This window comes from Micromonospora polyrhachis, assembly GCF_014203835.1.
Classification (GTDB): domain Bacteria; phylum Actinomycetota; class Actinomycetes; order Mycobacteriales; family Micromonosporaceae; genus Micromonospora_H; species Micromonospora_H polyrhachis.
Map to the genome: position 1 here is coordinate 5,661,140 of NZ_JACHJW010000001.1, position 57,671 is coordinate 5,718,810.

Here is a 57,671-nt window from a genome sequence, read left to right on the forward strand (position 1 = left end):
GACCCGGAGATGGATCCGGCGAAGCGGGCCTTCTACCGCTTCCACGCCAGCCTCATGGAACCCTGGGACGGGCCGGCGTCGGTCGCCTTCACCGACGGCTCCCAGGTCGGGGCGGTGTTGGACCGCAACGGGCTGCGCCCCGGCCGCTGGTGGCAGACCACCGACGGGCTGGTGGTGCTGGGCAGCGAGGCGGGCGTACTGGACCTCGACCCGGCCACGGTGGTGGCCAAGGGGCGGCTGCAACCGGGCCGGATGTTCCTGGTCGACACGGTGGCTGGCCGAATCGTGCACGACGACGAGATCAAGGCGGAGCTGGCCGCTGCCGCGCCGTACGTCGACTGGCTGCACGCCGGACTCATCGAGCTGGCCGATCTGCCGCCCCGGGAGCACATCGTCTACACCCACGACTCGGTACGCCGTCGCCAGCAGACCTTCGGCTACACCGAGGAGGAGCTGAAGATCCTGCTCGGCCCGATGGCGCGTACCGGGGCGGAGCCGCTGGGCTCGATGGGCACCGACACCCCGATCGCGCCCCTGTCTACCCGGCCCCGGCTGCTCTACGACTACTTCCACCAACTCTTCGCCCAGGTGACCAACCCGCCGCTGGACGCGATCCGGGAGGAGTTGGTCACCAGCCTCCAGTCCACCATCGGTCCGGAGGGCAACCTGCTCGACCCGGGCCCGGCGAGCTGCCGGCAGATCGTGCTGCCGTACCCGGTGATCGACAACGACGAGCTGGCCAAGATCCTCTCCATCGACGAGGACGGTGACCTGCCCGGCTTCAAGGCGGTACGGGTCTCCGGGCTCTACCGGATCCGGGACGGCGCGGCCGGTCTCAAGGGCCGGCTGACCGAGATCTGCCGGCACGTCTCCGAGGCGATCGAGGACGGGGTCCGCATCCTGGTCCTCTCCGACCGGGACTCCACCGCCGACCTCGCCCCCATCCCGTCCCTGCTGCTCACCGCCGCCGTGCACCAGCACCTGGTGCGCGAGCAGACCCGTACCCGGGTGGCGCTGATCGTGGAGTCCGGCGACTGTCGGGAGGTGCACCACGCCGCCGTCCTGATCGGCTACGGCGCGGCGGCGGTCAACCCGTACCTCGCCTTCGAGTCGGTGGAGGACCTGATCGCCACCGGCGCGCTGACCGGAGTGGACCCGCGTGTCGCGATCCGCAACTACGTCAAGGCGCTCGGCAAGGGCGTCCTGAAGATCATGTCGAAGATGGGCATCTCGACGGTGTCGTCGTACTGCGGTGCCCAGGTCTTCGAGGCGGTCGGCCTGGACCACCGGCTGGTGCAGCGCTACTTCGCCGGCACCCCCGGCAAGATCGGTGGCATCGGCCTGGCCGGGATCCACACCGAAGTCGCCGCCCGGCACACGCTGGCCTGGCCACCGGCTCCCGTCGGCCTGGTGCCCGGCGGTCCGACGCGGACCGGGCCGGTGACCGGCGACGCCGAGCCGCACCGGCGGCTGCCCGTCGGCGGCGAATACCAGTGGCGACGCGACGGCGAACAGCACCTGTTCAACCCGGAGACGGTCTTCCTGCTGCAACACGCCACCCGCAGCCGGCAGTACGACGTCTTCCGGCAGTACACCGCCGAGGTCGACGAGCTGGCCGCCCAGGCCGGCTCGCTGCGCGGACTCTTCACCCTGCGCACCGGGGTACGCCCACCGGTGCCGTTGGACGAGGTCGAGCCGGCCAGCGAGATCGTCAAGCGCTTCTCCACCGGGGCCATGTCGTACGGCTCGATCTCGGCCGAGGCACACGAAACGCTGGCCGTGGCGATGAACCGCCTCGGCGGCAAATCCAACACCGGCGAGGGCGGCGAGGACGTCGACCGGCTGCACGACCCGCAGCGGCGCTCGGCCATCAAGCAGATCGCCAGCGGCCGGTTCGGCGTGACCAGCGAATACCTGGTCAACGCCGACGACCTCCAGATCAAGATGGCGCAGGGGGCCAAGCCGGGCGAGGGCGGGCAGCTGCCCGGCAACAAGGTCTGGCCGTGGATCGCCCGTACCCGACATGCCACCCCGGGCGTCGGGCTGATCTCCCCGCCGCCACACCACGACATCTACTCCATCGAGGACCTGGCCCAGCTCGTCCACGACCTCAAGTGCGTCAACCCGGCCGCCCGGGTGCACGTCAAACTGGTCAGCGAGATCGGCGTCGGCACCGTCGCCGCCGGGGTGGCCAAGCTCAAGGCCGACGTCATCCTGATCTCCGGGCACGACGGTGGCACCGGCGCGTCCCCGCTCAACTCGCTCAAGCACGCCGGTACGCCGTGGGAGCTGGGGCTCGCCGAGGCGCAGCAGACCCTGCTGCTCAACCGGCTGCGCGACCGGGTCACCGTCCAGGTCGACGGTCAGCTCAAGACCGGCCGGGACGTACTGGTCGCGGCGCTGCTCGGCGCGGAGGAGTACGGCTTCGCCACCGCCCCGCTGATCGTCTCCGGCTGCGTGATGATGCGGGTCTGCCACCTGGACACCTGCCCGGTCGGCATCGCCACCCAGAACCCGGTGCTGCGTGAGCGGTTCACCGGCAAGCCGGAGTTCGTGGAAAACTTCTTCCTCTTCCTCGCCGAGGAGGTCCGTGGCTACCTGGCCGAGTTGGGCTTCCGCACCCTCGAAGAGGCGATCGGACAGACCGAGCTGCTCGACTTCGCCCCGGCGGTGGCGCACTGGAAGGCCAGCGGGCTGGACCTGCGGCCCGTACTCCAGCTCCCGGAACTGCCGGCGGACGCGGCCCGGCGCGGCATCCGGGCCCAGGACCACGGCCTGGCGCAGGCGCTGGACAACGAACTGCTGACACTCGCCGAGCCGGCGCTGCGCGACGGCACGCCGGTCCGGGCCGAGGTGCCGGTACGCAACGAGCACCGCAGCGTCGGTGCGATGCTCGGCGGTGAGGTGACCCGGCGGTACGGCGGAGTCGGCCTGCCGACGGACACCATCGAGTTCGCCCTGCACGGCACCGCCGGCCAGTCGCTCGGCGCGTTCCTGCCGGCCGGGGTGACCCTGCGGTTGTACGGCGATGCCAATGACTACCTCGGCAAGGGGCTCTCCGGCGGGCGGATCGTGGTCCGGCCGGACGCCGCCGCGCCGTTCGTCAGCGCCGACGCCGCCCCGGGGGTGCGCGCCGAGGACCAGATCATCGCCGGCAACACCATCCTGTACGGAGCCACCGCCGGTGAGGTGTTCCTGCGCGGCCGGGTGGGGGAGCGGTTCGCGGTCCGCAACTCCGGCGCGGTGACCGTGGTCGAAGGAGTCGGCGACCACGGTTGCGAGTACATGACCGGCGGCACGGTGGTGGTGCTCGGGCCGACCGGACGCAACTTCGCCGCCGGCATGTCCGGCGGTACGGCGTTCGTCTGGCGGCTGGACCGGCGTCGGGTCAACACCGAACTGGTCGACCTCGCGCCGCTGACCGACGACGAGCGGGTGACCCTGCACAACCTGGTGCAGCGGCACTTCGCCGAGACCGACTCTGCCCTGGCCGAGCAGCTGCTCAAGCACTGGCCGGAGACGGTCGAGGAGTTCACCGCCGTGGTCCCCCGGGACTACAAGCGGGTAATGGAGATCATGCGGGCCGCCGAAGCCGCCGGCCACGACGTCGACGACGCGGTGATGACCGCGCTGGCCGCCCCGGCGACCGGCCCGGCCGCACCGGTCGCCCCCGCCCAGCGGGCGTCCCAGGAGGTGGCTCGTGCCTGACCCCAGTGGTTTTCTGCGCCACGGACGGCAGTTGCCGGCCCGCCGGCCGGTGCCGGTGCGCATCGCCGACTGGCGGGAGGTCTATCCGCCGGCCGACGAGGAACTGACCCGACAGCAGGCCACCCGGTGTATGGACTGCGGCATCCCGTTCTGCCACGACGGCTGCCCGCTGGGCAACCGCATCCCGGACTGGAACGACCTGGTCCGTACCGGTGGCTGGGCGGCGGCGATCGAGGCGCTGCACGCCACCAACAACTTTCCGGAGTTCACCGGGCGGCTCTGCCCGGCCCCCTGTGAGGCGGCCTGCGTGTTGGGCCTCGGTGACGACCCGGTGGCCATCAAGCAGGTCGAGGTCGAGATCATCAACCGGGCCTTCGACCGGGACCTGGTCACCCCGGCACCGGTCGCGCCGGCGACCGGCAAGCGGGTCGCGGTGGTCGGCTCCGGCCCGGCCGGACTGGCCGCCGCCCAGCAACTCGCCCGAGCCGGTCACGCGGTCACCGTGTACGAGCGCGACGACGCGATCGGCGGCCTGCTCCGTTATGGCATCCCCGACTTCAAGTTGGAGAAGGAACACATCGACCGGCGGATCGCTCAGCTGGCCGCCGAGGGGGTGCGCTTCGAGACCGGGGTCGACGTCGGCGTGCACGTCACCGCGGAGCAGTTGCGGGCCGAGTACGACGCGGTGCTGCTCGCCTGCGGGGCGCTCGCCGGCCGGGACACCCCGGAGACGCCGGGCAGGACCCTGCGCGGCGTCCATCAGGCGATGGAACATCTGGTCGCGGCCAACCGGGTGGTCAGTGGCGGGGCTGAGCCTGCCGTTTCCTCGCGACTGCGGGGCTCGCAAGCTCACTCCTCGCGCTCGGGCAAGGTATCGACTCCGATCGACGCTGCCGGCAAGCATGTGGTGATCATCGGTGGCGGGGACACCGGGGCGGACTGCCTGGGTGTGGCCCATCGGCAGGGCGCGGCCGGCGTACACCAGCTCGACCAGTATCCGCAGCCACCGCGTACCCGGGATGCCGACCGCGACCCGTGGCCTACCTGGCCGTGGATCCTGCGGGATTATCCCGCCCACGAGGAGGGCGGCGAACGGGTCTTCGCGGTGGCGGTGCAGGAGTTCGTCGACGACGGCACCGGCGCGGTACGGGCGATCCGGATCGCCGAGGTGACCGTGCAACGACGCGACGGCCGGCGGATCGTCACCCCGGTTCCCGGTACGGAACGAGAGCTGCCGGCCGACCTGGTGCTGCTGGCGATCGGCTTCGAGGGGACCGAGGAACAGCCGCTGCTCGACCAGCTCGGGCTGACCCGCAACGGACGGGGTGCCATCGACGCCCGCCCGGACTGGCAGACCTCGACCGACGGGGTGTTCGTCGCCGGGGACATGCACCGGGGCGCGTCGCTGATCGTCTGGGCGATCGCCGAGGGACGGGCCGCCGCAGCGGCGATCCACGCCTACCTCGGTGGGCTCGGCACCCTGCCCGCTCCGGTCTCCCCCTCGGCCCGGCCGCTGGCGGTGCGCCCGTAGCGGCTGTCCGGCACTTCTCGGCTGCCTTTGCTCTGCCTCCCTGGGAGGTGACGGCGATTGTCCGATCATCGGACAGGCTGTTTCCTATGCGGAGGCAGAGCAAAGGGCCGCCCGCCGGTCCACCAGAGCAGGAACACAGGTGGCTACGCCGCGCCCCAGCGGTCGATGTCCGGGAGATGGTCGGCCACGGCGTAGCGGCCCAGCGGTGTCGGGTGCGGAGCTGTCGACCAGATGGTCCGTGGTTGAATCCGAGCGACGGCGTCGGCCCGCGAGGCGAGCAACCCGTCGGCCCGGGCCCTGGCGAAGGTCGACTCCGCCGTAGTCGTGGTGCTCGTCGAGGGAATCAGCGACCAGATCGCACTAGGAAGCAGCCGCAGAAGGCCTCGGGGCCGCTCACCGCCGTCTGACCCGAGCAGGGTCAGGCCCTCGGCAGTCGGACGGAGACCGGACACAGGGGCGACTGCCGAATGGTCAGGATGATGCTGTGTCCGAGGTCAGGTAGCGCTGCACGGTGGGGGCGAGCCAGGCGACCGCCTCCTCCTGGCGCAGTGACACGACCGGAGGTAGCCGCAGCACGTATCGACAGAGGGCGAAGCCGAGCATCTGGGTCGCCAGGAGGCCGGCGCGGGTGCCGGCCTCGCCCGGGTCGGCGACGATGCTGGCCACGGTCGGACCGAGCTGCGTACCGAAGATCTCCCGCATCCGTTGCGCGGCGCTCTCGTTGGTGGCACCCGCCCGCAGCAGGGCCTGAAGGGTCTCGTCGCCTTCCCAGACCTTGAGGAAGTGCCCGACGAGCGTGGTCGCGATCTGCTCGCGGGGCACCTGGCTGAGGTCGGGCAGGTGCAGGTCGAAGTCGGCGGCGGTGGCGAAGAGCTTCTCCTTGCTGCCGTAGTAGCGCATCACCATCGACGGGTCGATGCTCGCGTCCGCGGCGATGGCCCGGATGGTGGCGCGTTCGTAGCCATCGGTGGCGAAGCGTTCCCGGGCGGCGGCGAGGATCGCCGCGCGGGTGCTGTCGGATCGACGGCTGTTGTCGGAGCGGCTGGTGCGGTCCGATCGGCTGGTGCGGTCCGATCGACGGGGGGCAGCGGACATGCCCCGACCTTAGGTCAACAACCGTTTGCCAACAATCGTTGACACTCCAATCCAGTGAGTCCTATCGTTGCCAACAGGTGTTGGCAAATGCTGCTCCCCAATGGAGGTCGACATGGCTGCCAATCCTGCCCCACCAACCGTCGCGATCGTCGGAGCCGGTCCGACCGGCCTACTGCTCGCCGGTGACCTCGCCGCCGCCGGCATCGACGTCACCGTCCTGGAACGCCGTACACACGAGTCCAACCTGAGCCGGGCCTTCGTCGTACACGCCCGCACCATGGAACTGCTCGACGCCCGGGGACTGGCCGAGGAACTCGTCGCCACCGGCACCCCGCTTGCCCGCCTCCGCCTCTTCGGTGGCATCCAGATCGACATGTCCCGACTGCCGAGCCGCTTCCCGTTCGTACTGGTCACCCCGCAGTACAACGTGGAGCGGATCCTGGAAAACCGGGCGGTGACGGCCGGAGCGCGGATCATCAAGGGAGCCGAGCTACGCACCCTGCGGCAGGACACCGACCGGGTCGAACTCGACATACACACCGACGGCGAGACCACCACCACCACCATCACCACCAGGGCCGACTACGTCGTGGGAACCGACGGCGTACACAGCACCGTCCGTGACGCGGTCGGCCTGCCGTTCCCCGGCACGTCGGTACTACGGTCGATCATGCTCGCCGACGTCCGGCTGACCGATGCCCCACGAGACGTAGTGATGGCCAACGGCGTCGGCGATTACTTCGCCTTCATCGCCCCCTTCGGAGACGGTTGGCACCGCATCTTCGCCTGGAACCGACACCGCCAACTTCCCGACAGCGCACCTGTCGACATCGAAGAGATACGCGAAGTCGCCCGCCGGGCGTTCGGCACCGACTTCGGGCTCCAGGAAGCACGCTGGGTGTCCCGGTTCCACAGTGACGAGCGGCAGGTGCCGCGCTACCGGGTGGACAGGGTTTTCCTGGCCGGCGACGCCGCACACGTCCACTCGCCCGCCGGTGGGCAGGGCATGAACACCGGTCTTCAAGACGCCGCCAACCTGAGCTGGAAACTCGCCGCCGTGATTCAGGGCTGGGCACCCGACGGCCTGCTCGACACGTACCAGACCGAGCGACACCCGGTCGGCAAGACCGTACTGCGCAGCAGCGGGGCGCTCATCCGGGCCGCGCTGGTCCGACCCCGGGCCGGGCGCATGTTCCGCAACGTGCTCGGTGCGCTGCTGCTGCGTCTGCCCCCGATCGTCCGGGCCATGGCCGGCACCATTTCCGGCATCGGGATCGACTATCCGGGGGCGCCCCGGGCCGGGGACGTCGAGTTGCGTGACGGGCAGCGCCTCTACACCGTGCTACGCGAGGGCCGATACGTCCTGCTCGCCCCGCCCCCGGTCAGCCTCACGACCAGCGGCTGGTCCGACCGACTACGGCTGGCCACCCCCGTGAATCGGGGAGTGCCCCCCACCCTGGTACGCCCCGACGGCCACGTCGCCTGGCGTGGCCCCGAGTCCGACCTGTCCGCCGCTTTGGCCCGCCACCTCGGCACCCGGTTGCCGGTCTGAGCTATGCCCGGTGTCCCAACCGAGTCGAACGTCGGATGGGACACCGGGACAGCCACCGGATCAGCGGGGCAGGAACCGGTGTGCCTCCTGGATCCTCGCCCAGGACTTCGGTTGGGGCGGCGTGGCCACCCGAGCCTGGGCCGTGGCATCACCGGCCAGCTCCGGACGGCCGGCAGTGAACAGCCAGGTCGTGAAGACCGCCGAGAGGTCCCGGCCGGAGATCTGCTCGGCCAGAGCCTGGAACTGCTCGTTCGTGCCGTTGCCGTACTGCCGCTGCGCCGTCCAGGCTCGCAGGATCCGGAAGAACGCGTCGTCCCCGACCGCCAGGCGGATCTGGTGGACAGCCAACGCGCCCCGGTCGTAAACCGCGCTGTGGAAGATCCGGTTCGGGCCGGGGTCACCCGGCAGGACCTGCCAGAACGGGTCATCAGCCGGGTAGTACGCGTAGGTGAAGTCGAACAGCTCCTGCGCGGTGCCCTCGCCCTGCGCCTCCGACCACAACCACTCCGCGTACGAGGCGAAGCCCTCGTTGAGCCAGATGTTGCGCCAGTCAGCCACCGACACCGAGTCGCCGAACCACTGGTGGGCGATTTCGTGCGTCACCACATAGGTGTTCGCGCCGCGCCGCCAGAAGCTCGGCCCGTACACCGGTCGGGTCTGCGTCTCCAGCGCGAAGCCGATCCCGTCCAGCGGACCGGCCACCCCGCCCTGCGCCTCGAACGGGTACGGCCCGAACAGCCCGCTGGCCCAGTCGACCACCTCGGCGGTCCGCTCGATGCTGGCCCGAGCCGCCCCGGCCAGGTCACCCAGACCCACGTGGTACGCGTTGACCACCGGCTGCCCGTTGGGGGCGGTGTCGGTGACGATGTCGTACTGCCCGATCGTCAGGAAGGACAGGTAGGTGGCGGTCGGCTTGGTGGTCCGCCAGATCCAGCGGGTCCAGCCCAGCAACTCGCCGATCGGCGGCCGGGGCTGCACCCCGTTGCTGATCACCTCTACGCCGTCCGGCACCGAGACCGACACGTCGAAGGTGGCCTTGTCCAACGGGTGGTCGTTGCTCGGATACCACCACCAGGCCGACTCCGGCTCGTTGACGGCCATCGCGCCGTCGGCCGTACGCCGCCAGCCGGTGTAGCCGTCGACCAGCACCTGGGACGGTACGCCGGCGTACTGCACCACCACGGTCAACAGTTGCCCGGACCGGATCGTCCGGGCCGGGGTGACCACCAGCTCGTGCGCGTCGGAGCGGCTGTGCGTGGCGCTCCAGCCGTTGACCCGCACCGACGACACGTCCAGTACGAAGTCCAGGTTGAACCGGGACAGGTCCTGGGTGGCCCGGGCCAGGATCGTGGTGGTGCCGGTGAGCCGGTCGGTGCCCGGCTGGTAGCGCAGCCGGATGTCGTAGTGCTCGACGTCGTAGCCGCCGTTGCCGTAGTCGGGGTAGTAGCTGTCGCCGATGCCGGGGCTGCCCGGCGTCGGGGCAGCCTGCGCCGGGGTGCCGGCCAGGGTGGTGCCGGTGACGGTCATGGCCAGGGCGGCGACCGCCGCCACGATCCTTCGTCGCACGGGAGAGCTCCCTCCGTCGGGTACGCACAACCCCACCAACCTAATCGACAACTGTGAACATCTGAATCAGGAGTTGTAATGTGGCGATCATGAATGTCGAAGTGTCACTGCGGCCGGTTCGCGAGGACGACCTGACGTTCCTCAACGACCTCAGCAACGATCCCGCCGCGAGTGGTACGTACCAGTGGAACGGCTGGCACGATCCGCACGTGTACCGCAGGCGGTGGGCCGAGAACGGCCTGCTGGCCGACGACCGGGGGCTGCTGATCGTCAGTGCCGGCGCGGACCGGGTCGGCCTGGTCTCCTGGCGCAAGATACTGACCCCAGGAGAGAGCTACTGCTGGAACATCGGGGCGCTGCTCGCACCCGAGACGAGGGGCAGAGGTTACGGCACCCGTGCCCAGCGGCTACTCGCCGAGTACCTACTCGCCCACACCCGGGTCAACCGGGTCGAGGCCAGTACGGAGATCGGGAACGTGGCGGAGCAGCGGGCACTGGAGAAGGCCGGGTTCACCCGCGAAGGTGTCCTCCGTGGCTTCGGCTTCCGTGATGGTGCTTGGCGCGATGGTGTGCTCTACAGCCTGCTCCGGGCAGATCTGTCCGAGACTCCGTCTGATGAGAGGTAGCGAGCCTGCTGGACTAGGGATTGAAAACGTTGATGCCCAAACAAGATCTTGTCAGTGCGCTCAACAGCGAATTGGGTCACTCCCCGCCGCTGATCTTTACGGCGGGGAGTAGTTCGGCCGACGCTACGGTAGCCGTCCTGTCCCATGGGGACCGGTTCGTAAACGTGCTTGCGAACGATGGCTCCTACCTGCTGTCGTTCAACTGGAACGGGCGGCAACAGGCGCACGGACGGGCGCCCGATATCTCCTTAGCGGCCGACTCCGCGCGGCGATGGGTCGAGGGCTTCGACCTGGAGAGCCTCGCCGCTGCCCATCCTTTCGTTAAGTTCTCGGGCCTTCAGCTCTCCTAGGAGCGAGGAACCGCCGTCGAGTTCCAATGGGCCGCGTTGCTCAGCGAGGTAGAAGAAGAGAGGCAAGATTTTCGTGACCTCGTGATTCTGGCCTCGCGTGACGACCTTCTGAGAAAGCTTTTTCCCCACCTTGACCACCGTTTTGCGCTTTCCGTCAACGAACACAGCGAGGGTATTCTCGTTGCTGTGTTCGTTGACGGCCCCGGATGGTTCGTTATCTACCGTGACGACGGCAGCTTCGAATTAGAAGGGGATGCGCCCCAGGTGGTCGACTATCTGGTCAAGCGACTTCGCAATCCGATCTCCCAGTGATGCATGAACGCGACGGTCTGACCTCTGGGCCTGGCTGGCGTGAGATGTTGGTTCAAGATTAGTGGCTAGGTTAAATAGTTGAGGAGTGTGTTCGTCCGTAGTGGCTCTCGTTGCCGTCGTGACTGCTGTCACTGACCCAAAGGCTTGAGTTTGGTCGATTATCCTTGTGATTTGGATCGGGGACGCGGTGCTCCGTTGGAAATCCCTCATGATGCGAACCTATTTGGGCAGTCGACGACCCATCGCTGTTCGATCTCTCGGAGCCGTGGTTTGCTGGTCCAGATATGCGCTGGGGGACAAATTGAATAGCTGGTTCGGGTAACCCGTATGGAGCGGGTGCACGTTGGATATTGCGCGCCCAACTAGGACTGGCGCGCTGTTCCGAACTTCGGTTAGTGTTCCTCTGACTACACAGGATGCCGGCACGGTGGGGGTGCGGTGAGCGGGCTGAAGGCCACCTTCAATCGTGCGGTCACGGCCCATCGGGATGCCCAGGCGCACCTGGCCGCCGCGCGGCTCGCCCTAGACGAAGCCGCGATGCGCCAGCCAGGGCAAGACTCCGCCCGGATCACCGCCGACACTGTCCACCGGTTACGTGCCCTCGGCGAAGTGCTCGCCACCGGCTGGCTCGGTGGCGACAGCGCCGCCTTTGGCCACGGCGCGGCCCAGCCTCCGCCGTTCGGCACCGAGGACCTACGCGGGCGGGTGGCCGTACGCCTCGGCGTGGCCGGCACGGTCCACGGAATGTTCCCGGCGCTGGTGTCGCTGGCCGGCGGGGCGCACCTGGCGCTGGACGCTGACGCCCGGAATCCCCGGGTCGCGGCGCTGCTGCGTGGCCTGATCGTCCGGCTGCTGGCCGCTGCCCGTCCCGGTCGACTCCGGGTACTCGCCGCCGACACGGCCGCACTCGGTGGGACCTTCGTGCCGCTTCGGCCGCTGATCGCGGCGGGCGTGCTGGCCGAGCCGGTCACCTCGGAAGAGGACGTCAGCGGCCTGCTGGACATCGCGGAGGAGCACGCCCGGGTGGAGCAGCACGACGCCCGCGACATCGACGAGTTACTGCTGCTGGTGCTGGCGTCGACACCGCAGGGCCGCGACCTGACCCGGCTGGCCGCGCTCACCCACGCCGGTGCGCCGGCCGGCGTCTGCGTGATCGTCGCCGGCTACCCGCCACCGTCCCCGGCGAGCGCCACGCCACCCCTGCTCGGCAACACCAGCCAGATTCGCATGATCGGCGAGTACGCGCAGCTTGGCGACCCGCCGGGGGAGTCGTACAGCGCCGATGGCAGTGGGCTGGCTGCCCTGGTCCGCCTCGATGGCGACCCACCGCCCGCCCTGATCGCCCGGCTCGCCGCCGAGCTGGGCGACACTGTCCGTCGGGCCAGCGCACTGGGCTTCGCCGACCTGCTACCCGAACAGCCCTGGACCGAGTCCTCCGTGGACGGCCTCCGCACGATGATCGGCCGCGACGGTCGTACCCCGATCGAGCTGGCCTTCGACGACGTTACCCCACACTGGCTGGTCGGCGGTCGGACCGGCTCCGGCAAGACGGTCTTCCTGCTCGACGTCCTCTACGGGCTGGCGGCCCGCTACTCGCCGGACGAACTGGCGCTCTACCTGCTCGACTTCAAGGAGGGTGTCAGCTTCGCCGAGTTCGTGCCGACCGGCCGGGACCCGTCATGGATCCCGCACGCCCGCTCGGTCGGTATCGAGTCCGACCGGGAGTACGGCGTCGCGGTGCTGCGCGAGCTGCGCCGGGAGCTGAACCGGCGGGCCGCCGCGCTCAAGCGGCACGGCGTGACGAAGCTGGCCGACCTGCGCCGGGACAGCGACACTCCCACGCCCCGGGTGGTCGCCGTCATCGACGAGTTCCACGTCCTGTTCGCCGGCAACGATGCGGTTGCCCGCGAGGCGGTGACCCTGCTGGAGGAGTTGGCCCGCAAGGGCCGGTCGTACGGCATCCACCTTGTGCTCGCCAGCCAGAGTATGTCCGGCATCGAGGCGCTCTACGGCAAGAAGGACTCCATCTTCGGGCAGTTCCCGCTGCGCGTGGCGCTGCCCGGCGGCTCCAGCATCCTCGATCCACTCAACGACGCCGCCGGCGGCCTGCCACTCGGCTCGGCCTTGATCAACCCGTCGGCCGGTCTGCCCCGCGCCAACACCGTCGTCCGGTTCCCCAACGCGCACGCCGACGGCGCGCAGGTCGCCGCGCTGCGGCACGAGCTGTGGCAGCGTCGCGTGCCGGGCGCGCGTCCGCCGGCCGTCTTCAAGGGGTACGAGTCGACGCACGTCGAAGACGATCCGACGTACCGGGGGTTGGTGCCCGGTGGACGACGGCCGTTGGCCCTGGTGGGCCGGGTCGTCGACGTGGACCTGTCCAGCGCGTACTTCCCGCTCGACGCCACCCCCGGTCGGCACCTGGCGATCGTCGGCACCGCACCCACCGGTGCCGACGTGCTGCACGCCGCGACCCTCAGCGTGTCCCGGCAACACGAGCCGGGCAGCGTCCGGTTCCTGCTCGCCCCGCTGGTCGCCACCGCCGACACGGTCGCCGACGAGACCTCGGCGGCACTGGCGGCCGCCGGTCACCAGGTGACCCAGCTCGACGCGGCAGCGCTGCGCCAACAGGTGGGGGAGTACGCCAAACCGCCCGCCGAGCCTTGGGCCGGCCGTACCTACCTGGTGGTCTTCGGGGTGGATGCCGCCGGGGCGGCGCTGGGACTCAGCGACGTGAATACCTTCAAGTCCGGCCTGGACGATCTGCGGGTCATGCTGCGCCAGGGACCGGGGTACGGCGTACACCTGTTGGGTTGGTGGCGTGGCCTGCGCCGGCTCGCCGACGACCTCGGCGGGGCGTACAACCGGGACGACATCGCCTGCCTGGTGGCGCTCAACGTCCCCGGCTCCGAGCTGGGTATGTACCTCGGCGTGCCCGACCTGGCGTACACGCCCCGGGCCAACCGGGCGCTGCTGGTCGACCGGCACGACCAGCGGACTCGGCTGATCGTGCCGTATGTCCGCCCCGGACACGAGCTGGACGAGGGGTACTGACGTGGCGAGCTTCGACGAGTACGCGGCGCTGGCCCGGCAACTGCACGAACTGCGGCGCGCCGAGGAGCGGACCGCGGCGGCGACCAGCCAGCGACACGACGTGCTGGTGGCCGGCGCGGATCAGCTCGGCCAGCGGCTGGCGGCGCAGCGCCAGCGGCTGCACCAGATCGCCCAGGCGATCGGTGAGCCACCGCCCGCACTGGAGGTCGACCTGCGGCCGGTGGCGGGACCCGGACCCACCGGCTGGTCGGGTGTCCCGGGCCAGGCCATGCCACCGGGGCAGCCACCACCGTCACCCGGCGGGCCGTACCCCGTCCTGCCCGCCCCCGAACCGCACCCGGCCCTGCCCGGCCCCGGCGCACATCCGGCTCTGCCGGTTGCCCCGACCCGGCTGGCGTTGCCCGCCGACCCGGCCCAGCACCCTGGACGGCAGCCAGCTTCGCCTACCCAGCTTCCTGGACAGCGGCCAGCCCCGCCGGCCTCCGCACCGGCCGGTGCGGCACCATCGGCCGGACCGGTGCCCGCCCCCCGGCCCGCGCCGGTCGACCCGGCACAGGCTCTCGAACTGGCCCGCCGGGCGGCCGACGCCGCCGACCAATCCGCGATGCGGGCCGAGACGATGGCCCAGCAGCCGCCGCTGCTGCCCGGCTGGTCGCCGATCGCCCGCGCACTCGTCATCTACGGCGGCTTCGCGTTGCTCGCCGTGGCGATGGGCGTGCTGCTCTTCCATCAGCTCGACACCCGGGCGGAGAAGGAGGACTTCGGGCGCTGGTTCTCGGCCATCGCCTGGGCCGGCGGCGGGCTGCCCACGCTGGCGTTCTTCGCCGGCTACCTGGTGCTCAACGTCTGGGGCAAGCCACGCATGGCGGTGGGCAAGCAGCCCTCCGCTCATCTGCGGATCGGCTTCCTGATCTGCTTCGTCGTCGTACCGCTCGCCGCCTGCGTCCTCGGGGCGTTCCCGGTGCTCGCCGAGGGACCCGGCGGCTGATAGCCGCCAGCACCGATCGAAAACCGCTGGCCGGACAGCCACCGGCCGATAATGATGCCCGGATGTCAGAAGACCTTAGCCCAGTGATCCGCCTCGAACCGGTGACCGCCGACAACTGGCGGCAGTGCGCCGCGCTTCGCGTACGCCCCGAGCAGAGCGACTTCGCCATGCCGGTGACCTACTACCTCTGCCTGTGTGCGTACGGGACGACCTGGCAGCCACTCGCCATCACCCGGGACGACAAGGTGGTCGGCTTCGTCATGTGGGGCGTCGACGACGACCGGAGCCGGTGGATCGGCGGATTCGTCGTCGACGCCGACGCCCAGCGTGGTGGTGTCGGTCGGGCCGCCCTACGGCAGCTGCTCGACCGTTTCGCCGCCGAGCCGGACTGCCCCAACGTGGCGCTCAGCTATCCGCCGGAGAACACCGCCGCCCGTGCGCTCTACGCGTCGCTCGGCTTCGTGGAGACCGGCGAGACCGAGGATGACGGCGCCGAACTGGTGGCCCGCTGGACCCCCGCCCGCTGACCGGCCCCCGCTGACCGGCCCCGTTGACCGGCCCCGTTGACCGGCCCTCCCGTTGACCTGACCCTCCACCCGACCTGACCCCGTTGGTCATGAAGTTATCGCCACCGCTAGCCGCGTGTCGCTGCGATAACTTCATGATCAACGCCCTCGGGGAGAGTGGGTCAGTGGGTCAGCGGATCAGCGAGCGGGAGGTCGGTCGTAGGCGGAGGATTTGCGGGGGACGGGCCTGCATCGCGGTGAGTTGCGGCGAGAGGCCACCCCGTACGGCCGGTTGATCCCGTACAGCGGCGAGGTGCTGCCGGTAGGCGGCGTCGTCAGGGTAGGACGTGACGAGCACCGCCACGTTCTCACCCGTACGGACCGGCAGCCGGGGGAACGTGTTCGCAGCCGGTTCGGTGACGAGCATGGCCAGTGGTGCCGGTCCGACCCCGGCCAGGGTGGGAACCAGTTCGTCCCGGATCAGGGCGATACCCTCCTCCGGTTCCGCCGGGAGGAACCACGTCGCCACCACGACGAGCCGCTCCGGATCAGGCGTACCGACCGGTGACCGGTCCGCTGGTGAGACCGTCAGGTCTCCGCCACCCACCGGTTCGGGACGTAACAGAAGGACGTCCGAGGAGTCGACCATGGTCGAGTTGGCCTGCTCCCGGTGCGCTACCCAGACCGGACCGCCGTAGAAGGCGGTGAGCCCCTGCTGCCGCGTCGTCATGTCCGGAAAGCCGCGCAGCCAGACGAACCGGTCACGGGCGTCGAGGTCCCGGAACTGCCCGAGTACGGCCATGCCGACGTCTTCCTGCGACTCCACAAAGGCCCGGTCGAACAGTTCGATGAGTTCGTCCCGTCGCCCCGGATGCAACGTGTACTGCCGGAGTTCGAGCACGTTCAGTCCCGTGGCCGTGTCGGGATCGACTGCGGCGAGCCGTGACGCGATCATGCGGCCACCCCAGCCTCTCCGGTGCGGGTCAGAGCCATGGTCCAGTTGGTCTCCCAACTGTGGCCGCCGTCGGTCGAGAACGCCTGCTCCCAGTGGGCTGACGTCCGGGTGATTCCCGACCAGGTGAAGCGGCAGCGGATCGGTATCCCCTCGTGGGTGTCGTCGCCGTAGAACTCGCCGGCCCCATCCGCGTCGAAGCGGCCGACCACGGGTGGGGTCAGCCGGCCGGTACGGCTGTTCACCCAGTTCAGTGACCATTCCCGCAGTTCCGGGTCGAACAGCCGCAGGGTCAGGCCGGTGAAGCCCTTGGTGTGGAACGTGATCTCGTCCAGGTTGGCGGCGCCGCCGAACAGCGGGGCGTGGCACACGGCGGTGGCTGGGAATTCGTCCCATTCGGTGCTTCCGGTCAGCGGCCGTACGAGGCGACGGTTGGTTACCTCCCAACTACCGACCAGAAAGTCGAAGTCGCCGACGCCGGGCTGACGAATGGGTGGGCTGGTCATTTGTGTCGTCCTCACGTACCTGGGTCTGGTGCCGGCCCGAGCGGGCCGGTGCCGGAAAGCTAGCCAGGCTTCCCTGACAGGGTGTGTCAGCAGATCGCGGCACACTTGCCGGCATGCGCGCGAGCAGACTGCTGTCCATCCTGTTGTTGCTCCAGACCCGGGGCCGGTTGACCGCCCAGCAGTTGGCCGACGAGTTGGAGGTCTCGGTCCGTACCGTCTATCGCGACGTCGAGTCGCTCGCCGTCGCCGGCGTCCCGATCTACGGCGAGGCGGGTCACGACGGTGGTTACCGGCTGGTCGACGGCTACCGGACCCGACTGACCGGCCTGACCACCGACGAGGCCGAGACGCTGTTCCTCGCCGGGCTGCCCGGCCCGGCTGCCGACCTGGGGCTGGGCACCGTGTTGGCCGCCGCCCAGCTCAAGCTGATGGCCGCCCTCCCGGACGAGTTGCGGGATCGGGCCGGCGCGCTACAGCAGCGCTTCCATCTCGACACCTCCGGCTGGTATTCGGCGGCGGACGTGACCCCGCACCTGACTGCCGTGGTGGACGCGGTGTGGAACCAGCGGCGGATCCGGGTGCGTTACCACCGCTGGACGGCGCCGCAGGACGTGACCCGCACCCTGGAGCCGTACGGCGTGGTGTTCAAGGCCGGTCGGTGGTATCTGGTGGCGGGGACCACGGGAGCGATCCGTACCTATCGGGTGTCCCAGATCGGCCGGATCTGGTCACTGGACACCGGGTTCGAGCGGCCGGACGGATTCGACCTTACCGCCCACTGGCGTTCCTACCTGGACGACTTCGACGCCCGACGGCATCGCGACGAGGCAGTCGTACGGTTGTCGGCAGACCTGCTTCCGCATCTGCCCGATCTGGTCGAGCCTGCGGTGGCGCTGGCCGCTCGGGAGAGCGCTGGGAAAGTCGATCCCGTCGGGCGGGTCCGGGTCGTGATCCCGATTGAATCGGTCGAGCACGCCACCGGCATGCTGCTGCGCCTCGGTGCCGCCGCCGAGGTGTTGGCTCCCGTCGAGTTGCGGGATCGAATCGCGCAGACCGCCGCCGAGATGGCCACGATCTACGCGGGCCCGCCCGAAGATCCGGCCGAGCCCGCGTATCCGGTTGGCGTTGCCTATCCGACGGGCGGTGTGGACCCCACGGAAGGTCTGGACCCCACGGAAGGTCTGGACCCCACGGAAGGCGCGCGCCCGAGGGGAGGTGCGCGCCCGACGGGCGATTAGGAGAATTTTACCGAGCTGGCCCGGTTGTTCCAGCCCGTGCCGATGGTGCCGAGGTTCGACGCGCCGTCGATCCACACCGAGGATGCGCCCTTGAAGTCGACGCCGTCATAGAACTTGACGTCGCACCGGTTGTAGGTGCGGACCGAGCTGACCCGGTTGTTCCAGCCGATGTCACCGAGGTCGTCCCACTGCCACTCGGAGTCGTATCCCGAAGTGCACCGGCGGGACTGGACCCAGGTGTGGGTCGCGCCGGTGTAGCCGGTGCCGTTGTAGAAGATCGCGATGGTCAACGCGGTCGGGGTGACGTCACTGAGCCGCCGGGCCTGCTGTTGGTCGGCTGCGCAGGTGACCTTCCGGCTGTCGAGGTTGACAACGCAGTGCTGCATCGATGGGTCGGCACCTGCGGCGGCGCCTGCCGGGGTGGCGGCCAGGACGGTCGCGCCAACCATGCAGGACATTGCGGCGAGAGTGGCGAAGGCGGTCCGGGTAGCCATCTTCTCTCCTCCTTACTGGGTGATGTCATGACTCGAGCGAAAGTGCCAATTTGGGCCATTAGCCCTGAACGTCACCGTAGTTACCGCTTTTGTGAAACCCATGTGGTCAGTCGCATTTCTGTCAGTTGCACCACGCGCGCACCCGGTGATCGTCGATCGGATGTGGAGTCGTGGCGCAGGCCCACCGGGAGGGCCACCGGCACCACCTCGAGCAGGTCGCTCAGCACGGCGACAGTCATAGGCTCCGGATTGGGCGGGATCCCGCACCAGGCACCGAGCTTGTGCTCGATCTTCATCACCCGCTCCGGCAACTCGGCCAGACAGGTGTCGAACCGGCGCTGGACGTGCACGCGGGGATACGTGACGGTGACGACGATCCACGGCTCCGCGTCCTCGTACGTCGGTCCGCCAACCCGCCTCACGGCCGTTGTGCGCCGGGTTCGGCGCGACAGGCAAGGCCCCGCGCATGCCGTTCCGCCGAGGAGTAGGATCTCCGGCGCTGCGGTCGACGAAGCCCGCCCCCGAACGCCTTCGGTGTGACGACACCACGTGACCTGTGGAAGCCACCCGGCGGCCAGCCACGCGTAGCGCGTGACGCTGAGAAGAACTGATCCAAAATTCCGACAGGGTCGGCTGGTGGGTCGATCCGGGAGAGAGACTAGCCTGATGGGCGTGACACGCCGCGCGAAGATTGTCTGCACCCTAGGCCCCGCCACCTCGTCGCCGGAGCGGATCCGGGGACTGGTGGAGGCCGGCATGGACGTGGCCCGGCTCAACTTCAGCCACGGTAGCCACGCCGATCACGAGCAGGTCTACCAGCTGGTACGGCAGGCCGCCGAGCGGGCCGGGCGAGCGGTTGCCACCCTCGCCGATCTCCAGGGACCCAAGATCCGCCTGGGCCGGTTCGCCGACGGGCCGCACGAGTGGCGTACCGGCGACTCCGTCGTGATCACCGGTGACGACATCCTCGGCAGCAAGGACCGGGTTTCCTGCACCTACCGCAAGCTGCCGCAGGAGGTCCAGGCCGGCGACCGGCTCCTGATCGACGACGGCCGGGTGGCCATCGAGGTGACCGCGGTCGACGGCAACGACATCCGCTGCCTGGTGACCGAGGGTGGTCCGGTCTCCAACAACAAGGGCGTCTCGCTGCCCAACATCGCGGTCAGCGTGCCCGCGCTCTCCGAGAAGGACGCCGAGGACCTGCGGTTCGCCCTCGGCCTCGGGGTGGACCTGGTGGCGCTGTCGTTCGTCCGGTCGCCCGAGGACATCAAGCTCGTGCAGGCCATCATGCAGGAGGTCGGCGTACACCGACCGGTACTGGCCAAGGTCGAGAAGCCGGAGGCAGTGACCCACCTGGAGGCGATCGTCGCCGCCTTCGACGGGGTCATGGTCGCGCGGGGCGACCTCGGCGTCGAGCTGCCGCTGGAGCAGGTCCCGCTCGTGCAGAAGCGCGCCGTGCAGCTGTGCCGGGAGAACGCCAAGCCGGTCATCGTCGCCACCCAGATGCTCGACTCGATGATCGAGAGTTCCCGACCGACCCGGGCCGAGGCCTCCGACGTCGCCAACGCGGTGCTGGACGGCGCCGACGGGGTGATGCTCTCCGGCGAGACCAGCGTGGGGCGCTATCCGATCCTCACCGTCGACACCATGGCCAAGATCGTGAAGACCACCGAGTCGGGCTCGATCGGCGTACCCCGGTTGCAGCACGACCCCCGTACGCACGGTGGCGCGCTCACCATCGCCGCCTCCCAGATCGCCCGCGCGATCGGGGCCAAGGCGATGGTGGCCTTCTCCCAGACCGGGGACACCGTACGGCGGCTCTCCCGGCTGCACTGCGACCTGCCGCTGCTGGCCTTCACCCCGGTTCCCGAGGTACGCAGCCAACTCGCGCTCTCCTGGGGGGTGGAGACCTTCCTCATGCCCTTCGTGCAACACACCGACGACATGTTCCGCCAGGTCGACCAGGCCCTGCTCGGCCTCGACTGGGCCAACCCGGGCGACTACGTGGTGATCGTGGCCGGTAGCCCGCCCGGCACGCCTGGCTCCACCAACACCCTGCGGGTGCACCAGCTCGGCTCGTTGAACGGTTCCACCGCGACCCAGGTGGTCCAGTGACCGAGGAAGGTGTCCTCGTCGGTCAGGCGGCGGTCGACGAACTCCTGCACGTGCTGGACCTGGACCGGACCGGTGAGATGTCCTTCCGGGGGATGAGCCCGTCGGTCGGCCCGCAACGGGTGTTCGGGGGGCAGGTCGCCGGGCAGGCCCTGGTGGCCGCCGGTCGTACCGTCGACCCGGAGCGGCTGGTGCACTCGCTGCACGGCTACTTCGTCCGTCCCGGCGACCCGACCGAGCCGATCGTCTACGACGTGGAGAACATCCGCGACGGGCGCTCCTTCTCGGTCCGCCGGGCGGTCGCCCGGCAACACGACAAGCCGATCTTCTTCATGTCGGCCTCGTTCCAGGTGGTGGAGGAGGGGCTGGACCATCACGCGCCGGCCCCGCTCGACGTACCCGGCCCGGACGAGGTGCCCACCATGGTCGACCGGTTGGGACGCTATCCCGAGCGGCTCGGCATCTGGTCGATCATTCCCCGCCCGATCGACGTGCGGTACGTCGGCGAGCCGGGCTGGGTACGCCCCGGTGACCGCCCGGCCGAGCCGAAACAGCGGGTGTGGATGCGCATCGACGGCAAGCTGCCCGACGATCCGCTGCTGCACGCCTGCGCGCTGACGTACGCCTCGGACCTGACCCTGCTGGACTCGGTGCTGTCGGTGCACGGCGAGGTGTGGGGCCCGGGCGGGGTGGTCGGCGCGAGCCTGGACCACGCCCTGTGGTTCCACCGTCCGTTCCGGGCCGACGAATGGTTCCTCTACGACTGCTGGAGCCCGTCCGCGTCCGGCTCCCGGGGGCTGGCCACCGGTCGGATGCTCACCACCGACGGACGGCACATCGCCAGCGCCGTACAGGAGGGGCTGCTGCGCCGAGTAGGGGGCTGAGCACGTCGGTTAGTCTCTCCGGCATGCGCCTTTCCGCCCGGGTCGACTACGCGTTGCGTGCCATTGTCGAGCTTGCCGTAGTGGCCGGACGGACCACCGACGACACCGATCCGGGCCGCCGGCCGAGCCCGGTGACCGCCGAGCAGATCGCCCGAGCCCAGGACATACCACCGAAGTTCCTGGAGAGCATCCTGCTGCAACTGCGCCGGGGCGGCGTGGTGCACGCGCAGCGCGGGCCGGAGGGCGGCTACTGGCTGACCCGTCCGGCGTCCGAGATCCCGCTCGCCGAGGTGATCCGGGTGGTGGACGGGCCGCTGTCGCACGTACGCGGTCAGCGCCCCGAGGACCTTGGCTACCAGGGCGCGGCCCGCGCCCTGCAGGAGGTCTGGATCGCGCTGCGGGCCAGCGAGCGGGAGATCCTGGAACTGGTCACCATCGCCGACGTGGCCAGCGGCCAACTTCCCGCGCGGGTACGCGAATTGGCGGCCAACCCCGCAGCCTGGACCTGACCGCCCGACCGGGCGGTCGGGAACTGGCTACCGTTCCGGCCGGCCGGAACGGACCACCCTCAGCTTGACTGGCCCTCAAGGTTGACCACCCTCAGCTTGACTGGCCCTCAAAGTTGATCGCTGTCAGCTTGATCGGCAACGTCGGCCAGCTCGGAGACCAGTCGCCAGGCGTCGAACACGTCCTCCTTCCTGGTCAGCGGTGACCCGACGGCCAGCCGCAGGGTGTAACGGCCGGCTACCCGGGTGTGCGTCAGGTAGATCCGACCGGTGGCGTTCAGCCTGGCCAGCAACGCGGCACTCGACTCGTCCCCGGCCCGGAGCCGGAAACAGACCAGCGAGAACGGGTGCGGGGCGACCAGTTCGAAGCGCTCGTCGGCGCGTACCTGGTCGGCGAACCAGGCGGCCAACTCCACTCCCGAGCGGATGTGCGCCCGCAGCCCTTCGACGCCGTACGAGCGCAGCACGAACCACAGCTTCAGCGCCCGGAACCGGCGACCGAGGGGCACCTGCCAGTCCCGGTAGTCGAGCACCGCGCCCGACTCGGTCGCCGCGTTGCGTAGATATTCGGGCAGAACGCTCAGCGTCTCGACCAACTCCGCCCGGTCCGCCACCCAGAACGCGTCACAGTCGAAGCCGGTGAGCAGCCACTTGTGCGGATCGAAGCAGTACGAGTCCGCGTACTCCAGGCCGGTGTGGGTGTGGCGGAGTTCCGGGCAGACCGCCGCCGCACCCGCGTACGCGGCGTCCACGTGCAGCCAGATGCCGTACTCCCGGCAGATCTGGCTGATCGCGGGCAGCGGGTCGATCGCGGTGGTGGAGGTGGTCCCGATCGTGGCCACCACCAGCGCCGGTACGACCCCGGCGGCCTGGTCGGCCGTGATCGCCGTCCGCAGGGCCACCGGATCCAGGGCCAACAACTCGTCCACCTCCACGGCCCGGACCCCCTCGTCGCCCAGGCCGGCGATCCGGGCCGCCTTCTCGATCGAGGAGTGCCCCTGGGTGGAGGTGTAGACCCGGTAGCGCCGGGTCACGCCCTGCGCCCGCCAGTCACCTCCGCCGGCGCGGTGCAGCGCGGCGAGGGTCGCGACCAGGGTGGCCGAGGAGGCGGAGTCCTGGATCACGCCGCCGCCGGGGCCGGTGGAGCGGAACCGGGCCGGCAGGTCGAGCAGTTGGGCCAGCCAGTCCAGCATCACCGTCTCGACCTCGGTGCAGGCCGGTCCGGTCGCCCACAGCATGCCCTGGACCCCGAGCCCTGCGCTGACCAGGTCACCGAGCACACTCGGACCGGAGGTGTTCGCCGGGAAGTAGCCGAAGAAGCCGGGATGCTGCCAATGGGTGAGCCCCGGCGTGACCACGGTGTCGAGGTCCGCCAGGATCTGCTCGAAGTTCTCGCCCTGCTCTGGCGGGGCGGCCGGTAGCCGGGCGGCGATCGCGCCGGGTGGTTCCTGTGCGGTGACCGGCCGGTCCCGTAGGCCGGACCAGTAGTCCGCGATCCAGTCCACGACCGCGTGCCCCTGCCGGCGGAACTCCTCGGCGTCCATGTGCGTTGCCATGGGCCAAGCCGATCAAGGATTCCGCCGCCGGGCAAGCACTTCCGCCCGCTCCGGCGGTGTGGCTAACGGAGGGGAGTGCGGCTATCTCGCCTCGAAGCAACCTGGGCCGAGTCAATGCGGTACGGAAGCCGGTCGGCGCGCCGGTTGGTGGACCCGGCGCTGTAACCGACCGGTCCTGATGGGCTGGCCGGTCGGGTCAGGTTTTGGGGCCGACGTGGCGGTCCAGCGCGGCGACCGCGGACCGTCGGGCGACGGAGAGCGAGTCGGGCCGGTTCATCCGCCATGGGATGCCCAGCAGGTTCAGCGCCCACTGGCACAGCCCGATTATGTCGGTGGACCGGTTGACGAACAGGTAGCGGGGATAGACGTAGCAGCGACCTTCCCTGCGTACGGAGTTGGCGATCCGGCAGCCATCGGAGTGGAAGAGCCCGCGCAGGAAATGGCCCGGATTGGCGGCAACGATTTCCCGTTGCCAGTCGGCCAGCACGATCGGTCGGTCGTGTTTCTTGCCCGGTCCGTGTTGGGGTAGCAGACAGGGCCAGTGCTTTCCGTAGCTCTGTACGCTGACGCACCCCTGCTGACGTACCCGTTGCACGCTGCTAGCCAACACCGCCCGCATGGCGGTGTCACACGCCTCGATCAGGCCGGGCCAGTCGTTGGCGCAGGCGATCCGCAGCACCGGCACGCGTACCGAGGTGCCCAGATAGCCGTCGCCGAGATAGAGGCCAAGTAGGTAGCTGTAGCTGGCTGGATGTTCGGGGCCCGGCAATGCGGGCTGGCACCGGAAGCACCGGGTCGCCGTGCCAGTCGGTGCTGGGTTTGGGCGGTCCCGACACCAGTGCCAGACCGTCGGATATGGCAGGCCAGCCTCTCGCGCGATGGCCGCGATGGTCTTGCCAGCCAAGAACTGCTGGCGGACCCGGGCGCGGAGTTCGGGTGGGTGCATCCAGCCATATTCGAACACCCGTATGACAGTTGTGCCGGGAGCGGGACTTGAACCCGCACGCCCTTTCGGGCAGATGCTTTTGAGGCATCCGAGTCTGCCGATTCCTCCATCCCGGCGGCTGGGGATCACTGTACCCGACTAGGCTCATGCGGCAGCATGGGTGGTGGCGGTCCAGGGATAAACGGTGGGGGTTGGGGTTTTCGTGGCCGAGACGCAGGCGGGTGTTGAGCGCAGGCGGGTGCTGATCGCCGAGGACGAGGCGCTGATCCGGCTGGATCTTGCCGAGATGCTGGTCGAAGAGGGGTACGACGTGGTTGGCGAGGCCGGTGACGGCGAAACCGCCGTCCGCCTCGCCGAGGACCTCAAGCCGGACCTGGTGATTCTCGACATCAAGATGCCGATCATGGACGGCCTCGCCGCCGCCGAGCGGATCGCCGGTGCCCGGATTGCTCCGGTGATCATTCTCACCGCGTTCAGCCAGCGGGATCTGGTCGAGCGGGCCCGGGCGGCCGGTGCGATGGCGTACCTGGTCAAGCCCTTCCAGAAGAGCGACCTGGTGCCGGCGATCGAGATTGCGATCTCCCGCTACTCGGAGGTCTCGGCGCTGGAGGCCGAGGTGGCTGGGCTGACCGACCGACTTGAGGTCCGCAAGACCGTCGAGCGTGCCAAGGGCGCGTTGATGACGACGTACGGGATGACCGAGCCGCAGGCGTTCAAGTGGATCCAGCGCACCGCGATGGACCACCGGATGACGATGCGGGAGGTTGCCGAGCGGATCCTCGCCGAGGGCGTCGGCGACTCGACGGTCGATGGGGGAACGACGACCGCGGGCTGATCGCCACGTCCCGCACGCCTCTCCGGTCGGGGATCGTCTCCAGTCGATAGGATCGCCGGCATGGGGCGGCGGGGCATCGCGCTGGTCGGGGTGGTCGCGGTGGCGATCGGCGGCTGCGGTTCGGCGGGGTGTACCCCGCAGCGTGGTGTCGGTACGTCAGGTAACGCGAGTTCGGCCGAGCTGGTCCGGCCGGACTGGCGGCCCGTGCCGCTGCCATTACCGACCGGTATTCCCGGCCGGGTGGTGCTGCGTGACGCCACCGCCTGTGCCGGCCGGTGGTTTGTGGTCGGGGCGATGCATGCCGCCGACGGAACCACCCGTCCGGCGGCTTGGACGAGTCCGGACGCGCGGACCTGGACCCCGGTCACGGTGGCCGGGACGTCCTTCTACGGCAATCAGAACGTGCTGTACGCGGCCGGCTGCCGGGATGGTCGGCTGGCCGCGATCGGGGCGAAGAGTGGCGGTGCGCACGGTAATCCCCGGGTCAGTACCTGGCGTCAGGTCGGTGTGGACCGGCTCGTGGAGGTGCCGGCCGCCTTCGAGTTGTACGGCGGGCCGGAGGCGGTGGGCGTGTCCCGGATCGTGGGGGGCCCGACCGGCTGGCTGATCGTGGGGAACCGAACGCGGGGGGCGGCGACCTGGGTGTCGCGTGGTTCTCCCCGGGCGGGCACCTCCGCAGTGGACGCGGCAGGGTTCGATCTCGTCGACGGCGCCCCGGAACTGACCAGTGACGAGCGCGGCCGGACGATGGCGTTCGACGCTGTCGCGACCTCCCGGGGCTGGCTGGTCGTCGGTGGCATGACGCCTGCGGGGCAGATCGACTCGCGGCCGCTCGTCTGGCTCTCGGCCGACGGTCGGTCGTGGCGGCGGTTCGCCGTACCGCATCTCGATGCCGACGCCATGTTGCAGCGGGTCACCGTCGTCGACGGCGTTCCGGTCGTGATCGGTCTGCGGTCCGACGGTTTCGGTGCCTGGTACGACGACGGGCGTGGTTGGGTGGCGGCGGGCCGGTTCGGGTCCGTCGGTGGTGCCGGAGCGCCCTCGGTACGCGGGGTCGCGGTCGCCGCCGGCCGGCTCGTGGTGGCGGTGTCGACCGGTACGACGTACGAACTGTGGAGCTCTACCGATCGTGGCCGGTCGTGGCGGCGGTTCGCCGAGCCGGTATCGGGGGTATTGGCCGGTGGTGATTCGGGCATCGGGGTGACCGCTGCCGGGGACGGGGTGCTGGTTTCGATGGATGACGGTCGGGGGGCCGGTCTGTGGTGGACGCGCACGTCGACGCTGGATAGGTGAGGATCGCTCACGTCAGCGGTCGTTACATCAGTTGCCTATCGGTGAGGACCGTTGTCCAATCTGGTCGTTACCGCAGGCGATGGCCGGTGACGGGCGGGTCAGGGGTGGCCTCTTACAGCGGCGCGGGTCGATCAGCCACGGCGTGTAACGGTTAGGTCAACGCCGCTTCCGAGGTCTATCGGCGTGGATGGAAGGTGGGATAACGTCCGGCCCCAGACCGCGACGACGGTCTGGTTCGTCCGCCCCCGCAAGGGCCAATCCGCAGCGGGTGGTTCGGGCCATTGGACGGAGGAGGTTCGGGCCTTGAGGCAGAAGTTCTCGCGCTTGCTGGGCGGCGTCGCCATGCTGGCTGTCGTCGCGGGTGCAACGGCGTGCGGTGGGGGTGACGAGGGCGAGGCCAGCGCGTGCGGCAACAAGATCGCCTTCTTCGGTGCGTTGACGGGCAGCTCGGCCGCGCTGGGCATCAACGAGAACAACGGCGTCAAACTCGCCGTCGACCAGTACAACAAGCAGAACGCCGACTGCAAGGTCGAGCTGGTGCCGCTGGACTCGCAGGGCAGCCCGGACCAGGCACCGGGTCTGGCCCAGAAGGCGATCGACGACGAGAAGATCCTGGGTATCGTCGGTCCGGCCTACTCCGGTGAGTCGGAGGCCGCCAACCCCCTCTTCTCCGAGGCCGGTCTGGTGCACATCACCGCCTCCGCGACCCGGCCCAGCCTGGCCGAGCAGAAGTGGAAGACGTTCTTCCGGGCGGTCGGCAACGACCTGAGCCAGGGGCCGGCGGCCGGCAACTACATCAAGAACGTGCTGAAGGCCGAGAAGGTCTTCGTCATCGACGACCAGTCCGCCTACGGTGCCGGTCTGGCCGACGAGGTCAAGAAGGTGCTCGGTGCTGCCGTCGTCGGCTCGGACAAGGTGCAGGGCGAGGGGAAGCAGGTCGACTTCTCCGCAGCGGTCACCAAGGTGAAGAGCGCCGGAGTGGGCGCGATCTTCTACGGTGGCTACTACCAGGAAGCGGGCCTCATCCGTAAGCAGCTCAGCGCCGCCGGGGTGACCGCTCCGTTGGTGGCCGGTGACGGCGTTAACGACGCCGCGTACATCACCTCAGCCGGTCAGGCCGCCGCGGAGGGCACCATCCTCACCTGCCCCTGCGCGCCGGCCACCCAGGCCCGGGGCACCTTCGTCGAGGAGTACAAGAAGCTCAACGGCACCGACCCCGGCACCTACAGCGACACCGCGTACGACGCGGCGAACATCCTGCTGGCGGGTATCAAGGCCGGTAAGTCGACCCGCGCGGACATGCTGGCGTTCGTGAAGGGCTACAGCGGTGAGGGTATCGCCGCGACCTACAAGTTCACCGAGACCGGTGAGCTGGACCCGGCCCAGGTGAAGATCTGGGCGTACAAGGTCCAGGGTGGCAAGGTCGTGCCGGACCAGGAAATCCCCAAGGTCTGAGCGCAGGTTCGCCTGCCGGCGAACGCAGATGTGATCGCGGGTGCGGCCGGGAGATCGCTCCCGGCCGCACCCGAGTTGTTTCTCCAACCTGATAGGGCGCTCCTACCTTGAACCTAGACGGACTGCTCTCGAACTTCGGAGAGCTCACCACCACCGGCCTGACCCAGGGAGCCATCTACGCCCTGGTCGCGCTGGGCTACACGCTGGTCTACGGCGTGCTGAGACTCATCAACTTCGCCCACTCCGAGGTCTTCATCGCCGGAGCCTTCGGGGCCATGTGGGCCTGGCAGGCCTTCGGCCTCAACCAGGACTCGGTGGTCTCCGGGATCGGCACCATCACTCTCTATCTGTTGGTGGGCATGTTGGTCGCCGCCCTGGCCTCGGCGTTCACCGCGACCGTGATCGAGCGGGTGGCGTACCGGCCGTTGCGTAGGCGCAACGCCCCGCCGTTGGCCTTCCTGATCACCGCGATCGGCGCGTCGATCGCCATCGCCGAAGCCTTCGGTGTCTATACCCGACGGCTGCCCCAGGGGCTGCCCGAACTGGTCGACAAGTCCCCGCTCTTCACCATTGCCGGAGTGCCCATCGACGCGGTGCAGTTGCTGACCGTCGGCGCGGCGCTGGTGATGATGGTCGCCCTCGACATCTTCATCAACCGCAGCCGGGTCGGCCGGGGCATCCGGGCGGTGGCCCAGGACGCGAACACCGCCGCGCTGATGGGGGTCAACAAGGACCGGATCATCATGATGGTCTTCATCGCCGGTGGCGCGATGGCCGGCGTGGCCGGGCTGCTCTACAACGTCCGGATCAGCACCCTGACCTACAGCGTCGGCTTCATGCTGGGGCTCAAGGCGTTCACCGCCGCGGTTCTCGGCGGCATCGGCAACCTGCGTGGCGCGTTGGTCGGTGGCCTGCTGCTCGGCCTGGTGGAGAACTACGCCTCCGGCCTGTTCGGGTCGCAGTGGAAGGACTTCGCCGCGTTCGTGGTGCTGGTGGCGTTGCTGATGTTCCGGCCGACCGGCCTGCTCGGGGAATCACTGGGGAGGGCGCGGGCATGACCAGCGTTGTGGAAAAGGTACGCGCCGGCCGAGAGGCCATGGGCGAGCGTTGGCGCGGTGCGCCCCGGTGGGTGCGTTGGGCCCTGTTGGTGGCGGTGATCGTCTTCTTCTACGCTCTGCCGAACAAGGAGTTCTACCAGTACCTCGGTCCGATCCCGACGACAGGGTCGAACTTCACCCAGGTGCTGTTCACTGTTTCGATCTACGTCCTGCTGGCGATCGGGCTGAACATCGTCGTCGGGTTCGCCGGCCTGCTGGACCTCGGCTACTTCGGGTTCTTCGCGGTCGGTGCGTACACCGTCGCGGTGCTGACCTCGCCGACCAGCGATCTGAAGACGTTGTGGCCGTGGCTCGCGGTGGTGCCGCTGGCGATCGGTATCACGATGCTCTCCGGGGTGCTGCTCGGTACGCCGACCCTGCGGTTGCGTGGGGACTACCTGGCGATCGTCACGCTCGGCTTCGCCGAGATGATCCGGATCGCGGCGACGAGTGCGGAGTTCCTCAAGGGGCAGCGCGGCTTCAACCAGATCCCGCACCCGCCCGGCAGCTACGACGACGGTCGCCCGGTCTTCGGCGTGCTCGACGCCCGGCCGTACTACTGGCTGGTGTTGACGTTGATCATCCTGGTGGTGATCGGGGTCCGGAACCTCACCCATAGCCGGGTCGGCCGGGCCTGGGTGTCGATCCGGGAGGACGAGGACGCCGCGCAACTCATGGGTGTGCCTACCTTCAAGTTCAAGCTCTGGGCCTTCGCCGCTGGCGCGGCGATCGGCGGGTTGGCCGGCGCGCTCTTCGCGGGCAAGCAGAACTTCGTCAACTCGCAGAACTTCGAACTGCTCAACTCGATCATCATCCTCGCCGCCGTCATCTTCGGCGGTTCCGGCAACATCGTCGGCGCGATCGTCGGGGGTGGCCTGGTCGCGTACATGATCGAGCGGTTCCGGGGCATCGAGTTGTTCGGTATGGAGCTGTACGAGTATCGATTCCTGTTCTTCGGTGTGGTGCTCGTGGTCATGATGATCTTCCGGCCGCAGGGCCTGGTCCCGAACCGACGACGCGCGGCGGAGTTCAAGGACCGTCGCAAGGAGGTGACCGTCGGTGGGTGAGACCGCACCGAAGTCGAGTGTGCCCGCCCAGGGCGCGGCACCCGCCGCTGAACAGACGTCCCCGACCGCTGGACAGACGGCGCCGGTTGCCGAGCAGACCCCGTCCGGCCGTGAGCCGCTGCTGGAGGTGGACAACGTCACCCTGCGCTTCGGTGGCGTGGTCGCCCTGGACGGCGTGGACTTCACCCTCTACAAGGGAGAAATCCTCGGGCTGATCGGCCCGAACGGGGCCGGCAAGACCACCTGCTTCAACGCGATGACCGGGATCTACCAGCCGACCGAGGGGGAGATCCGGTTCCAGGGGCAGCGGATCACCGGCAAGAAGCGCCACCAGATCACCAAGCTGGGGATGGCGCGGACGTTCCAGAACATCCGGCTCTTCCCCGAGATGACCGCCCTGGAGAACGTCCAGGTCGGTGCCGACGCGCACCACAAGACCAGCGTGATATCGGCCCTGTTCCGACTTCCCCGACACTGGCGGGAGGAACGCGAGGGCCGGGAGAAGGCCGAGCGTCTGTTGGAGTTCGTCGGCATCCGGGATCGGATCCACGAGTACGCCCGCAACCTGTCCTATGGCGAACAGCGACGGTTGGAGATCGCTCGGGCGTTGGCGACCGATCCGGCGTTGCTCTGCCTGGATGAGCCGGCGGCCGGGTTCAACCCGGCTGAGAAGGAAGATCTGCTGCAACTGATCCGGCGGATCCGGGACACCGGCGTGACCATCCTGCTCATCGAGCACGACATGCGGCTGGTCATGGGTGTGACCGACCGGATCGTGGTGCTGGAGTTCGGAAAGAAGATCGCCGAAGGGCTCCCGGCCGAGGTGCGGGAGGACCATCGGGTGATCGCGGCGTACCTGGGGGTGCCGGACGATGCTGCTTGAGATAGATGACGTCAGCCTGCTCTACGGGCGGATCCAGGCGTTGCACGGGATCAGCCTGACCGTGGACGAGGGCGAGATCGTGGCGCTGATCGGTGCCAACGGTGCCGGCAAGACCACCACGATGCGGGCCATTTCCGGCATCCGACCGATCGCCTCCGGCAGTATCCGGTTCGCCGGCGAGGACATCTCCAAGCTCCGGGCCGACCTGCGGGTACGGCGCGGGCTCTGCCAGGCCCCGGAGGGTCGGGGCGTCTTTCCCGGCATGACGGTGATGGAGAACCTGGGGATGGGGGCCTACACCCGGCGGGACCGCTCGGAGATAGCCAAGGACCGGGCCCGGGTGCTGGAGATGTTCCCCCGGTTGGCCGAACGGCGCAAGCAGCCCGGCGGCACCCTCTCCGGTGGCGAGCAGCAGATGCTGGCCGTGGGGCGGGCGCTGATGAGCCGGCCGAAGCTGCTGCTGCTCGACGAACCGTCGATGGGGCTCGCCCCGATGCTGATCCAGCAGATCTTCTCGATCATCAAGGAGATCAATCAGCAGGGCACCACGGTTCTGCTGGTGGAGCAGAACGCCCAGCAGGCGCTCTCCCTGGCGCATCGGGCGTACGTGCTGGAGACCGGCCGAATCGTCAAGAGCGGTACCGGCCTCGAACTGCTGCACGACGACGCGGTCAAAGAGGCGTATCTGGGTGTGGCCTAGCCGGTATCCGGCTTACCTATGGGGAGGAACGCATGATCAGAACCAGTCATCGCGGCCGGCGTGCCGCGTTCGGTCTGGCCAGCGCGGCACTGCTCACTGTCTCTCTTGCCGCCTGCGGCGAGAAGGAGGAGACGGACCTGCCGGGTGCTGGTCCTACCGTGACGGCGGCGGCCGACTCGGCACTGGCGGCGAAGGTGCCGGACGCTATCAAGGCGGACGGGAAGATCGTCGTCGGAACGGACGCGACCTATCCGCCCGCCGAGTTCCTGGACACCGACGGTAAGACGGTGATCGGCTTCGACGCCGAACTCTTCACCGCCGTCGCCGCCAAGCTCGGCCTGAAGGCGGAGTTTGTCCCCGCCCCCTTCGGCGACATCATCACCGGTGTCGGATCCGGTAAGTACGAGGTCGGCGTCTCGTCGTTCACCATCAACGACGAACGTAAGGGCCAGGCCAACATGGTCAGCTACTACCAGGTCGGCACCCAGTGGGTGACCAAGAAGGGCAACCCGGCCGGGGTGACCCTGGACAACGCCTGCGGCAAGAAGATCGCCGTACAGAAGGACACCATCCAGGTCGAGGACATCACCGCCCGGTCCAAGAAGTGCACCGACGCGGGGAAGCCAGCCATCGCCATCGACCAGTTCCCCGGCCAGGACGCGGCCACCGCGGCGGTGGTGTCCGGCAAGGACGACGCCATGCTCGCCGACTACCCGGTGGGTGTGTACGCCGTCACCAAGGCGGAGGGGCAGCTGGAACTGCTCGACAAGATGTACGAGGCCGCGCCGTACGGCATCGTGGTGGCCAAGGGCCAGACGGCGTTCGCCGAGGCGGTACGGGACGCCACCAAGGCGCTGATCACCGACGGGACCTACCAGAAGATCCTCGAAAAGTGGAAGGTTGCCGACGGCGCGATCACCGATCCGGCGATCAACCCGTGACGCGATGACGACCGAGGAACAGGCACTTCCCGTACGGGCACGGCCGGCACCGATCCAGGCCGTGCCCGTACGGCATCCCGGCCGCTGGGTGACCGTCGCCGTACTGGCCGTACTGGCCGCGATGTTCGCGCATGTGTTGGTGACCAACGAGAAGTTCAACTGGCCGTTCATCGTCGACAACATGTTCCGTCCACCGGTGATCGAGGGACTGCTGCGCGGCACCATCCTCATGACGGTCAGCGCGATGCTGATCGGCGTGACCCTCGGCGTGGCCGTGGCGGTGATGCGGCTGTCGACCAACCCGATCCTGCGCTCCGTCTCGTGGCTGTTCACCTGGTTCTTCCGGGCGGTGCCCCGGCTGGTGCTGCTGATGCTCTTCGGAAACCTCGGCATCCTTTGGAGCCGGGTCGAGTTCGGGGTGCCCTTCGACACCCAGCTCGGGCAGCTCTTCGGCATCGACGGTCTGCAGTTGCGGCTGTTCGGCTTCGAATCCCGCGACCTGCTGACCGGCTTCATGGCCGGGCTGCTCGGCTTGGCGCTCTCCGAGGCCGCCTACATGGCGGAGATCGTGCGGGCCGGTATCCAGTCGGTCGACCCGGGGCAGTCCGAGGCGGCTTCCGCGTTGGGCATGGGCCGGGGGCAGGTGCTGCGTCGGGTGGTGCTACCGCAGGCGATGCGGGTGATCATCCCGCCGACCGGCAATGAGACCATCGCGATGCTCAAGGACACCTCGCTGCTGCTGTACGTACCGGTGAGCATCGAATTGTTCTTCCAGCTCGACGCCGTCGGCAAGCGCGAGTTCCAGATCTTCCCGATGTACGTCGCGGCCTGCCTTTGGTATCTGCTGCTGACCAGCGTCCTGCTGGTGGGGCAGTTCTTCCTGGAGCGGCACTTCTCCCGGGGGTACGGCCGCAGCGAGCGGGCCAGGTTGAGGCTGCGCAGCATCGCCGCGGAGACCGGTGGCGGTGCGGCCGGGGCGGAGGCGAGATGACCGAGACGACAGCCACGGCGCAGGGGGCGGACCGGCCGGCGGTGCGGGGGACGGTCCCGCCGTCGGCGCAGGCTGGTCTGATGGTGCAGGCCGACAACGTGCACAAGTCCTTCGGGTCGCTGGAGGTGCTGCGCGGGGTCGACCTGGCGGTGCGGCCGGGTGAGGTGTGCTGTGTGCTCGGGCCGTCGGGCTCGGGCAAGTCGACCTTCCTACGTTGCGTCAACCACCTGGAGAAGATCAACGCTGGGCGGATCTGGGTGGATGGTGAGCTGATCGGCTATCGCGAGCGGGGCGGCAAGCTGCACGAGTTGCGGGAGAAGGAGGTGGCCGCGCAGCGCCGGTCGATCGGCATGGTGTTCCAGCGGTTCAACCTGTTCCCGCACATGACCGTGCTGGAGAACGTCGTCGAGGCGCCGATCCGGGTCCGCCGGGAAAGTCGGGCGACGGCTCGGGACCGGGCCGAGTCCCTGCTCGGCCGGGTCGGCCTAGCCGACAAGCTCAGCAGTTATCCCAGTCAGCTTTCCGGCGGTCAGCAGCAGCGGGTGGCGATCGCCCGGGCGCTGGCGATGGAGCCCCAGCTGATGCTCTTCGACGAGCCGACCAGCGCGCTGGACCCGGAGCTGGTGGGCGAGGTGCTGGACGTCATGAAGGACCTGGCCCGGGACGGGATGACCATGATCGTCGTGACTCACGAGATCGGCTTCGCCCGGGAGGTCGGTGACTCGCTGGTCTTCATGGACGGCGGGGTGGTGGTCGAGTCGGGAAGTCCCCGGGACTTGCTCGCCAACCCGAGGCACGACCGGACCAAGGCATTCCTTGCCAAGGTCCTCTAGCCGCCTCTAGCCGACGTGCCAAGAAGAGGGTCAGGCCCGGCGGTGGCACGTACCGGAGTGGCGGACCGGCACGTGCCGGGGTCCGAGCCTGTCGGAGGGGCGGACTAGAGTCACATCTTGTGACAGCTTCGACCCCGCGCCTGCTGCTCGTTGACGGACATTCGCTGGCTTACCGGGCGTTCTTCGCCCTGCCGGTGGAAAACTTCTCCACCACCACCGGGCAGCCGACCAACGCGGTCTACGGCTTCACCTCAATGCTGATCAACGTGTTGCGCGATGAGCAACCGACGCACATCGTGGTGGCGTTCGACGTCTCCCGCCGCTCGTTCCGCACCGAGCGCTACGCCGAATACAAGGCCGGCCGCTCGGAGACGCCGGCCGACTTCGTCGGGCAGGTCAGCCTGGTCAAGGAGGTCCTTGAAGCGCTGCGGATCCCGGTGGTGGAAAAGGAGGGCTACGAGGCTGACGACGTGATCGCCACGCTGGCCTGCCAGGGGCGGGACAACGGCATGGAGGTGCTGATCAGCTCCGGCGACCGGGATGCCTTCCAACTCGTCGGTGACCGGATCACCGTGCTCTACCCCCGGAAGGGCGTTTCCGACCTGGCCCGGATGGATCCGGCGGCGGTGACCGCGCGCTACGGGGTCGGCCCGGACCGCTACCGCGATCTGGCCGCCCTGGTGGGGGAGGCGAGCGACAACCTGCCGGGGGTGCCCGGGGTTGGTCCCAAGACCGCGGCCAAGTGGATTGGTCAGTACGGCGGCGTCGAGGGCGTGATCGCCCGCGCGGACGAGATCAAGGGCAAGGCGGGGGAAAGCCTGCGGGAGCGGCTCGCCGATGTGATCCGCAACTACGAGCTCAACTGCCTGGTCTCCGACCTGGAACTGCCGCTGCAGGTCGATGACGCCCGTTGGACCGGGTGGGATCGCGAGGCGGTGCACCAGGTTTTCGACACGCTGCAGTTCCGGATTCTGCGGGACCGGCTCTACCAGTACCTGGAGGCGGTCGAGCCGGAGGCGGAGGCCGGCTTCGACCTGTCCGGTGAGGTACTACGTCCCGGTACGGTCGCCGCCTGGCTGGCCACCCACGCCCCCGCCGGCACACCCACCGGGGTGGCGGTCGCCGGCACCTTCGGGCGTGGCACCGGCTCGCTGAGCGGGGTGGCGATCGCCACCGCCGGTGGTGCCGCCGGCTGGTTCGATCCGGCCCAGCTCGACCCCGCCGACGAGACATCGGTCGCCGACTGGCTGGCCGACGCGGACCGTCCGAAGGTGCTGCACGACAGTAAGCCGGCGTTGTTGGCCTTCGCGGCCCACGGCTGGGATCTGGCCGGCGTCGTCCGGGACACCGCGCTCGCCGCCTACCTGGCCCGGCCCGACCAGCGGTCCTACGACCTGACCGACCTGGCTCTGCGCTATCTGCACCGGGAGCTGCGAGTCGATGCGCCGGAGAGCGGGCAACTCACTCTCGACGGCTTCGGCAACGACGGCGAGGTCGAGCAGAACCTGATGCTCCGGGCCCGCGCCACCCTCGACCTCGCCGACGCGATCGACGTCGAGCTGGCCCGCGACGGCGGTTCCCCGGCTTCCCCGGCAGCGACGGGGGACGAGCAGCCGGAGGGTGGCCCGGCGGACGGGGCACCGCAGGACGTGTCCGCGCACAGTTCGGCGGAGCTCTCCGCGAGGCTGATGACCGAGGTGGAGCTTCCCCTGGTTCGAGTGCTCGCCGGCATGGAGCGGGTCGGCATCGCCGCGGACACCGACTACCTCTCCGAGCTGGAGGCGCACTTCGCGGCGGAGGTGAAGGCCGCCGCCCAGTCCGCCTACGAGGTGGTCGGCCGGGAGTTCAACCTCGGCTCGCCCAAGCAGTTGCAGGAGATCCTCTTCACCGAGCTGGGCCTGCCGAAGACCAAGAAGATCAAGACGGGCTACACCACCGACGCCGACGCGTTGCAGTGGCTCTACGCGCAGCAGCCGCACCCGGTGCTGGCGCATCTGCTGCGTCACCGGGACGTCGCCCGGCTCAAGTCGACCGTGGACGGGCTCCTCAAGTCGATCTCCGACGACGGGCGCATCCACACCACCTTCCACCAGACGGTGGCGGCCACCGGGCGGCTGTCGTCGACCGATCCCAACCTGCAGAACATTCCGATCCGGACCGAGGAGGGGCGGCGGATCCGCCGGGCCTTCGTGGTGGGCCCGGGCTACGAGACCCTGCTGACCGCCGACTACAGCCAGATCGAAATGCGGATCATGGCGCACCTCTCCGCCGACGACGCGCTGATCGAGGCGTTCAACTCCGGGGCCGACTTCCACGCCGCCACCGCCTCCTCCGTGTTCGGCGTGCCGGTGGACGAGGTGACCGCAGACCAACGTCGCAAGATCAAGGCGATGAACTACGGCCTGGCGTACGGCCTCAGTGCCTTCGGCCTCTCCCAGCAGTTGAGCATCACCCCGGATGAGGCCCGAGGGCTGATGGAGGAATACTTCAGCCGATTCGGCGGGGTCCGCGACTACCTGCGTGAGGTGGTGAAGCGGGCGGTGCAGGACGGCTACACCTCGACGATCCTGGGCCGGCGGCGTTACCTGCCCGACCTGGTCAGCGACAACCGCCAGCGCCGGGAGATGTCCGAGCGGATGGCGCTCAACGCGCCGATCCAGGGCTCGGCGGCGGACATCATCAAGGTGGCCATGCTGCACGTCGACACCGCGCTACGCGAGGCCGGTCTGCGCTCGCGCATGCTGCTTCAGGTGCACGACGAACTGGTCTTCGAGGTGGCCCCCGGAGAACGGGACGCGCTGGAGGCGTTGGTCCGTCAGCGGATGGGGCAGGCTTACCCGCTGTCGGTGCCGCTGGAGGTCTCGGTCGGGGTGGGCCAGGACTGGAACAGCGCCGACCACTGAATCGGCCGGACGATCGGTCTGCCGGTGGCGGGGAATCTCGTCACCGGCGGCCGGGGGCGGGTCACTTCAACGGGTCGTGTCCCCAGTTCATCAGCGAGTAGCGCCATCGGGTGTGCCGGACGTCGCCGCTGGGACGCTGTGCCAGGTGCCGGTGCACGTACCCGACGACCTTGCGCATGTGCGCGTAGTCCCAGTCGGTCAGTTCCGCCTTCTTCCGGCGTAGCAGCCCCACGATCCGCCGGCCCGACTCGTGGCCGACCGACTCGCCTCCGCTGGCGGAGTGCTGGCCGACCGCCTGCGACTCGTCGGTCTCCAGCCACTTCGTCAACTCGCCGGGGCTCATGTTGACCGCATCGGTGAAGTCCCGGTGTACGCCCGTCCCGTCGTCACCCCGGCTCACGGTGGAGTGCCTCCGGCTTGTGCACCGCATCGCGTCCCTCGGCGGTGCGTACCCGATATTGCGGTTTGTCCTTCGATGCGGCGACCACCCGCTTGGCGGCCCGGGTCCGATGGGTGATCTCCTCCTGCACCGTGCCATGGGCCCTCGAGCCGTGGCTGGACCAGCTGACCCGGTCGCCCCTGTGCAGCTTCTTCCGCTCGGCCATGTGGCGGTCTACCCGGAGCCTCCACCACGAAACGGTGGTCCGCCGCCGGGGGAAGGGGGGTTAGGCCGGTTTGTGGCAGACGAAAATGGCGGTGCCGGGGAAGAGACGTCCACGTAACGGGCTCCACTGGCCCCAGATTCCCTCGTGCCCCTCCGGCCACTCCGGCTCCACCACGTCACGCAGGGAGAAACCGGCACCGACGATCTCGCGTACCCGGTCGCCGAGGGTGCGGTGCTGCTCGACGTAGGTGGGGACGCCCTCGGAGTCCTCCTCGACGTACGGGCGGCGGTCGAAGTAGGAGTTCACCGCCGTCAGACCGTTCTCACCCGGGTCGTCGAGGAAGATCCATCGCATCGGATGAGTGACCGAGAAGACCCACCGACCGCCGGGACGCAGCACCCGGAAGACCTCCCGCATCACCGCGGCCGAGTCGGCGACGAACGGAATCGCCCCGAACGCCGTACAGACCGTGTCGAAGGACACATCGCCGAACGGCAGGGCCAGGGCGTCGGCCTGGACGAGCGGGACGCGTACCCCCGAGGTGGTCGCCGCGCCGGCGGCGTGGCGCAACATGCCGGCGGAGAGGTCCAGCGCCACGACCCGGGCATCCTGGGTGGCCAACCAGCGCGCGGCCGACGCCGCGCCGCAACCGAGTTCCAGTACGCGACGCCCGGCCACCTCACCCAGTAACTGGACGTCGGCCTCCCGGATCCCTTCGGGGCACCACACGAAGTCGACCTCACCCAGGAACGCGCCGTGTTCGGCCTGGTAGTCGTCGGCGTCCAGGTCCCACCAGCCCCGAGCGGCCCGTCGGCTCTCCGCATCGCCAACCCAGCGTCGGCTAACCCCGTGGTGGTCGTCGGTCCAGCCGTCGTCGCTCATCCCGATCACGCTAGACCCCACCGGGTCAGGGATCGGCAGCGGCCGAGGCTTTTCCGGTACGTGGAGTCGCGGATTTCGGGTCCGGGAAAAGTGTGCTGCCTTCAGGTGTGGGGAGGGCTTGCATGCTGTGGTAATGCGCACGGTAAGCTGTTCGATGCGCTCGCGGATCGCGTGCCTCGGCAGGGAGCAGGTCCGCGGTCGACGGACACACCCATGGTCGTTCAGTGGCGCGATGGTCTTCACTGGCGATCGACAGGTGTGTTTGCGGCGGATCCGCTGGGCGCAAACAGGTCACTGCGACACAAGCCAGCTGTGACACACCATCCGACCGGAGCAACCGCCCACATGACGAGCAGCATCGAGGCCTCCTCGAGCGCCACCCGGGTCACCCACGACGATCTCGGTTCCGAGGAGGCTTTCCTCGCCGCGATCGACGAGACCATCAAGTACTTCAACGACGGCGACATTGTCGAAGGCACCGTCGTCAAGGTCGATCGGGACGAGGTCCTGCTCGACATCGGCTACAAGACCGAGGGTGTCATCCCCTCGCGCGAGTTGTCGATCAAGCACGACGTAGACCCCGCCGAGGTTGTGTCGGTCGGTGACCACATCGAGGCCCTGGTTCTCCAGAAGGAGGACAAGGAAGGTCGCCTGATCCTCTCGAAGAAGCGGGCTCAGTACGAGCGCGCCTGGGGCACCATCGAGAAGATCAAGGACGAGGACGGTGTCGTCCGCGGCTCGGTCATCGAGGTGGTCAAGGGTGGCCTCATCCTCGACATCGGGCTGCGTGGCTTCCTGCCCGCCTCCCTGGTGGAGATGCGCCGGGTCCGCGACCTGCAGCCGTACGTGGGGCGTGAGCTCGAGGCCAAGATCATCGAGCTGGACAAGAACCGCAACAACGTGGTCCTGTCCCGCCGGGCCTGGCTGGAGCAGACCCAGTCCGAGGTGCGCACCGAGTTCCTCAACAAGCTCCAGAAGGGCCAGGTCCGCAAGGGCGTCGTGTCCTCGATCGTCAACTTCGGCGCCTTCGTCGACCTGGGCGGCGTGGACGGCCTGGTGCACGTCTCCGAGCTGTCCTGGAAGCACATCGACCACCCGTCCGAGGTTGTCGAGGTCGGCCAGGAGGTCGAGGTCGAGGTCCTGGACGTCGACCTGGACCGCGAGCGGGTCTCGCTGTCGCTGAAGGCGACCCAGGAGGACCCGTGGCGTCAGTTCGCCCGCACCCACGCGATCCAGCAGATCGTTCCGGGTAAGGTCACCAAGCTGGTTCCGTTCGGTGCGTTCGTGCGCGTCGACGACGGCATCGAGGGCCTGGTGCACATCTCCGAGCTGGCCGAGCGCCACGTGGAGATCCCGGAGCAGGTCGTCCAGGTCGGCTCGGACGTCATGGTCAAGGTCATCGACATCGACCTGGAGCGTCGGCGGATCTCGCTCTCGCTCAAGCAGGCCAACGAGGGCTTCGTCGAGGGCGAGGAGCACTTCGACCCGACCCTCTACGGCATGGCCGCGACGTACGACGCCGAGGGCAACTACATCTACCCGGAGGGCTTCGACCCGGAGACCGGGGAGTGGCTCGAAGGCTTCGAGAAGCAGCGGGAGACCTGGGAGCAGCAGTACGCCGAGGCGCGCACCCGCTGGGAGGCCCACACCAAGCAGGTGCAGACCTCCCGGGCGGCCGACGCCGAGGCTGCGGCCAACCCGGCTCCGGCCGGTGCTGGCGCCGGTGGCGGGGCGACCTCGTCGACCCCGGCCCCGGCCCGTCAGGCCGAGGAGCCGGCCGGCACCCTGGCCACCGACGAGGCGCTCGCCGCACTGCGCGAGAAGCTTGCCGGCGGCAAGTAGTCAGCTCACCGCGGAGGCCCGCCCCGCGACCGGTACACCGGTCGCGGGGCGGGCCTCCGCCATCTGCGCTTCGTCCGTTCCCTGCTCCGTCGCTCCGGTTCCGGCCGCCATGTTTCTCCGGTTCCGTCCGGGAGATCGGTGCGGAGTCCTGGCCACGCGTTCCTGGGAGATCTTGGCGGAATGGGACGGTACCGGGTTGACTGGGCAGGTGCTGAAGATCGGACTCACCGGCGGGATCGGATCGGGAAAGAGCGTCGTCGCGCGGCGGCTGGCGCAGCTCGGGGCGGTGATCATCGACGCCGACCGGATCGCCCGCGAGGTGGTCGCTCCCGGTACGGAGGGCCTACGCGAGATCGCCACCACCTTCGGTTCCGGAGTGCTTCAGGACGACGGAAGCCTGGACCGGGCAGCCCTCGGTGTGGTGGTCTTCGGTGACCACGCGGCGCGCGCCCGGTTGGAGGCGATCACCCATCCTCGGGTACGCGCCCGGACCGCCCAACTCGTGGCCGAGGCACCTCCGGACGCGATCGTCGTCAACGACGTACCGCTGCTGGTCGAGGTGGGGCTCGCCGCCACGTACCACCTGGTGATCGTGGTGGAGACGGAGCAGTCCATCCGGATTGACCGATTGGTCCGGGATCGGGGCATGAGCGCCGAGGAGGCGTACCAGCGGATTCGCGCCCAGACCAGCGACGCGTTGCGGCGGGCCGCTGCTGACGCCCTGCTGACCAACAACGGGAGACTGGACGAGTTGCACGCGGCGGTGGACGCGCTGTGGCAGGGCCGGCTGGTGCCGTACGAGCGCAACGTGCGCGAGCGTCGGGTGGCTCCCATGCCTCCCACCGACGGTGGGTCCACAGCGGATCCGACCTGGCCGGCGCAGTTCGCCCGGCTCGCCGCCCGGATCGGGCACGCGCTGGGCCCCGCCGTACAACGGATCGACCAGGTCGGCCCAGCCTCGGTGGCGGGGCTGCCGTCGGTGGACGTCATCGAGATCCGGGTGGGTGTAGCCGCTGACGCCGACCTGGGCCTGCTCGCCGGCCAACTGGCCGATGCGGGGTTCCCGCCGGTGTCGTCGGCGACCGGGGCGGAACGCCGACATGGCGGTGCCGACCCGGCCCGCCCGGTCGACCTGAGGCTTGGCCCGATCGGCTTGCCCAACTGGCGAGCGGCCCTGTTGCTACGGGACTACCTGCGGGACGACCCGCAGCGGTGGTCGGCGACGTCGGCGTACGACGAGCAGATCCGATCGGCCGAGCAGTGGGCGGTGGAAACCGGCTGGGAACCATCCGGGGGAGTCGTGGGATGACGATGCCGACCAGGTGACCGTAGCGACGTGGTGGGAACCGCGCAGCAGGCACGACAATCTGCTCGCCGCGATCCCGGAGCGGGCCGCCGCAGGGCGGCGGAACCTGGGGCCAGAGCAGCTCCCCGGGGGAGTCCCGGTTCCGGCGGGTAGCCCAGCCGCAGCTATCGTGCCGAGGGCTGCCCGTGCGGTTCAGCAGTGGTCACCGGCCTGACCGCAGCAGCACGACGGTGGAGGTAAGGCGCTCGCGGCGGCCGGTCTGCGCGTTCCGCGCGACCGCGTCCGGTGCGCACGCCGGCCGAGTGCCGGGGCTGCAACCCTTTGCGCCGGTCGCGACCATCGATACTGATGTGGGGTCGCGATCCGGACGGCCGCCGCGAGCGGCCTACCCTAGCACCGTAGCCTGGTGATCTTTGCCACACAATCGACATATCGAAGTTGATTGAGCACGTACGGTCTCCGAGGTCCGGTGTCACAGCTGCGGCGTACCGTTGAGGTCATGGCGCTAGACATCCCGCGGCTCGATGGCCGCTTCCAGGTCATCAGCGAGTTCCAGCCCGCCGGTGACCAGCCGGCGGCAATCGCTGACCTTGAGCGTCGGGTGCGGCGTGGTGATCGTCATTCGGTGTTGCTCGGTGCCACCGGGACGGGCAAGAGCGCGACCACCGCCTGGCTGGTGGAGCGGCTCCAGCGACCGACCCTGGTCCTCGCGCCGAACAAGACCCTCTGTGCCCAGCTCGCCAAGGAGTTCAGCGAGCTGATGCCGCACAACGCGGTCGAGTACTTCGTCTCCTACTACGACTACTACCAGCCCGAGGCGTACATTCCGCAGACCGACACCTACATCGAGAAGGACTCCTCGATCAACGAGGAGGTGGAGCGGCTGCGGCACTCGACGACGATGTCCCTGCTGACCCGCCGGGACGTGATCGTGGTGGCGACGGTGTCGGCGATCTACGGCCTGGGCACCCCGGAGGAATATCTCGACCGCGCGGTGCGGGTCAAGGTCGGGCAGGAGATCGAGCGGGACAAGCTGCTGCGCCGGCTGGTCGACATCCAGTACACCCGTAACGACATGGCCTTCAACCGAGGGACGTTCCGGGTCCGTGGCGACACGCTGGAGATCATTCCGGCGTACGAGGAGCTGGCGCTGCGGATCGAGTTCTTCGGCGACGAGGTGGAGAAGCTCTTCTACCTGCACCCGCTCACCGGCGAGGTGGTCCGGGAGGTCGAGCACCTGCTGATCTTCCCGTCGACGCACTACGCGGCGGGGCCGGAACGGATGGAACGGGCGATCGCCGGTATCGAGGCCGAGTTGGCCGAGCGTCTGGCCGAGCTGGACCGGCAGGGCAAACTGCTGGAGGCACAGCGGCTGCGGATGCGGACCACCTACGACATCGAGATGATGCGTCAGGTCGGTTTCTGCTCCGGTATCGAGAACTACTCGATGCACATCGACGGTCGTGGGCCGGGCAGCCCGCCGCACTGTCTGATCGACTACTTCCCGGACGACTTCCTCACCGTGGTCGACGAGTCGCACGTGACCATTCCGCAGATCGGTGGGATGTTCGAGGGCGACGCGTCGCGTAAGCGAATGCTGATCGACCACGGGTTCCGGCTGCCCAGCGCCGCCGACAACCGGCCGCTGCGCTTCGACGAGTTCCTCGACCGGGTCGGCCAGATGGTCTTCCTCTCGGCCACTCCGGGGCCGTGGGAGTTGGAGCAGGCCGGTGGTGAGTTCGTCGAGCAGGTCATCCGACCGACCGGTCTGGTCGACCCCGAGGTGATCGTCAAGCCCACCAAGGGGCAGATCGACGACCTGATGCACGAGATCAAGCTACGTACCGAGCGGGACGAGCGCGTGCTGGTCACCACGCTGACCAAGAAGATGGCCGAGGACCTGTCCGACTACTTCCTGGAGCACGGCATCCGGGTGCGCTACCTGCACTCCGAAGTCGACACGTTGCGCCGCGTGGAGTTGCTGCGCGAGCTGCGTAAGGGCGACTACGACGTACTGGTCGGCATCAACCTGCTGCGGGAGGGCCTCGACCTGCCCGAGGTGTCGCTGGTGGCGATCCTCGACGCCGACAAGGAGGGCTTCCTGCGTAGCGCCCGGTCGCTGATCCAGACCATCGGCCGGGCCGCCCGTAACGTGTCGGGTCAGGTGCACATGTACGCCGACAAGATGACGCCGTCGATGCGGGACGCGATCGACGAGACCAACCGGCGACGGGCCAAGCAGGTCGCGCACAACGAGGCCAACGGGATCAGCCCCGAGCCGCTGCGGAAGAAGATCCACGACATCCTGGACGACATCTACCGCGAGGCGGAGGACACCGACGGGATGACCCGGGTCGGCGGTGCCGCACGCCAGTTGTCCCGAGGCAAGGCGCCGGTCGCCGAGACGCGTAGCCGGGGCCGGGTGGCTGCCGGTCCGTCCCGAGAGGGGATGGCCCGTGCCGACCTGGCCCAGCTCATCCAGGAACTCAGTGACCAGATGTTGGCCGCCGCCCGTGAGTTGCAGTTCGAGGTGGCGGCCCGGATCCGGGACGAGGTCGCCGAGTTGAAGAAGGAACTACGCGGGATGGACGCGGCCGGCGTGAAGTAGCCCCCGCAGCGCGGTGTGGCGTGGCGTGGCGTTAGGAAAGTGCTCAGCGGAGATGTCGCCGGGGGTTGGTACGGTGTCGCCCCCTCGCCACCGTTCTCAGGAGACGCCACGATGACCATCAGTGAACATGTCGCCGAGTTCGCCGGACTGCCCTGCTTCCAGTTCGAGGAGGGCGCGGAGTTGCCCGAGACCCCCGCCTCAGTCGCCTGGCGGGTCGAGGCCTGGGGGGAGGACGATCCTGACTGGGAGGCCCAGCTGTCGCCGACCTTCCAGCGGGTGTTCGAGAGCTTCCTCGGGACTGTCGACCCGGCCACGGTCACCGCGCTGGTGATCGGGTCGTGGGGTTACGCCGCCTCCAACACCGCACCGATCGAACAGCTCTGCGCGGCGGCGTCCCGGCTGACCGGGCTGCGGGCGCTGTTCCTCGGCGATATCACCTCCGAGGATTGCGAGATCTCCTGGATTCGGCAGGGGGACATCACGCCGTTGCTGGCGGCGTACCCGGATCTGGAGGTGTTGTGGGTGCGCGGCGCGGACCCACAACAGGCTGATGAGCCTGGGGTACTTCGTCTCGACCCGGTACGCCATACCGCGCTGCGGGAGCTGGTGATCGAGTCTGGTGGGCTCCCGGGCAGCGTGGTGCGGGGCGTCGGCGAGTGTGACCTGCCCGCGTTGGAGGTTCTGGAGTTGTGGCTCGGCACCGATGATTACGGCGGTGACGCCACCGTTGACGACCTGGCCCCGATCCTGGCCGGTAACCGGCTGCCGGAGCTGCGCTATCTCGGGCTGCGGGACGCGGAGATCGCCGACGAGGTGGCGGCGGCGCTGGCTGCCGCGCCGGTGGTCGCCCAGCTCGACATCATCAACCTGTCACTGGGCACCCTCTCCGACGAGGGGGCGGCGGCGCTGCTGGCCGGGCAGCCGTTGACCCATCTGCGCCGGCTCGACCTGCATCATCACTATCTCGGCGAGGAGATGGTCGAGCAGTTGAGCGCCGCGCTGTCCGGCGTGGAGGTCGACCTGTCAGACCCCCAGGAGCCCGACGAGGACGGCGATCGTTACGTGGCCGTCAGCGAGTGAGCCGTGTCGGATCGGCCTGTTACGTTGGCCGCTCCCGGTGCCCTTTCATCGTCCAGGAGATCCCCGATGACCATCAACGAGCACATCACCGAGTTCGCTGGTCTGCCCGTGGTCGACTTCGTGCCGGACATGGAACCGCCGGCCGACCCGAGCGGGGTGGCCTGGCGGATCACCGAAGACCACGACCTCAGCGAGATGATCCCCGAACAGGTCGAACATCTCCCGACGGTGGTCGACCCGGCCGACGTCCGGGCCCTGATCATCTGTGCGTGGGACGCGCCCTTGTCGGTCGAACAGCTGGTTGGTCTCGCGTCCCGCCTGACCGGGTTGCGGGCGGTGTTCCTCGGCGAGATGACGTTCGAGGAGTGCGAGATCTCCTGGATTGAGCAGGAAGACATCACCCCACTGCTGGCGGCCTACCCGGACCTGGAGGTGCTGCGGGTGCGGGGCACGAACGGGCTGGCCCTGGCTCCGGTGCGGCACGCCGCCTTGCGCGAGTTGGCGTTCGAGTCCGGTGGCCTGCCGGCGTCGGTGGTCCGTGCGGTCGCCGCGTGCGACCTGCCGGCGCTGACCCACCTGGAGTTGTGGCTCGGCACCGACGAGTACGGCGGCGACACCACCGTTGACGACCTCGCCCCGATTCTGGCCGGCACCCGGCTGCCGGCGGTGCGCTACCTCGGGCTGCGGGATGCGGAGATCGCCGACGAGGTGGCGGCGACGCTGGCCACCGCCCCGGTGGTGGCTCAACTGGACACAGTGGACCTGTCGTTGGGCATCCTGAGCGACAAGGGGGTGGCGGCCTTGCTGGCCGGGCAGCCACTGACCCATCTGCGCCGGCTCGACCTGCACCACCACTACGTCAACCGGGAACTGGCCGACCGACTGACCGCCGAGTTGGCCGGGGTCGAGGTCGACCTCTCCGACCACCAGGCGGCCGACAACGACCGGCGGTACGTGGCAGTCTCCGAGTGAACATCGAATCGCCGCTGGTGGTGGTCGGCAACCCCGACAACCGGCGGGTCACCCTGTTCCGGGCCGCCGCCGCGCGGGCCGGTCTGGCCGTCGAGGTGCTGCCCTGGCGCAGGCTGGCCACCGGCCCCGTCCACCTACCGGCCGGTGCCGTCGTACGGGTCGACTCGCCCGGTGAGGACGCCGAGGTGGACCGGTTACTGCGCGGTGCCGACCGGCCCGCCGAACACGGCGAGATCGTCGGGATGGCCGCCTGGTACGTCGGCCTGCGCAGCGCTCTCGGCCGGCTCACCGATGCGGTGGACGTCGCCGGGGCGACCCTGCTCAACGCCCCAGCCGACATCGCGATCATGTTCGACAAGCGCGCCTGCCACGCCCGGTTGACCGAGGCCGGGGTGCCCGTGCCCCCCGCGTTGCCCGGTCCCGTTCACGACTACGGTGAGCTGCGGTCCGCACTGCGCGACGCGGGCTGGCCCCAGGTCTTCGTCAAGCCCGCGCACGGGTCGTCGGCATCGGGAGTGCTCGCCCTGCGGATCAGCCAGGGTGCATCTACCGGGCCGACCCCGACCCGGGTATCGGCGACCACCTCGGTGGAGTTGGCCGACGACGGACGGCTGTTCAACTCGCTACGGGTGCGCACCTACCGCGACGAGCGGGAGGTGGCCGCGATCGTGGACCGGCTGGCCCCGGACGGGCTGCACGTCGAACGCTGGTTTCCCAAGGCGGGGCTGGCCGGGCAGGTGTTCGACCTGCGGGTACTGGTAGTCGCCGGCGAACCCGGTCACGTGGTGGTCCGGGCCGGCCGGGGTCCACTGACCAACCTGCACCTGGGCAACGCCCGGGGTGACCTGGCCGCCGTGCGTGCGCGGCTGGGCGAGGCCGGTTGGGCGGCCGCCATGCGTACCTGCGTGCGGGCCGCCGCCTGCTTCCCCGGTAGCCTGCACGCCGGGGTCGACCTGCTCATCGGAACCGACTGGCGGCGTAACAGCGTGGCCGAGGTGAACGCCTTCGGCGATCTGCTGCCGCACCTGTTGGACGGCGCGGGTCGGGACACCTACGCCGCCGCGCTGCACGCGTGGCGTACCGGCCGGTTCGACCGCTGGCAGACGGGTTTCCTCGCCGGGAGGGGCAGATGAAGGATCTGATCGGCAGTCACGATCTGCTCTTCGTCACCCTCGACACGTTGCGCTACGACGTGGCCGCCGAGTTGGGCGCAGCCGGACGTACCCCGAATCTGGCCCGGGCCCTGCCCGGCGGGACCTGGCAGCGTCGACACAGCCCGGCGAGCTTCACCTACGCCGCCCACCAGGCGTTCTTCGCCGGTTTCCTGCCCACGCCCACCGGACCAGGGCCGCATCCCCGGCTTTTCGCCGCGGCCTTCCCCGGCAGCGAGAGCACCACCGAGGAGACCTGGGTCTTCGAGGCACCCGATGTGGTGACCGCGTTGGCCAAGGCGGGCTACCACACCGTCTGCGTCGGCGGGGTGGGCTTCTTCAACCCGCACTCACCACTGGGCGCGGTGCTACCCGGCCTCTTCGCCGAGGCACACTGGGAGCCCGCGTTCGGGGTGACCGCCCCGGACTGCTTCGAGGCGCAACTCGACCGCATCGCGACTGTCGTGCCGGCGGCCCCGGCTGACCGACCGCTGTTCCTGTTCGTCAACGTCGCCGCGATGCATCAACCGAACCGGCACTACCTGCCCGGCGCGGAGCAGGACAGCCGAGCCAGCCATGCCGCCGCACTGGAATACGTGGACCGGCACATCGGCCGGCTCTTCGCGTTGGCCACCAGCCGGGACCGCCCCTGCCTGGTGGTGCTCTGCGCCGACCACGGCACGGCGTACGGCGAGGACGGCCACACTGGGCACCGGTTCGGCCACGAGGTGGTGTGGACGGTGCCGTACGCCCACTTCGTCATCGAGCCGGGCGACTGGGACAAGCTGGGGGACTGGCCGTGACCGACGAGATGCTGACGGGGTCGCCGTACCAGGGGTATCTCTACGCGTACCCGCACAAGACGGCATACCGGCCGTTGGTGCCCCGCCCCGCCTTGCGCGACGTCTGGGCTGGCGAGCGTACCGATGCCCTCTTCCTCTATCTGCATCTGCCGTTCTGCGAGATGCGGTGTGGGTTCTGCAATCTGTTCACCCGAGCCAACCCACCCGCAGAGCAGGTGACCGCCTACCTTGATCAGCTGCGTCGGCAGGCGACCCGGGTACGGGACTCGCTGCCGACCGGCACCGACGTCGCCCGGATCGCCATCGGCGGCGGCACCCCGACCTACCTGACCGCCACCGAGCTGTCCACAATGTTCGACCTGGTGGCGGAGTTCGGTGCCCGTCCCGGCGCGGTACCGATGGCAGTGGAGACCTCACCGGCCACCGCCACCGCCGACCGGATCGGGGTGCTCGCCGAGCGGGGCACCAAGCGGGTCAGCATCGGAGTACAGAGCTTCCTGGACGCCGAGGCGCGGGCCGCCGGCCGCCCGCAACGGCGTCCGGAGGTGGAACGGGCCCTGGCTACCATTCGGGCGCACGCGGTCCCCGAGTTGAACCTCGACCTGATCTACGGCATCGCCGGGCAGACCGCGCGGACCTGGGCCCAGTCACTGGCTGCGGCACTTTCCTGGCGTCCCGAGGAGTTGTTCCTCTATCCGCTCTACGTCCGGCCGCTCACCGGTCTCGGCCGCCGCGAACGCAGTGACCTGGCGGACCAGGCCTGGGACGAACAGCGGCTGGCGCTCTACCGGCAGGGGCGGGACACCCTCCGGGCGGCCGGCTACCGGCAGTTGTCGATGCGCCACTTCCGGCGGGCCGATCTGCCCGCCGAGTTGTCCGGTGACCGGTCCGGCACGGACGGCCCGGGGTACTGCTGCCAGTCCGATGGCATGGTGGGGTTGGGTTGCGGTGCCCGCTCCTACACCACCGACCTGCACTACTCGTTCGACTACGCGGTCGGCATCGGTCAGGTACGGGCGATCATCGACGACTACCTGCGTCGCCCGGTCGAGGACTTCGACCTGGCCGAGGTCGGCTTCCGGCTCGACCCGGTGGAACAACGCCGGCGGTGGCTGGTCAAGTCACTGCTACGCACCGAGGGCTTCACTCCAGCAGCCTATTCGGACCGGTTCGGCACCGGGGTGCGCGACGACTTTCCGGCCCTGACGGCGCTCGCCGACCGGGGGTGGCTGAGCGCTGATGGTGAGCGGATCGCGCTGACCGACGCCGGGGTGGAACGCTCCGACGCGATCGGACCGTGGCTGGTCTCCGGCCCGGTCCGCGTCGCGATGACGGAATACGCACTCCGGTGAACCTGTCCATCCTCTACCGGGGGCCGCTGGCCAGTTGCAACTACGACTGCGCCTACTGCCCGTTCGCCAAGCGCCGGGACAGCCCGGACCAGTTGCGGGCCGACCGGGCGGACCTGGCGCGATTCGTCGACTGGGTGGTCCGTAACCCGGACGGAGACCAACTTTCCGTGCTCTTCACGCCCTGGGGGGAGGGGCTGACCCGGTCGTGGTACCGGAACGCCCTGGTGACGCTCTCCCGACTCGACCACGTCGAGCGGGTGGCGATCCAGACCAACCTCGCCTGCCGGCTGGACTGGCTGGCCGAGGCGGATCGCCGTACCGTCGCGCTCTGGGCGACGTACCACCCCGACCAGGTGTCGCGGTCGACCTTCCTGCGTAGCTGCGCCACCCTGCGCGGGTCCGGCGTGCGGTTCTCGGTTGGTGTGGTCGGCCTGCCGGCCCACCTCGACGAGGCCCGCGCCCTTCGGGAAGCCCTGCCTGAGGAGGTCTACCTGTGGGTCAACGCCGCCGAGGGGCACCACTACAGCGGCGCCGAGGAGGCCGACTGGGCAGCCGTCGATCCGCTCTTCGGCTACTCCGTCCGACCGCATCTCTCCGGCGGGCGGGGTTGCCGTACCGGGGACACGGTCATCTCCGTACAGGGTGACGGTGGCGTCCGTCGGTGTCACTTCGTCGTCGAGCCGCTGGGAAACCTCTACGACGGTTCGTACCGGACGGCGCTTCGCCCCCGGCCGTGTCCACTGCCAATCTGTGACTGCCACATCGGCTACGTGCATCTGGAGACGTTGCCGCTCTACGACGTCTTCGCCGGCGGGGTACTCGAACGCATCCCGGCCGTGTCCACTGCCAATCGAGCCGTCGCACCGTTGGATCGGCGGCCGGTGACCGCGCCGGACTGGGGGGTGCCGCCAGGCGCACTGCGTTGACCGGGGGCACGTCGGCTGGCTGACCGGGGCACGTTGGCTGAAGATTCGCCTGGACCCCGTCATCCGCCGGGCCCGGCAGCCCCGAACCCGCCGGGTCCGGCGGATGGGAGGACCCGGGCGCGGGCACTCCCAGCCCTGGCCAAGCTTCCAGCCCTGGCCAACTCTTCAGATGGCCAAGTTTCCGGTGGGGCTGATCTCCCAGTTGGGCTGATCTCCCAGTTGGGCTGATCTCCCAGCGGGAGGGTGGCAGGGCGTGACGGACGTCGGGAGGCTAACCCGACGGTACGACACTTTCGTGGCGCCGTTGGCCGGGCCCGTTGGCCGGGCTCCGGCCGCTGACGGGCCGATCCGGAGGCTCCGGCCGGGTCGGCCCGAGGCTCAGGCGGGTACGTCGGTGAAGTGTTCGACCACCGGTGGCCCGGCGAAGTAGGGCCCGATCAGGCTGCGCCAGGTGGTGAACCGTTCGGTGGCCCGGAAGTTCTGCTCATGGGCCGCGACCGAGTCCCACTCCACGATCAGGACGAACCGGGTGGGGGACTCGATGCCCCGGGTCATCCGTACCGATCGGCAGCCCGGAGTGCCGGCGAGTACCTCGTGCCCCTTGGCGTACGCCGAGGCGAACGCCTCCTCCTGCCCAGGGACCACGTCGATGAGAGCGACTTCAAGCACCATGGTCGGCAGCGTCGCATGGCGCGGCGAGCGGCTTGCCGTCAGGGCCACCGATAGATATCTAGCCTCCTAGGATGCCCTAGCGAGTGTGCTCCGTCACGGCACTCCCGAGGTCGATGTGCGAAAGCGGGTGCCGATGGTGAACAATGGCGCCCGAGGAGGGGAGTATTCCCTCGCAGCGATGTCGTCAACACGGTTGCAGCCGTCACTCGAACGGCCCAAGACCCGGCGTCGTTGGTCGCCGGCGACACGGCTTTGCGTCCGTGGCACGGTGGCGGAAGAGACCTCCGACAGTCACCCCTTTTTGGCATCACCGGTGCGGCCTGCGTTCTCGTATGCGTCCGTGCACGTGATGTCACGTGTCTGCCGGAGGAGTCCGTTGAACGTGTCCGTATGGGTGTGGGTCGTTACCCTTGTCGTCCTGACGGCAGTGCTGCTCGTCGACCTATTGATCATTGGCCGTCGGCCGCACGAGCCCAGCATTCGCGAATCGAGCCTCTGGGTCGCCTTCTACGTCGGTCTCGCCCTGCTGTTCGGAGCCGGCATCTGGGTCACTTCGGGCGGGACGCTGGCCGGGGAGTTCTACACCGGTTGGCTTACCGAATACAGCCTGTCGGTGGACAACCTCTTCGTCTTCGTGATCATCATGGGGCGGTTCGCGGTGCCTCGGGTGTACCAGCAGAAGGTGCTGCTGGTCGGCATCGTGCTGGCCCTGGTCATGCGTGGTGGCTTCATCGCGGCCGGAGCCGCCCTGATCTCCAAGTTCTCCTGGGTGTTCTACATCTTCGGCGCGTTCCTGGTCTACACGGCGATCAACTTCCTCCGTCAGGGCGAGCCGGATGAGGACGACTTCAAGGAGAACCTGCTCATCCGGTGGAGCCGGCGGGCGTTGCCGCTGTCCCGCACCTTCGACGGTGCCCGGCTGACCACCCACGAGAACGGCCGGCGGGTCTTCACCCCGATGCTGGTCGTCATGATCGCGATCGGTACGACCGACCTCATCTTCGCCCTCGACTCGATCCCGGCGATCTTCGGCATCACCGAGGAGCCGTACCTCGTCTTCACCGCCAACGTCTTCGCGCTGATGGGGCTGCGGCAGCTGTACTTCCTGCTCGGCGGGCTGCTCGACCGGCTGGTCTACCTCAACATCGGACTCGCGGCGGTGCTCGGTTTCATCGGGGTCAAGCTGGTGCTGGAGGCGTTGGCCGACAACAGCCTGCCGTTCATCAACGGTGGCGAGAACGTGACCTGGGCACCGCACATCCCGATCTGGCTCTCCCTGACCGTGATCCTCGGTGCTCTGGGGGTTGCCACCATCGCCAGCCTCATCAAGTCGTCCCGGGACCGACGACGCGAGGCTGCCGGGATCAGTTCCTGACCCAGGTCTCGCACTGACCCACGGTGTCCTCGGCCGGATGATTCGGCCGGGGACACCGTTCGTATGTATGGGCGCTACCGCAGACGCGCGGACCAGCGGCGCGGCCGGAGAACGACGATCAGGGGCGGTGGATCAGACCCGGTGCGCCCCGACCAGAGTCGCGACCCGGTCGGCCGGCAGCGCCTCCTCCAGCACCCGCCGCTGTCGGTAGCAGGCGTGCAGCATGCGCCGCTCACCATCGGCACCGGGAGCGGCGGTGACCACCCCGATGTGGTGGATCGGCCGGCCCGGCCGGGCGAAGAAGTACAGATCCCCGGGCCGCTCGGCACCATCCGGTAGGGCGGTGGTCGACTGGGCCTGGTCGCGGGCGTCCCGCGGCAGTCGTACGCCGAGCCGGCGGTAGGCCAGGGTGACCAGCCCGGAACAGTCGACGCCGTACGGGGACAACCCGCCCCAGACGTAGGGGACGCCCATCATGCGGCTGGCCACGGCGAGCATGTCGGTGGCGACGGACGGCTGGGACGGCACCGGCACGAGATGCTCCGCCCTGCCCCAGAGGGGTTGGTCGTGACCGGATACGTGCACCGGTTGCCAGCCCTGCCGGGGTGCCCCGGCCGAGGCGAGCCGGGTACCCAGGATGGCGTTGTCGAGGAGCAGGTCGCCGTCGGGTGCGGCGTGCAGGCCGGTGGCGTCGGCGTCGACCACCAGCGCCGCGTAGTCGGCGGGGGTCGGGTCGTGGGTGGTGAGTTGCTCGAGCGGCAGCCAGCCCGGGTAGCCGCGGGGGTCCAGACGGTCGGCGGATTGTTCGGCGGCGACCACCCGGGCCCAGCCGTCGGGCCGGATCTCCTCGACGTGCACCCGTTCACCGAGTAGCAGTTGACTCAGCACGCAGTCGCCGACCCGTTGGTCGGGGTCCATCGCGGCGATCCAGCCGGGTACGTCCGGACGGATGCCGGTTACCGGTCCGTCGATCGACCGTACGGCCTCCGGTCGGGTCCACAGTGTCGCGACGCTGGCCCGGACAAGGGCTTCCCGGCCCACCTGTGGCACTGCGGCCCTCGCGTCGTTCGGCACCGAAGCTTCCTCCCCGTCGCTAACCTGTCTGTCGACGGTATGAAAATTAACGCCAGGTCTCAACCGTTAACCCGAATGTTCTTTTCAGGCAGGCCGGTGATTCCCAGTCCGGGACTGTCCGGCAGGACCACCGTCGCCCCGTCGTAGCGCATCCCACCCTGAACCGGAGAACTGGCGATCCACCAGGCGGCGTCCAGGTCGGAGACGGCGCTGGTGCCGTAGGCCGCCACCAGGCTCGCCGCCGCTCCCACCCCGATCTGGCTCTCCATCATCGAACCGACGATGGTGCCCAGGCCGTGTGCGGTGGCCAGCTCCAGCAGGGTGCGGGCCGGCCCCAGCCCGCCACACTTGGCCAGCTTCACGTTGACCATGTCGGCGGCCCGGCGGCGGATCACCTCGACCAGGTCACGGACGCCCAGGACCGACTCGTCGGCCAGGATCGGGATATCCACCCGGTCGGTGACCCAGGCCAGTCCCTCGATGTCCCAATGCGGCACCGGCTGCTCGACCAGCTCGACGTCGAGTCCCGCCTCCTCGATACCCCGGATGATGCGTACCGCCTCGCGGGGCGTCCAGCCCTGGTTGGCGTCGAGCCGGATCTTCGGCTCGGCACCGATCGCCGCCCGGACGGCGCGTACCCGGGCCAGGTCCCCGGCCGGATCGGCACCCACCTTGAGTTTCAGTACGGTGAACCCCTCGCTGGTCCGCTGCTGTGCCTTCGCGGCCAGGTCGACGGCGTCGCCCGCCGCCAACGTCACGTCCGTGGGCACCCGCCTGCTGGTGCCGCCGAGCAGCCGTACCAGGGGTACGCCGAGCCGCCGCGCGGCCAGGTCGTGCAGGGCGATGTCGACGGCCGCCTTGGCCGCCTCGTTGCCGGCCACCGCACGTCGTACCTCGTCGCACCGGGCCACCAGGTCGTCGGGGTCGCGGCCGACCAGCAGCGGACCGAGCATCTCGGTGACGCAGGCGTCCGCCCCGCCCACCGACGCGCCGGTCACCTGCCAGACCTGCGGTGCCTCGCCGAACCCCGACCGGCCGTCGCTGTCAGTGATCTCCACCGCCAGCGTCTCCACCGTCGTGGTCCGCCGGAGCGCCGTGACGAACGGAGTGTGTAAGGGGGCGGACAGGTGGTGGGTGCGTACCGAGGCGATCGTCATCAGCGCACCCTACCGGTAGTTGATCGACGTCCCGCCAGGCCGAAGCCGGAGGTCAGGCGGTGGCGGGGCGGCGGGTCGGGCGGGCCGCCCAACCGGTCATCAGCAGGGTCTGCGCGATCAGGTAGGTGGTCATCACCCAGATGGGCGGGCCGGGCAGGGTGGCGGCGTCGGCCACCCCGACCGCGATCATCAGGTCGGAGACGAGGAAGAACGCTCCACCGAGGCCCATCCGCCAGCCGAGCGCCGCCGCGCTGGTGGCCATGCTGGCCAGCGCGGTCGCGTACACCGTGACCGGTATCGCCACACCCTGTTCGGTCAGGCCGGGCCACAGCCAGGCGAGCGCGGCGGTACCCAGGACGGCGTACCCGAGGGGGACGGCGACCAGCGGCGGGCGGCGCAGGGCCGTGCTGGCTCGACCGGGTCCGGAGCGGGCTGGGGCCCGTAGGAATGCGGTGAGGTAGCAGAGTTGCGCTCCGAGGAAGAGCGACATGCCGGTCAGGAACCAGCCGGTGCCGGGGGAGAGCAGGGCGATGTCCCCGCCGGTGGAGAGGGCCAGACCGGTCAGCACGAGTCGGCTCGGCCGGCCGTTCCTTTCCCGGGTGGCGAGCCACAGCCAGATCCCGAGCAACGGCATCAGCAGCGGTTTGGTTGCCCATTCCAGGGCGTCGTTCCGGATTCCCACCGCGATCAGGTTCACGGCCGACACCAGGGCGAACACGATGAGGATGGCGCGGCTACGCAGCATCGGGGGATCTCCTGCGACGGGGCGGAACCGCTGGGCCGGCCGTCGGTCGGCCCAGCGGATTGCGCGGAGCGTACCCCGGGTCACCGCCCGCGGCTACCTGGTGGTAACCCTCGGGGTGGTCATCCGACCGGGGCCAGGTCGTGCCGGGCAGTCCAGGCCAGCGCCGAGATCCGGGCGATCAGGCGGCAGGCCGCGTCGTCCGCGCTTTCGCCGGTCGGGCCGCCGTCGGCGAGGTCGGTGGTGGTGCAGACGACGATCGCGTACGGCGGTGCGTCGTCGGGGAAGACGATGCCGGCGCCGTGGCGTACGCCGGGCACCCAGCCGCCCTTGTGGGCGATGCGGGTCTCCGGCGGTAGGCCGAGGGCCAGGTCGTCGCGGTGTTCCTGGGCGAACAGCACGTCGAGCATGGCCGAGCAGGTGGCGGGGGCGGCGATCGGTCCGGGGGTGTCGGCACCTCGGGCGATGGCACCGAGTAGGGCGGCCAGGTCGGCGGCGGTGACCAGGTTGGTGATTCCGGCCTGGCGGGCGGCGAAGTCCTCGATGCCCCGGCCGGTGACGCTGTGTCGGGTGTTGGCCCGGGCCCAGACGTCGGCGACGGCGGGGAGGCCGACGTGGGCCAGGACGATGTTGGTGGCCAGGTTGCTGGACTTGACGATCATGCGGCTGGCCAGCCAGCGGAGGGTGGCGGTACCGTCGAGCCGGTCCCAGACCGGTTCGTCGTTGTCGTCGTTGCGGTCACAACCGAACCGGGGGGTGTCGGGCACCGCCGACGCGAAGTCGTTGCGGACCGGCACCCGGGTGTCCAGGTCCAGTTCGCCGGCCTCGGCGGCCCGGTACAGGGCGGCGAGTACCGCCACCTTCATGGTGCTGGCGGCATAGTGGGTGGCGTCGGGCAGCCGGGTGTAGGTCGGTGCGGTGTCCAGCCGGCCCACGTACACGGAGATCGTGCCGGGGGTGCCGGCCAGGTCGGCGTCGAGATCATTCCAGATCATGACGCCGACCGTAGCCGATCTTCGAAGCGTCGCTCAGTTGGTGTGCTTGCGGCGGGCGGCGGCCCGGCCGCGCGTGGTCTGGTCGAGGATGACCTTGCGAATCCGGACGGCGACCGGGGTCACCTCGACGCATTCGTCCTCGCGGCAGAACTCCAGCGCCTGCTCCAGGGAGAGCTTGCGCGGCGGGATCAGCTTCTCCGTCTCGTCGCTGGTGGAGGAGCGCATGTTGGTGAGCTTCTTCTCCTTGGTGATGTTGACGTCCATGTCGTCGGAGCGGGAGTTCTCCCCGACGATCATGCCCTCGTAGACCTCGGTGGTGGGCTCGACGAAGAGCGTGCCGCGTTCCTGGAGGTTCATCATCGCGAACGGGGTGACCACGCCGGACCGGTCGGCCACCAGCGAGCCGTTGTTGCGGGTACGCAGCTCGCCGAACCACGGCTCGTAGGACTCGAAGACGTGGTGCAGGATGCCGGTGCCCCGGGTGTCGGTCAGGAACTCGGTACGGAAGCCGATCAGGCCGCGGGCCGGCACGAGCCACTCCATCCGGATCCAGCCGGTGCCGTGGTTGACCAACTGCTCCATCCGGCCCTTGCGGGTGGCGAGCAACTGGGTGATCGCGCCGAGGTACTCCTCCGGCGAGTCGATGGTGAGG

Annotated in this window: 51 protein-coding genes, 1 tRNA gene and 1 pseudogene (2 of these 53 running past the window's edge); 34 read left to right on the forward strand and 19 right to left on the reverse strand. The window is 69.3% G+C overall.

Annotated elements, in window-relative coordinates; genetic code table 11:
- Positions 1 to 3,708, forward strand: partial view of a glutamate synthase large subunit gene (gltB, locus tag FHR38_RS25115; RefSeq protein WP_184536968.1) — the 3' portion only. Its footprint begins 1,038 nt before the window's first position; 3,708 of the gene's 4,746 nt are visible here — the last part of the coding sequence; its start codon lies beyond the left edge, outside the window; the stop codon is at positions 3,706 to 3,708.
- On the forward strand, positions 3,701 to 5,239 hold the full coding sequence (locus FHR38_RS25120; RefSeq protein WP_184536969.1) for a glutamate synthase subunit beta: 1,539 nt from the start codon (positions 3,701 to 3,703) through the stop codon (positions 5,237 to 5,239). Before gltB ends, FHR38_RS25120 begins: the two co-directional genes overlap by 8 nt.
- A 143-nt stretch (positions 5,240 to 5,382) precedes the next feature.
- Here the strand turns inward: FHR38_RS25120 and FHR38_RS25125 are convergent, their stop codons facing one another.
- Together FHR38_RS25125 and FHR38_RS25130 are read right to left on the reverse strand one after the other, a co-directional pair.
- Positions 5,383 to 5,691, reverse strand: coding sequence for a hypothetical protein (locus FHR38_RS25125; protein ID WP_184536970.1), 309 nt, complete (start codon positions 5,689 to 5,691; stop codon positions 5,383 to 5,385).
- 19 nt (positions 5,692 to 5,710) lie between these two features.
- Positions 5,711 to 6,334, reverse strand: coding sequence for a TetR/AcrR family transcriptional regulator (locus FHR38_RS25130; RefSeq protein WP_184536971.1), 624 nt, complete (start codon positions 6,332 to 6,334; stop codon positions 5,711 to 5,713).
- Between the two features lie 112 nt (positions 6,335 to 6,446).
- On the opposite strand from FHR38_RS25130, the gene FHR38_RS25135 reads away from it, so the two are divergent.
- Entirely contained in the window at positions 6,447 to 7,886 is a 1,440-nt protein-coding gene (locus tag FHR38_RS25135) for an FAD-dependent monooxygenase (RefSeq protein ID WP_184536972.1), read from the forward strand.
- A gap of 60 nt (positions 7,887 to 7,946) precedes the next feature.
- On the opposite strand, the gene FHR38_RS25140 is transcribed toward FHR38_RS25135, so the two are convergent.
- A complete protein-coding gene (locus FHR38_RS25140) occupies positions 7,947 to 9,452 on the reverse strand; it encodes a M1 family metallopeptidase (protein WP_312882399.1) in 1,506 nt (501 codons plus the stop codon).
- Positions 9,453 to 9,541: 89 nt separating this feature from the next.
- Between FHR38_RS25140 and FHR38_RS25145 the strand changes: the two genes are divergently transcribed.
- From FHR38_RS25145 to FHR38_RS25170, 6 genes are all read left to right on the forward strand, one after another.
- On the forward strand, positions 9,542 to 10,078 hold the full coding sequence (locus FHR38_RS25145; protein WP_184536973.1) for a GNAT family N-acetyltransferase: 537 nt from the start codon (positions 9,542 to 9,544) through the stop codon (positions 10,076 to 10,078).
- 32 nt (positions 10,079 to 10,110) lie between these two features.
- Positions 10,111 to 10,428 carry a hypothetical protein gene (locus FHR38_RS25150; RefSeq protein WP_184536974.1) on the forward strand — a complete coding sequence of 106 codons (318 nt, stop codon included), beginning with the start codon at positions 10,111 to 10,113 and terminating at the stop codon, positions 10,426 to 10,428.
- Positions 10,429 to 10,464: 36 nt separating this feature from the next.
- Entirely contained in the window at positions 10,465 to 10,740 is a 276-nt protein-coding gene (locus tag FHR38_RS25155) for a hypothetical protein (RefSeq protein ID WP_184536975.1), read from the forward strand.
- A 438-nt stretch (positions 10,741 to 11,178) separates the two neighbouring features.
- Positions 11,179 to 13,791, forward strand: coding sequence for an FtsK/SpoIIIE domain-containing protein (locus FHR38_RS25160; protein ID WP_184536976.1), 2,613 nt, complete (start codon positions 11,179 to 11,181; stop codon positions 13,789 to 13,791).
- A gap of 1 nt (position 13,792) precedes the next feature.
- Entirely contained in the window at positions 13,793 to 14,779 is a 987-nt protein-coding gene (locus FHR38_RS25165; RefSeq protein WP_184536977.1) for a hypothetical protein, read from the forward strand.
- Positions 14,780 to 14,841: 62 nt separating this feature from the next.
- Complete coding sequence (locus FHR38_RS25170; RefSeq protein ID WP_184536978.1) at positions 14,842 to 15,306, forward strand: GNAT family N-acetyltransferase; 465 nt, start codon at positions 14,842 to 14,844, stop codon at positions 15,304 to 15,306.
- 169 nt (positions 15,307 to 15,475) lie between these two features.
- Here the strand turns inward: FHR38_RS25170 and FHR38_RS25175 are convergent, their stop codons facing one another.
- Positions 15,476 to 16,240, reverse strand: coding sequence for an NIPSNAP family protein (locus FHR38_RS25175; protein WP_184536979.1), 765 nt, complete (start codon positions 16,238 to 16,240; stop codon positions 15,476 to 15,478).
- Complete coding sequence (locus FHR38_RS25180; RefSeq protein ID WP_184536980.1) at positions 16,237 to 16,743, reverse strand: hypothetical protein; 507 nt, start codon at positions 16,741 to 16,743, stop codon at positions 16,237 to 16,239. Before FHR38_RS25180 ends, FHR38_RS25175 begins: the two co-directional genes overlap by 4 nt.
- A gap of 113 nt (positions 16,744 to 16,856) precedes the next feature.
- Between FHR38_RS25180 and FHR38_RS25185 the strand changes: the two genes are divergently transcribed.
- Positions 16,857 to 17,981 carry a helix-turn-helix transcriptional regulator gene (locus FHR38_RS25185; protein WP_184536981.1) on the forward strand — a complete coding sequence of 375 codons (1,125 nt, stop codon included), beginning with the start codon at positions 16,857 to 16,859 and terminating at the stop codon, positions 17,979 to 17,981.
- Here FHR38_RS25185 and FHR38_RS25190 read toward each other — a convergent pair.
- The gene (locus FHR38_RS25190) at positions 17,978 to 18,475 is read right to left on the reverse strand and encodes a beta/gamma crystallin domain-containing protein (RefSeq protein WP_184536982.1); all 498 of its coding nucleotides are present in this window, start codon (positions 18,473 to 18,475) and stop codon (positions 17,978 to 17,980) included. The two genes, FHR38_RS25185 and FHR38_RS25190, sit on opposite strands and share 4 nt — an antisense overlap.
- Positions 18,476 to 18,555: 80 nt before the next feature.
- Positions 18,556 to 18,825 carry a hypothetical protein gene (locus tag FHR38_RS25195; RefSeq protein WP_184536983.1) on the reverse strand — a complete coding sequence of 90 codons (270 nt, stop codon included), beginning with the start codon at positions 18,823 to 18,825 and terminating at the stop codon, positions 18,556 to 18,558.
- A 316-nt stretch (positions 18,826 to 19,141) separates the two neighbouring features.
- On the opposite strand from FHR38_RS25195, the gene pyk reads away from it, so the two are divergent.
- The 3 genes from pyk to FHR38_RS25210 are packed head-to-tail and all read left to right on the forward strand — an operon-like array spanning position 19,142 to position 21,980.
- Positions 19,142 to 20,590 carry a pyruvate kinase gene (gene pyk, locus FHR38_RS25200; RefSeq protein WP_184536984.1) on the forward strand — a complete coding sequence of 483 codons (1,449 nt, stop codon included), beginning with the start codon at positions 19,142 to 19,144 and terminating at the stop codon, positions 20,588 to 20,590.
- Complete coding sequence (locus FHR38_RS25205; protein WP_184536985.1) at positions 20,587 to 21,471, forward strand: acyl-CoA thioesterase; 885 nt, start codon at positions 20,587 to 20,589, stop codon at positions 21,469 to 21,471. Before pyk ends, FHR38_RS25205 begins: the two co-directional genes overlap by 4 nt.
- A 23-nt stretch (positions 21,472 to 21,494) precedes the next feature.
- Positions 21,495 to 21,980: an RrF2 family transcriptional regulator gene (locus FHR38_RS25210; RefSeq protein WP_184536986.1), complete on the forward strand. Its 486-nt coding sequence runs from the start codon at positions 21,495 to 21,497 to the stop codon at positions 21,978 to 21,980.
- Between the two features lie 107 nt (positions 21,981 to 22,087).
- On the opposite strand, the gene FHR38_RS25215 is transcribed toward FHR38_RS25210, so the two are convergent.
- The 3 genes from FHR38_RS25215 to FHR38_RS25225 all read right to left on the reverse strand — a co-directional run bounded on the left by FHR38_RS25215 (position 22,088) and on the right by FHR38_RS25225 (position 24,595).
- A complete protein-coding gene (locus FHR38_RS25215) occupies positions 22,088 to 23,533 on the reverse strand; it encodes a pyridoxal-dependent decarboxylase (protein ID WP_246446745.1) in 1,446 nt (481 codons plus the stop codon).
- A gap of 196 nt (positions 23,534 to 23,729) precedes the next feature.
- Complete coding sequence (locus FHR38_RS25220) at positions 23,730 to 24,479, reverse strand: transcriptional regulator (RefSeq protein WP_184536987.1); 750 nt, start codon at positions 24,477 to 24,479, stop codon at positions 23,730 to 23,732.
- Positions 24,480 to 24,511: 32 nt separating this feature from the next.
- A tRNA-Leu gene (locus FHR38_RS25225) sits at positions 24,512 to 24,595 on the reverse strand.
- An 86-nt stretch (positions 24,596 to 24,681) separates the two neighbouring features.
- On the opposite strand from FHR38_RS25225, the gene FHR38_RS25230 reads away from it, so the two are divergent.
- From FHR38_RS25230 to polA, 11 genes are all read left to right on the forward strand, one after another.
- A complete protein-coding gene (locus FHR38_RS25230) occupies positions 24,682 to 25,314 on the forward strand; it encodes an ANTAR domain-containing response regulator (RefSeq protein WP_184540183.1) in 633 nt (210 codons plus the stop codon).
- Positions 25,315 to 25,374: 60 nt separating this feature from the next.
- The gene (locus FHR38_RS25235) at positions 25,375 to 26,607 is read left to right on the forward strand and encodes a hypothetical protein (protein ID WP_184536988.1); all 1,233 of its coding nucleotides are present in this window, start codon (positions 25,375 to 25,377) and stop codon (positions 26,605 to 26,607) included.
- 303 nt (positions 26,608 to 26,910) lie between these two features.
- Complete coding sequence (locus tag FHR38_RS25240; RefSeq protein ID WP_184536989.1) at positions 26,911 to 28,062, forward strand: branched-chain amino acid ABC transporter substrate-binding protein; 1,152 nt, start codon at positions 26,911 to 26,913, stop codon at positions 28,060 to 28,062.
- Positions 28,063 to 28,169: 107 nt separating this feature from the next.
- Positions 28,170 to 29,120: a branched-chain amino acid ABC transporter permease gene (locus FHR38_RS25245; RefSeq protein WP_184536990.1), complete on the forward strand. Its 951-nt coding sequence runs from the start codon at positions 28,170 to 28,172 to the stop codon at positions 29,118 to 29,120.
- Positions 29,117 to 30,226, forward strand: coding sequence for a branched-chain amino acid ABC transporter permease (locus FHR38_RS25250; RefSeq protein WP_184536991.1), 1,110 nt, complete (start codon positions 29,117 to 29,119; stop codon positions 30,224 to 30,226). Before FHR38_RS25245 ends, FHR38_RS25250 begins: the two co-directional genes overlap by 4 nt.
- A gap of 118 nt (positions 30,227 to 30,344) precedes the next feature.
- Positions 30,345 to 31,109: an ABC transporter ATP-binding protein gene (locus tag FHR38_RS25255; protein WP_184540185.1), complete on the forward strand. Its 765-nt coding sequence runs from the start codon at positions 30,345 to 30,347 to the stop codon at positions 31,107 to 31,109.
- The gene (locus FHR38_RS25260; RefSeq protein WP_184536992.1) at positions 31,099 to 31,809 is read left to right on the forward strand and encodes an ABC transporter ATP-binding protein; all 711 of its coding nucleotides are present in this window, start codon (positions 31,099 to 31,101) and stop codon (positions 31,807 to 31,809) included. Before FHR38_RS25255 ends, FHR38_RS25260 begins: the two co-directional genes overlap by 11 nt.
- A gap of 32 nt (positions 31,810 to 31,841) precedes the next feature.
- Complete coding sequence (locus FHR38_RS25265; protein ID WP_221449178.1) at positions 31,842 to 32,750, forward strand: ABC transporter substrate-binding protein; 909 nt, start codon at positions 31,842 to 31,844, stop codon at positions 32,748 to 32,750.
- A gap of 4 nt (positions 32,751 to 32,754) precedes the next feature.
- Positions 32,755 to 33,741 carry an amino acid ABC transporter permease gene (locus tag FHR38_RS25270; RefSeq protein WP_184536993.1) on the forward strand — a complete coding sequence of 329 codons (987 nt, stop codon included), beginning with the start codon at positions 32,755 to 32,757 and terminating at the stop codon, positions 33,739 to 33,741.
- Positions 33,742 to 33,821: 80 nt separating this feature from the next.
- A complete protein-coding gene (locus FHR38_RS25275; RefSeq protein ID WP_184540189.1) occupies positions 33,822 to 34,574 on the forward strand; it encodes an amino acid ABC transporter ATP-binding protein in 753 nt (250 codons plus the stop codon).
- A gap of 119 nt (positions 34,575 to 34,693) precedes the next feature.
- Positions 34,694 to 37,477, forward strand: coding sequence for a DNA polymerase I (gene polA / locus FHR38_RS25280; protein WP_184536994.1), 2,784 nt, complete (start codon positions 34,694 to 34,696; stop codon positions 37,475 to 37,477).
- A gap of 64 nt (positions 37,478 to 37,541) precedes the next feature.
- Here polA and FHR38_RS25285 read toward each other — a convergent pair.
- The 3 genes and pseudogenes from FHR38_RS25285 to FHR38_RS25295 form a co-directional block, all read right to left on the reverse strand.
- Positions 37,542 to 37,877 (reverse strand): annotated as a pseudogene (locus FHR38_RS25285) (DUF3140 domain-containing protein); the annotation flags it as partial.
- On the reverse strand, positions 37,864 to 38,082 hold the full coding sequence (locus FHR38_RS25290; protein WP_184536996.1) for a hypervirulence associated TUDOR domain-containing protein: 219 nt from the start codon (positions 38,080 to 38,082) through the stop codon (positions 37,864 to 37,866). The gene FHR38_RS25290 and the pseudogene FHR38_RS25285, both read right to left, overlap by 14 nt.
- Positions 38,083 to 38,142: 60 nt before the next feature.
- Positions 38,143 to 38,964, reverse strand: coding sequence for a class I SAM-dependent methyltransferase (locus FHR38_RS25295; protein WP_184536997.1), 822 nt, complete (start codon positions 38,962 to 38,964; stop codon positions 38,143 to 38,145).
- A gap of 345 nt (positions 38,965 to 39,309) precedes the next feature.
- Here FHR38_RS25295 and rpsA point away from each other — a divergent pair, with 345 nt between their 5' ends.
- From rpsA to FHR38_RS25340, 9 genes are all read left to right on the forward strand, one after another.
- Complete coding sequence (gene rpsA / locus FHR38_RS25300) at positions 39,310 to 40,806, forward strand: 30S ribosomal protein S1 (RefSeq protein WP_184536998.1); 1,497 nt, start codon at positions 39,310 to 39,312, stop codon at positions 40,804 to 40,806.
- Between the two features lie 208 nt (positions 40,807 to 41,014).
- Positions 41,015 to 42,115 (forward strand): dephospho-CoA kinase, encoded by a 1,101-nt coding sequence (coaE, locus tag FHR38_RS25305; RefSeq protein ID WP_184536999.1) that lies wholly within the window; start codon positions 41,015 to 41,017, stop codon positions 42,113 to 42,115.
- Between the two features lie 496 nt (positions 42,116 to 42,611).
- Positions 42,612 to 44,720 carry an excinuclease ABC subunit UvrB gene (uvrB, locus tag FHR38_RS25310; protein ID WP_184537000.1) on the forward strand — a complete coding sequence of 703 codons (2,109 nt, stop codon included), beginning with the start codon at positions 42,612 to 42,614 and terminating at the stop codon, positions 44,718 to 44,720.
- 111 nt (positions 44,721 to 44,831) lie between these two features.
- A complete protein-coding gene (locus FHR38_RS25315) occupies positions 44,832 to 45,800 on the forward strand; it encodes an STM4015 family protein (protein ID WP_184537001.1) in 969 nt (322 codons plus the stop codon).
- Positions 45,801 to 45,866: 66 nt separating this feature from the next.
- Complete coding sequence (locus tag FHR38_RS25320) at positions 45,867 to 46,772, forward strand: STM4015 family protein (protein WP_184537002.1); 906 nt, start codon at positions 45,867 to 45,869, stop codon at positions 46,770 to 46,772.
- A complete protein-coding gene (locus tag FHR38_RS25325; RefSeq protein ID WP_184537003.1) occupies positions 46,769 to 47,905 on the forward strand; it encodes an STM4014 family protein in 1,137 nt (378 codons plus the stop codon). The genes FHR38_RS25320 and FHR38_RS25325 overlap by 4 nt, the downstream gene beginning before the upstream one ends.
- Positions 47,902 to 48,726 (forward strand): STM4013/SEN3800 family hydrolase, encoded by an 825-nt coding sequence (locus tag FHR38_RS25330; RefSeq protein ID WP_184537004.1) that lies wholly within the window; start codon positions 47,902 to 47,904, stop codon positions 48,724 to 48,726. The genes FHR38_RS25325 and FHR38_RS25330 overlap by 4 nt, the downstream gene beginning before the upstream one ends.
- Entirely contained in the window at positions 48,723 to 50,078 is a 1,356-nt protein-coding gene (locus FHR38_RS25335) for an STM4012 family radical SAM protein (RefSeq protein WP_312882402.1), read from the forward strand. The genes FHR38_RS25330 and FHR38_RS25335 overlap by 4 nt, the downstream gene beginning before the upstream one ends.
- The gene (locus FHR38_RS25340; protein WP_184537005.1) at positions 50,075 to 51,004 is read left to right on the forward strand and encodes an STM4011 family radical SAM protein; all 930 of its coding nucleotides are present in this window, start codon (positions 50,075 to 50,077) and stop codon (positions 51,002 to 51,004) included. The genes FHR38_RS25335 and FHR38_RS25340 overlap by 4 nt, the downstream gene beginning before the upstream one ends.
- 378 nt (positions 51,005 to 51,382) lie before the next feature.
- Here the strand turns inward: FHR38_RS25340 and FHR38_RS25345 are convergent, their stop codons facing one another.
- Entirely contained in the window at positions 51,383 to 51,676 is a 294-nt protein-coding gene (locus FHR38_RS25345; protein WP_184537006.1) for an antibiotic biosynthesis monooxygenase family protein, read from the reverse strand.
- 376 nt (positions 51,677 to 52,052) lie between these two features.
- Here FHR38_RS25345 and FHR38_RS25350 point away from each other — a divergent pair, with 376 nt between their 5' ends.
- Positions 52,053 to 53,051: a TerC family protein gene (locus FHR38_RS25350; RefSeq protein WP_184537007.1), complete on the forward strand. Its 999-nt coding sequence runs from the start codon at positions 52,053 to 52,055 to the stop codon at positions 53,049 to 53,051.
- Positions 53,052 to 53,183: 132 nt separating this feature from the next.
- On the opposite strand, the gene FHR38_RS25355 is transcribed toward FHR38_RS25350, so the two are convergent.
- The 5 genes from FHR38_RS25355 to typA all read right to left on the reverse strand — a co-directional run.
- The gene (locus tag FHR38_RS25355; protein WP_312882403.1) at positions 53,184 to 54,125 is read right to left on the reverse strand and encodes a C40 family peptidase; all 942 of its coding nucleotides are present in this window, start codon (positions 54,123 to 54,125) and stop codon (positions 53,184 to 53,186) included.
- A gap of 59 nt (positions 54,126 to 54,184) precedes the next feature.
- Positions 54,185 to 55,282, reverse strand: coding sequence for a mandelate racemase/muconate lactonizing enzyme family protein (locus tag FHR38_RS25360; protein WP_184537008.1), 1,098 nt, complete (start codon positions 55,280 to 55,282; stop codon positions 54,185 to 54,187).
- Between the two features lie 52 nt (positions 55,283 to 55,334).
- Positions 55,335 to 56,027 carry a lysoplasmalogenase gene (locus FHR38_RS25365; RefSeq protein ID WP_184537009.1) on the reverse strand — a complete coding sequence of 231 codons (693 nt, stop codon included), beginning with the start codon at positions 56,025 to 56,027 and terminating at the stop codon, positions 55,335 to 55,337.
- 119 nt (positions 56,028 to 56,146) lie between these two features.
- On the reverse strand, positions 56,147 to 57,019 hold the full coding sequence (locus FHR38_RS25370) for a serine hydrolase (protein WP_184537010.1): 873 nt from the start codon (positions 57,017 to 57,019) through the stop codon (positions 56,147 to 56,149).
- A 33-nt stretch (positions 57,020 to 57,052) separates the two neighbouring features.
- A protein-coding gene (gene typA, locus FHR38_RS25375; RefSeq protein WP_184537011.1) for a translational GTPase TypA crosses the window boundary here: on the reverse strand, positions 57,053 to 57,671 show its end. 1,250 nt of this gene lie beyond the right edge of the window; the window shows 619 of its 1,869 coding nt (coding positions 1,251–1,869); its start codon lies off the right edge, out of view; it ends in the stop codon at positions 57,053 to 57,055.

Bases quoted from the DNA above. Each gene is read 5' to 3' on its own strand.
- FHR38_RS25150 (WP_184536974.1), top strand. From the start codon at position 10,111: ATGCCCAAACAAGATCTTGTCAGTGCGCTCAACAGCGAATTGGGTCAC.
- FHR38_RS25290 (WP_184536996.1), bottom strand. From the start codon at position 38,082: ATGGCCGAGCGGAAGAAGCTGCACAGGGGCGACCGGGTCAGCTGGTCC.
- FHR38_RS25190 (WP_184536982.1), bottom strand. From the start codon at position 18,475: ATGGCTACCCGGACCGCCTTCGCCACTCTCGCCGCAATGTCCTGCATG.
- FHR38_RS25220 (WP_184536987.1), bottom strand. From the start codon at position 24,479: ATGCACCCACCCGAACTCCGCGCCCGGGTCCGCCAGCAGTTCTTGGCT.
- FHR38_RS25185 (WP_184536981.1), top strand. From the start codon at position 16,857: ATGCGCGCGAGCAGACTGCTGTCCATCCTGTTGTTGCTCCAGACCCGG.
- FHR38_RS25270 (WP_184536993.1), top strand. From the start codon at position 32,755: ATGACGACCGAGGAACAGGCACTTCCCGTACGGGCACGGCCGGCACCG.
- FHR38_RS25320 (WP_184537002.1), top strand. From the start codon at position 45,867: ATGACCATCAACGAGCACATCACCGAGTTCGCTGGTCTGCCCGTGGTC.
- FHR38_RS25330 (WP_184537004.1), top strand. From the start codon at position 47,902: ATGAAGGATCTGATCGGCAGTCACGATCTGCTCTTCGTCACCCTCGAC.
- FHR38_RS25275 (WP_184540189.1), top strand. From the start codon at position 33,822: ATGGTGCAGGCCGACAACGTGCACAAGTCCTTCGGGTCGCTGGAGGTG.
- FHR38_RS25180 (WP_184536980.1), bottom strand. From the start codon at position 16,743: ATGACCAGCCCACCCATTCGTCAGCCCGGCGTCGGCGACTTCGACTTT.
- FHR38_RS25345 (WP_184537006.1), bottom strand. From the start codon at position 51,676: ATGGTGCTTGAAGTCGCTCTCATCGACGTGGTCCCTGGGCAGGAGGAG.
- pyk (WP_184536984.1), top strand. From the start codon at position 19,142: ATGGGCGTGACACGCCGCGCGAAGATTGTCTGCACCCTAGGCCCCGCC.
- FHR38_RS25365 (WP_184537009.1), bottom strand. From the start codon at position 56,027: ATGCTGCGTAGCCGCGCCATCCTCATCGTGTTCGCCCTGGTGTCGGCC.
- FHR38_RS25170 (WP_184536978.1), top strand. From the start codon at position 14,842: ATGTCAGAAGACCTTAGCCCAGTGATCCGCCTCGAACCGGTGACCGCC.
- FHR38_RS25135 (WP_184536972.1), top strand. From the start codon at position 6,447: ATGGCTGCCAATCCTGCCCCACCAACCGTCGCGATCGTCGGAGCCGGT.
- FHR38_RS25250 (WP_184536991.1), top strand. From the start codon at position 29,117: ATGACCAGCGTTGTGGAAAAGGTACGCGCCGGCCGAGAGGCCATGGGC.
- FHR38_RS25360 (WP_184537008.1), bottom strand. From the start codon at position 55,282: ATGACGATCGCCTCGGTACGCACCCACCACCTGTCCGCCCCCTTACAC.
- FHR38_RS25260 (WP_184536992.1), top strand. From the start codon at position 31,099: ATGCTGCTTGAGATAGATGACGTCAGCCTGCTCTACGGGCGGATCCAG.
- FHR38_RS25315 (WP_184537001.1), top strand. From the start codon at position 44,832: ATGACCATCAGTGAACATGTCGCCGAGTTCGCCGGACTGCCCTGCTTC.
- FHR38_RS25130 (WP_184536971.1), bottom strand. From the start codon at position 6,334: ATGTCCGCTGCCCCCCGTCGATCGGACCGCACCAGCCGATCGGACCGC.
- FHR38_RS25215 (WP_246446745.1), bottom strand. From the start codon at position 23,533: ATGGCAACGCACATGGACGCCGAGGAGTTCCGCCGGCAGGGGCACGCG.
- uvrB (WP_184537000.1), top strand. From the start codon at position 42,612: ATGGCGCTAGACATCCCGCGGCTCGATGGCCGCTTCCAGGTCATCAGC.
- FHR38_RS25370 (WP_184537010.1), bottom strand. From the start codon at position 57,019: ATGATCTGGAATGATCTCGACGCCGACCTGGCCGGCACCCCCGGCACG.
- FHR38_RS25175 (WP_184536979.1), bottom strand. From the start codon at position 16,240: ATGATCGCGTCACGGCTCGCCGCAGTCGATCCCGACACGGCCACGGGA.
- rpsA (WP_184536998.1), top strand. From the start codon at position 39,310: ATGACGAGCAGCATCGAGGCCTCCTCGAGCGCCACCCGGGTCACCCAC.
- FHR38_RS25265 (WP_221449178.1), top strand. From the start codon at position 31,842: ATGATCAGAACCAGTCATCGCGGCCGGCGTGCCGCGTTCGGTCTGGCC.
- FHR38_RS25145 (WP_184536973.1), top strand. From the start codon at position 9,542: ATGAATGTCGAAGTGTCACTGCGGCCGGTTCGCGAGGACGACCTGACG.
- FHR38_RS25295 (WP_184536997.1), bottom strand. From the start codon at position 38,964: ATGAGCGACGACGGCTGGACCGACGACCACCACGGGGTTAGCCGACGC.
- FHR38_RS25235 (WP_184536988.1), top strand. From the start codon at position 25,375: ATGGGGCGGCGGGGCATCGCGCTGGTCGGGGTGGTCGCGGTGGCGATC.
- FHR38_RS25210 (WP_184536986.1), top strand. From the start codon at position 21,495: ATGCGCCTTTCCGCCCGGGTCGACTACGCGTTGCGTGCCATTGTCGAG.